Source organism: Escherichia sp. MOD1-EC4550 (assembly GCF_963876935.1).
In the GTDB taxonomy this organism is placed as follows: Bacteria; Pseudomonadota; Gammaproteobacteria; order Enterobacterales; family Enterobacteriaceae; genus Escherichia; species Escherichia coli_F.
Map to the genome: position 1 here is coordinate 115,343 of NZ_CAWNSE010000015.1, position 57,671 is coordinate 173,013.

Sequence of the window (57,671 nt, forward strand, 5' to 3'; positions counted from 1 at the left end):
CAAAGGTACCGGTAAATGGACCAGCCAGAGCGCGCTGGATCTCGGCGAACCACTGTCGCTGATTACCGAGTCTGTGTTTGCACGTTATATCTCTTCTCTGAAAGATCAGCGCGTTGCCGCATCTAAAGTTCTCTCTGGTCCGCAAGCTCAGTCAGCAGGCGACAAGGCTGAGTTCATCGAAAAAGTTCGCCGTGCGCTGTATCTGGGCAAAATCGTTTCTTACGCTCAGGGCTTCTCTCAGCTACGCGCCGCGTCTGAAGAGTACAACTGGGATCTGAACTACGGCGAAATCGCGAAGATTTTCCGTGCTGGCTGCATCATCCGTGCGCAGTTCCTGCAGAAAATCACCGATGCTTATGCCGAAGATCCGCAGATCGCTAACCTGCTGCTGGCTCCGTACTTCAAGCAAATTGCCGATGACTACCAGCAGGCGCTGCGTGATGTCGTTGCTTATGCAGTACAAAACGGTATCCCGGTTCCGACCTTCGCCGCTGCGGTTGCCTATTACGATAGCTACCGTGCCGCTGTTCTGCCTGCGAACCTGATCCAGGCACAGCGTGACTATTTCGGTGCACATACTTATAAGCGCATTGATAAAGAAGGTGTGTTCCATACTGAATGGCTGGATTAATCTGATTTAACCAACAATAAAATTGAGGCCCGGCGTATATTGCACCGGGCTTTTTTTTGCCATTTATCTTATAGACTAAATTTCACTGCTTAATATTAACTTAATAAATATCAGCTACTCTTATAAAGAAAATCTGAATTGTTTTTCGTTGCGTTGACCAGCTATCGACGTAGCGTTAAAACTTTTAACTCTTATCAGGATGCTAAAAACATCATGATTCACAGTTAAGTTAATTCTGAGAGCATGAAATGAAAATCACCATTTCCGGTACTGGCTATGTAGGCTTGTCAAACGGGCTTCTAATCGCACAAAATCATGAGGTTGTGGCATTAGATATTTTACCGTCACGCGTTGCTATGCTGAATGATCGGATATCTCCTATTGTTGATAAGGAAATTCAGCAGTTTTTGAAATCAGATCAAATACGCTTTGATGCCACACTAGATAAAAATGAAGCCTACCGGGATGCTGATTATGTCATCATCGCCACTCCAACCGACTATGATCCTAAAACTAATTATTTCAATACATCCAGTGTAGAATCAGTAATTAAAGACGTAGTAGAGATAAATCCTTATGCGGTTATGGTCATCAAATCCACGGTTCCCGTTGGTTTTACCGCAGCGATGCATAAGAAATATCGTACTGAAAATATTATTTTCTCCCCCGAATTCCTCCGTGAAGGTAAAGCTCTTTACGATAACCTTCATCCGTCACGTATTGTCATCGGTGAGCGTTCGGAACGCGCAGAACGTTTTGCTGCGTTATTACAGGAGGGCGCGATTAAGCAAAATATCCCGACCCTGTTCACCGATTCAACCGAAGCAGAAGCGATTAAACTGTTTGCTAATACCTATCTGGCGATGCGCGTAGCATACTTTAACGAGCTGGATAGCTATGCAGAAAGTTTAGGTCTGAATACTCGCCAGATTATCGAAGGCGTTTGTCTCGACCCGCGTATTGGCAACCATTACAACAATCCGTCGTTTGGTTATGGTGGTTATTGTCTACCGAAAGATACCAAGCAGTTACTGGCGAACTACCAGTCTGTGCCGAATAACCTGATCTCGGCAATTGTCGATGCAAACCGCACGCGTAAAGATTTTATTGCCGATGCCATTTTGTCACGCAAGCCGCAAGTGGTGGGTATTTATCGTCTGATTATGAAGAGCGGGTCAGATAACTTCCGTGCGTCTTCCATTCAGGGGATTATGAAACGTATCAAAGCGAAAGGCGTTGAAGTGATCATCTACGAACCGGTGATGAAAGAAGATTCATTCTTCAACTCTCGTCTGGAACGTGATCTCGCCACCTTCAAACAACAAGCCGACGTCATTATCTCTAACCGAATGGCAGAAGAGCTTAAAGATGTGGCAGATAAGGTATACACCCGCGATCTCTTTGGCAGCGACTAACATCTTGTTATCAGGGCTATTTACGCCCTGATTGTCTTTTGTTACCTCCGCAATAATTCATTATTTTTATCACTTATCCTATAGCATTCACTAGGATTATCGCTAAACTATGCGGACTTGGAAATTTCCGTCAGTTAGGGTAATGATGAGAGTAGAAAATAATAATGTTTCTGGGCAAAACCATGACCCGGAACAGATTGATTTGATTGATTTACTAGTGCAGTTGTGGCGTGGCAAGATGACAATCATCATTTCCGTCATTGTGGCTATTGCCCTGGCTATTGGATATTTGGCAGTAGCGAAGGAGAAATGGACGTCAACAGCAATTATCACGCAGCCCGACGTGGGGCAAATTGCTGGCTATAACAATGCCATGAATGTTATCTATGGTCAGGCTGCGCCGAAAGTATCGGATTTACAGGAAACGTTGATTGGTCGCTTCAGTTCTGCCTTCTCTGCATTAGCAGAAACGCTGGATAATCAGGAAGAGCCAGAAAAGCTTACCATCGAACCTTCTGTTAAGAACCAGCAATTACCATTGACTGTTTCTTATGTTGGGCAAACTGCAGAGGGCGCACAAATGAAGTTGGCCCAATACATTCAGCAAGTTGACGATAAAGTGAATCAAGAGCTAGAAAAGGATCTCAAGGACAACATTGCTCTGGGACGGAAAAACTTGCAGGACTCTTTAAGAACACAGGAAGTGGTTGCGCAGGAACAGAAAGATCTGCGTATCCGTCAAATTCAGGAAGCGTTGCAGTATGCGAATCAGGCGCAGGTGACAAAGCCACAGGTTCAGCAGACTGAAGATGTGACGCAAGATACGTTATTCCTTTTGGGTAGCGAAGCGCTGGAGTCGATGATTAAGCACGAGGCGACCCGTCCGTTGGTGTTCTCGCCAAACTACTATCAGACTCGTCAAAACCTTCTGGATATCGAAAACTTAAAGGTTGATGATCTTGATATTCATGCTTACCGTTATGTGATGAAACCGACGTTACCTATTCGTCGCGATAGCCCGAAAAAGGCAATTACCTTGATTCTGGCAGTGCTGCTGGGCGGCATGGTTGGCGCGGGGATTGTGCTGGGGCGTAACGCTCTGCGTAATTACAACGCGAAGTAATCTTTTCGGTTTTAAAGAAAATGGGCAGGGTGGTGACACCTTGCCCGTATTTTTTGCCGGATGCGATGTATCCAGCTTACGTGTGCAGAGAGAATAGTCGGCACGATAAGCTTGCGCATCGGGCAATGGCTCCGGGTGTGACAACAACATCACACCTGCTCAGTCCGCAACTCACTGATGCCGTTTGCGCAGGTTCTCAATTACCGTCGTTAAATCCAGATCCTGATCCTGCAACAGCACCAGCAGGTGATACATCAAATCAGATGCCTCGTTGGTCAGCTCAAAGCGGTCATGTACCGTTGCTGCCAGTGCGGTTTCCACGCCTTCTTCGCCCACTTTCTGCGCAATGCGTTTGGTGCCGCTGGCATACAGTTTGGCGGTGTAGGAGGTTTCTGGGTCGGCAGATTTACGTTCGGCGAGCAGTTGTTCCAGTTGATACAGGAACAACCACTGGTGAGCGGTGTTGCCGAAGCAGCTGTTGGTGCCTTTGTGGCAGGTCGGGCCGATGGGATTCGCCAGCACCAGCAATGTGTCGTTGTCGCAGTCCGGCGCAATATTTACTACGTTGAGGAAATTGCCGGACGTTTCACCTTTGGTCCACAGTCGCTGTTTAGTGCGCGAGAAGAAGGTGACTTTGCCACTTTCGATGGTTTTGTCTAAGGCTTCCGGGTTCATATAGCCCAGCATTAACACTTCGCCGGATACCGCGTGTTGCACAATCACCGGCATAAGTCCGTCGGTTTTTTCCCAGTCCAGTTCTCGACGTTGTTGTTCTGTTAACATATCCTGATCTCCACGCCCTGTGTTGCCAGGTACGCTTTTAATTCACCAATATTGATTATTTGTTTGTGGAATACAGAAGCTGCCAGCGCGCCGTCAACGTCGGCATCGCGGAAGGCTTCGAGGAAGTGTTCCATGGTGCCTGCGCCACCGGAGGCAATCAGCGGGACGTGGCAAACTTCACGCACTTTTTTCAGCTGCTCTAGGTCGTAACCGTTACGCACGCCGTCCTGATTCATCATGTTGAGGACGATTTCTCCGGCACCGCGTTTTTGCACTTCCTGTACCCAGTCGAGCGTTTCCCACTGAGTGACGCGGGTGCGGCTTTCATCGCCGGTATATTGATTCACATGATATTTACCGGTTTCGGCGTCGTACCAGGTATCAATACCGACCACAATACACTGCACTCCAAAGCGATCGGCCAGGCGAGTGATTAACGTCGGGTCCGCCAGCGCAGGAGAGTTGATGGAGATTTTATCTGCACCAAAGGAAAGAATTTTCGCGGCGTCATCCAGCGACTTAATCCCACCCGCCACGCAGAACGGGATGTCGATCACTTCCGCCACGCGGGATACCCAGCTTTTATCTACCACGCGTCCATCGCTGGAAGCGGTGATATCGTAGAACACCAGTTCATCAGCGCCTTCTTCGGCGTAGCGTTTTGCCAGCGGTACAATATCGCCAATGATTTCATGGTTGCGAAACTGTACGCCTTTCACCACCTGACCATCACGAACGTCGAGACACGGAATTATGCGTTTTGCCAGCATGCGATGGCCTCCTTCACGGTGAATTTACCTTCCAGTAATGCCCGACCAACTATTACGCCGCGCACACCAGTGCCACGCAGGGCAGCAACATCGTTAATGTCGCCAATGCCGCCGGAGGACTGAAATGCCACCTGCGGATATCTGGCGCACACTTCTTCATATAAAGAGACGTTAGAACCTGCCAGCGTGCCGTCGCGCGAGATATCTGTACACAGCACATGTTTCAGGCCGACGGGCAGATAGGTTTCCACCAGTTGTTCCAGCGAAACGCCTGAGTTCTCTTGCCAGCCGCTGACTGCCACCTGCTTGTTGCCTTGCTCGTCAATACGGACATCCAGCGCCAGCACTAAGGCATCGGCACCGAAGCGTTCAAACCAGCCTTTCACCATTTCTGGTGATTTCACCGCGGTGGAGCCAACCACCACACGCGCAACGCCTGCTTCCAGTAACGCCGCCACGTCTTCTTCGCTACGCACGCCGCCGCCAACCTGCACTGGAACGTTAACACCCGCGACCAGGGTTTTAATCAGCGGGATTTGACGTTTAGCCGGATCTTTTGCCCCGGTCAGATCCACCAGGTGCAGTACTTCGGCACCCTGCGCGGCGTAATCCTGTAAGCGCGGCAGCGGGTCGTTACCGTAATCGCGCTGTTTGCCGTAATCGCCCTGATGGAGACGCACCACGGTGCCGTCGATTAAATCTAATGCCGGAATAATCATCACATCTCCAGGAAATTTTTCAGCAACTTAGCGCCAGCGGCACCAGAACGCTCCGGGTGGAACTGCACGCCGTAGAAGTTATCTTTTTGTACCGCCGCGGTGAACGGTTCGCCGTAGTTACACTGGGCGATGGTCCACGGATTGACCGGCATTGCGTAGCTGTGAACAAAGTAAAAGTACGCACCGTCTTCAATCCCCTGAAACAGGCGGTTGCCTGCCTGCGGGTAAACACGATTCCAGCCCATATGCGGCAGCGGCAAACCAAAGTCGGTCATTTTCGGCACGTCTTCGTCGATGATGCCCAGCAAATCGACACCGTTGCTCTCTTCGCTGCGCCGCCCCAGCAGTTGCATCCCTAAGCAGATGCCCAGCACCGGTTGGGTACAGGCTTTGATGAGATCAAACAACTCGCGCTCACGCACCTGGTCCATCGCCGCTTGCGCGGTGCCAACGCCGGGTAAAAACAGTTTATCGGCCAGCAACACGACGTCCGGGTCACGGCTAACTTTGGGTTCATAACCGTGACGCGCAATGGCAGACTTCACCGAGTTCAAATTGGCGCAGCCGGTATCAAGGATCACCACGTTCATTACAGCACTCCTTTCGACGAGGGTAGGGTGTCGCCTTCCACGCGGATAGCCTGGCGCAGGGTGCGACCAAAAGCTTTGAACAGGCTCTCTACACGGTGGTGATCATTTTTACCTTTGGTTTTCAGGTGCAGGGTCACGCCCATGGTGTAAGAGAGCGAACGGAAGAAGTGCTCGATCATTTCGGTGCTGAGATCGCCCACGCGCTGGTAGGTAAATTCAGCTTTATATTCCAGGTGCGGGCGACCAGAGATATCCAGCGCGCAGCGGGCAAGGCATTCGTCCATCGGCAGTACAAAACCAAAGCGGCAAATACCGCGTTTGTCGCCGAGGGCAATTTTTAACGCTTCGCCCAGCGCCAGTCCGGTATCTTCGACGGTGTGGTGATCGTCGATATAGAGATCGCCTTTGACGTTGATTTCCATACGGAAACCGCCGTGGGTGGCGATCTGATCCAGCATGTGATCAAAGAAGCCAACGCCGGTGTTAATCTTGCTGCCACCTTCGCGATCCAGCCACACCTGAACGTCAATCTGCGTCTCTTTGGTGTTGCGCACTACGTGGGCGTAACGGTCTCGTTTAGTGAGCTGCTCGCCAATCATCGGCCAGCTCAGGATTTCGCGGTCGTAGCGTAAACCATTAATGCCCATGTTTTCCGCCAGTTGAATGTCGGTCGCGCGATCGCCAATCACATAACTGTTAGTGCGATCCATTGCCTGCTCAGCCAGGTAACGTTCCACCAGTTTTACTTTCGGCTTACGGCAGTCGCACTCATCGGCGGGCAAGTGCGGGCAAATCAGCACTTCATCAAACTGTACGCCTTGCGAAGTGAAGATCTGCATCATCAGGTTGTGCGGGCCATCAAAATCCGCCTGCGGGAAACTTTGTGTTCCCAGACCATCCTGATTCGTGATCATCACCAGCTTGTAGCCCGCTTTTTGCAGCTTCAGCAGTTCCGGGATCACGCCCGGTTCAAAGGCGAGTTTGTCAAAACGGTCCACCTGAAAATCACTCGGCGGTTCGCTAATCAGGGTTCCATCGCGATCGATAAAAAGATACTTCTGACTCATCAAACTTGCTCCGCACGTAAGGCGTCAATGACGCGCTGGCTTTCTTCACGGGTTCCGACGGTAATTCGCAGGCAGCCGCTTAAAGAGGGTTGTTTATTCTGATCACGTAAGATAATGCCCTGATCCCACAAAGATTTAAACACTGCGCTGGAGGCTTTAAAGCGCGCCAGAATGTAGTTGGTTTCAGAGTCAAAAACCTGCTCCACGCAGGGGATCTCTTTCAGTGCGGCAATCAGGTATTCGCGTTCAGCAATAATTTGCGCCACTCGTTCGCGCATGGCGACGATTCCCTGCGGGCTTAACGCCTGGGCTGCAATATCGGCAACCGGTGTCGAGAGCGGGTAGGGGGCGATCACTTTCATCAGCAGGTTGATGACGTCTTCGTTTGCCAGCGTAAATCCGCAACGAAGCCCTGCCAGAGCAAAAGCTTTCGACAGTGTGCGCAAAATAGCCAGGTGCGGATATTCCGCCAGCCAGCCAGCCAGCGATGCCTGCGGGCAAAACTCAATATAGGCTTCATCGGCAACCACAATCGCCTTACCGCGGGTTAACTCCAGCAGAGTGCGAAAATCCTGCGGGTTGATCAGTTGCCCGGTCGGATTGTTGGGGCTGCAAACGTAGACCACTTTTACTCCGTCCAGCTTGTCGGAAATGCCCTGTAAGTCCAGTTGCCAATTGTCCAGGGTCGGCACTGTGCGGCATTCGACACCAATGGTTTCAGCGCTGACGCTGTACATGCCGTACGTTGGCGGGCAGTAGAGGATGGCGTCTTTACCTGGTTCGCAAAAAGCGCGGATCAGCAGTTCAATACCTTCGTCCGCGCCACGGCTGACCAGCACCTGTTCCGGTTTTACGCCTGCATATTGCGCGTAATTTTCAATCACCGCTTTTGGCTGGCATTCCGGGTAGCGGTTGAGCGTTTGCTGAGTGAGCTGAAACTCCACGGCGGTGGGATATTCGTTGGCGTTCAGCCAGACGTCGCCGTTACCGCCCAGACGACGCGCCGACTGATACGGCGTCAGGTTGCGGACGTTTTCACGCGCTAAATCGGTAATAGTCACGGTGCTCATGCTTGCTCCTTAAGGGCGTTAACACGCAAAGTAACGGCATTTTTGTGGGCAGTCAGGCGCTCGGCGGCGGCCAGTGTTTCAATGGTTGAAGCCAGCGTGGAAAAGCCTTCTTTCGACAGTTCCTGTACGGTCATGCGTTTCTGGAAATCTGCCAGCCCGAGGCTGGAACAGGTGGCGGTATAACCGTAAGTCGGCAGCACGTGGTTGGTGCCGGAGGCGTAATCACCTGCCGATTCCGGTGACCAGTCACCAAGAAATACCGAACCGGCACTGGTGATGCCATCGACCAGATCGCGGGCGTTGCGGGTCTGAATGATCAGGTGCTCCGGACCGTACTGGTTGGAGATCTCCACGCACTGCGCTAAATCGTTGGTTACGATCAGGCGGCTGGCGCTCAGTGCCTGACGGGCGGTTTCGGCGCGCGGCAGTTCTGCCAGCTGGCGTTCGACGGCTTCGGCAACGCGACGCGCCATATCAGCATCAGGAGTCAGCAAAATCACCTGTGAATCCGGGCCGTGTTCAGCCTGAGAAAGCAAATCAGAAGCCACGAAATCCGGCGTAGCGCCGCTGTCAGCAATCACCAGCACTTCCGATGGGCCTGCGGGCATATCGATCGCCGCACCGTCCAGACGCTGGCTCACCTGACGTTTTGCCTCGGTGACAAAGGCGTTGCCAGGCCCGAAGATTTTGTCCACTTTCGGCACGGATTCTGTACCAAACGCCAGTGCGGCAATGGCCTGTGCGCCGCCGACGTTAAACACGTCCTGCACGCCGCACAGCTGCGCCGCGTAAAGAATTTCATCGGCAATCGGCGGCGGTGAGCACAGCACCACTTTTTTACAGCCCGCAATACGCGCCGGAGTTGCCAGCATTAATACTGTTGAGAAGAGCGGGGCGGAGCCGCCAGGAATATACAAACCCACTGAAGCCACCGGGCGCGTGACTTGCTGGCAACGAACGCCAGGCTGAGTTTCAACATCTACCGGCGGCAGTTTTTGCGCAGTGTGGAAGGTTTCAATATTCTTTACTGCCACCGCCATCGCCTGTTTTAGCTCGTCGCTCAGGCGTTCGCTGGCAGCGGCGATCTCATCCGCAGATACCTTCAGCGCGGTAACCGTGGTTTTATCAAACTTCGCGCTGTATTCCCGCAAGGCCTCATCGCCACGCGTTTTCACGTTATCGAGAATATCGTTAACAGTGCGGGTAATGCTTTCAGAGGCGGAGATCGCCGGGCGCATTAACAGCTGGCGTTGTTGCTCCGCAGTACAGCTATTCCAGTCAATGATTGTGTTAAAGCTCATGGCGATCACTCCATCATCTTCTCAATCGGCAGGACCAGGATTGAACTGGCACCCAGCGCTTTCAGTTTTTCCATCGTTTCCCAGAACAGGGTTTCGCTGCTGACCATGTGCATCGCTACGCGTTGTTGATCACCCGCCAGCGGTAGAATAGTTGGGCGTTCGGCACCTGGCAGCAGGGCGATGACTTCATCCAGACGTTCGGTCGGTGCGTGCATCATGATGTATTTTGATTCGCGCGCCTGGATCACACCCTGAATACGCGTCAGCAGTTTGTCGATCAGTTGCTGTTTGGATTCTTCCATTTCGCCATCGCGTTGGATCAGGCAGGCTTTCGAGCGGTAGATAACTTCGACTTCGCGCAGGCCGTTAGCTTCCAGCGTGGCACCGGTGGAAACCAGATCGCAAATCGCATCCGCCAGTCCGGCGCGCGGCGCAACTTCAACAGAACCGTTCAGTAAGCAGGATTTAAAAGAGATGCCTTTCTGGTCGAGATAACGCTTGAGCAGGTGAGGATAAGAGGTGGCGATACGTTTACCGTTTAAGGAGAGCGGGCCGTCCCAGGCGTCATCAACCGGCGTTGCCAGCGAAAGGCGACAGCCGCCGAAATCCAGACGACGCAGGGTAAAGTAGCGTGGATCCTCACCCTGGGCGCGGCGGTTAAGCAGCTCTTCTTCCAGCACGTTTTCGCCGATAATCCCAAGGTCAACCACGCCGTCCATTACCAGACCGGGAATGTCGTCGTCACGCACGCGCAGAATATCAATCGGCATGTTTTCTGCCATCGCGATCAGGCGCTGGGTGTGAAGATTAATTTTAATGCCACAGCGCGCCAGCAATTCGCGTGAGTCATCACTTAAACGGCCGGATTTCTGCATAGCTATGCGTAAACGAGTGTTATCTGTCATTTTCTTATTCCTCTTTAAACCTGTCTGAACCGTTATCAACCGCGCAATAAAAAAGCCCCCGGAAGGTGATCTTCCGGGGGCTTTCTCATGCGTTCATGCACCACTGGAAGATCTGAATGTCTTCCAGCACACATCGCCTGAAAGACTAGTCAGGATGATGGTGATGATGGTGGTGTTTAAATTGAACGCGTGTCATAAAAGTCTCTGTGAATGTTTATTCAACTGATGTCTTTTAACCTAAACCACTTTCACGTTAGAAAGCAAGGGCTTTTTTATATATTTTATGGCGATGGATTTGTTTAATGAATGAGCGGGGAAAGGAGAGGGCCAGGAGTGGCTACGTTAAAAAAGTAATCGTGAAAATATGTCTTTAAAACCCTCAAGAACATTGTGTTCTGTAACTAAAGTGGGCTTGGTTCCTGCCGGATGCGGCGTGAATGCCTTATCTGGTCTACAAATGTTGCCTAAATTCAATATATTGATGTTTTTGTAGGACTGATAAGCGGAGCGCATCAGGCAATTGTATATTTGCTAACAGTTTCGATTTCATTCATAGAATGAATTGTCAGTTTTGATACGCTAGCGTAGCCTTATAGATCTAAGGTGTATCAGGAGATAACGGATGAAAAAGGTCGCAATTGTCGGGTTAGGGTGGTTAGGCATGCCGCTGGCGATGTCACTTTCAGCGCGAGGCTGGCAAGTCACCGGGAGTAAAACCACACAAGATGGCGTCGAAGCGGCCCGAATGAGTGGCATTGATAGTTATCTGCTTCGCATGGAACCTGAGTTAGTTTGCGATTCTGACGATCTGGATGCCCTGATGGATGCTGATGCGCTGGTCATCACGCTTCCGGCACGTCGTAGCGGCCCCGGCGATGAGTTCTATTTACAAGCGGTACAAGATTTAGTGGATAGTGCGCTGGCTCATCATATTCCCCGCATTATTTTTACCAGCTCAACGTCTGTCTATGGCGACGCACAAGGCACCGTTAAAGAAACCACCCCGCGTAATCCGGTGACCAACAGTGGACGAGTATTAAAAGAACTTGAAGACTGGCTGCACAATTTACCCGGTACTTCAGTCGATATTCTGCGTCTTGCGGGCCTGGTCGGGCCGGAACGTCATCCTGGTCGCTTTTTTGCCGGAAAAACCGCGCCTGATGGTGAACATGGTGTCAATTTAGTCCATTTAGAAGATGTTATTGGCGCTATCACCCTGTTGTTACAGGCACCTAAAGGCGGACACATCTATAATATATGTGCGCCAGCTCACCCTGCGCGTAATGTTTTCTATCCGCAAATGGCCCGTTTACTGGGGCTTGAACCTCCGCAGTTCAGAAATAGTCTGGACAGCGGCAAAGGTAAGATTATTGATGGCAGCCGGATTTGTAATGAACTGGGATTTGAATACCAGTATCCCGATCCGCTGGTAATGCCGCTGGAGTAAACGATCACGCCAGCAGGACGCCGCATGCACTGCAAGGGGGCGTGTATGAAACCACTGCTGGATGTGTTGATGATCCTCGATGCCTTAGAAAAAGAAGGCAGTTTTGCGGCGGCGTCGGCCAAACTCTACAAGACGCCGTCCGCTCTGAGTTACACCGTTCACAAGCTGGAAAGCGACCTTAATATTCAATTGCTTGATCGTAGCGGACACCGCGCTAAATTCACCCGCACCGGAAAAATGTTATTAGAGAAGGGGCGGGAAGTTCTGCATACCGTGCGAGAACTGGAAAAACAGGCGATAAAACTGCATGAAGGCTGGGAAAACGAGCTGGTGATTGGCGTGGACGACACCTTCCCTTTTTCTCTTCTCGCGCCACTTATTGAAGCTTTTTATCAACATCATAGCGTGACGCGCCTGAAGTTTATCAATGGCGTGCTCGGTAGTTCCTGGGATGCCCTGACTCAGGGACGAGCGGATATTATTGTTGGTGCGATGCATGAGCCACCATCTTCCAGTGAGTTTGGTTTTTCACGGTTGGGCGATCTTGAACAAGTCTTTGCGGTCGCGCCCCATCATCCGTTAGCCCAGGAAGAAGAACCGTTAAACCGTCGTATCATTAAGCGATATAGGGCGATTGTGGTAGGGGATACTGCGCAGGCAGGCGCTTCTACGGCCTCGCAACTTCTCGACGAACAAGAAGCCATTACCGTTTTCGATTTTAAAACCAAGCTGGAGCTGCAAATTAGCGGCCTCGGCTGCGGCTATTTACCCCGTTATCTGGCGCAACGTTTTCTCGATAGTGGCGCGTTAATCGAGAAGAAAGTGGTCGCCCAAACTCTCTTTGAACCTGTCTGGATTGGCTGGAACGAACAGACCGCAGGACTTGCCAGCGGCTGGTGGCGAGACGAGATTTTAGCAAATAGTGCGATCGCCGGTGTTTATGCAAAATCTGATGACGGAAAATCAGCCATTTAAAGAAAAATTATTATGACAAGCCTCTCATTCTCTTGTCATTTCCCCCCCATTTAGGCACAATGCGCCGCTGTCAAAAAATGACTAAAAACCGACGTTTAATTAGCGTCGGTTATTTTTTGCTTCAAACCAATCATTCATACCAAGAGGCCGGGCTTCGTACCGGATAGATATTTACTAAAAATCGACAGTTGTTGTCGCTGAGGAATCCAAAAAAATGGGGCAATTTTTTGCTTACGCGACGGTTATCACCGTAAAGGAGAATGACCATGTCGCATAACGTTACTCCAAACACCTCTCGCGTGGAATTGCGTAAAACGCTTACGTTAGTTCCGGTTGTAATGATGGGTCTTGCCTATATGCAGCCGATGACGCTGTTTGATACTTTTGGTATCGTTTCAGGCCTCACGGATGGTCATGTGCCAACAGCCTATGCGTTCGCGTTAATCGCGATCCTGTTTACGGCTCTGAGCTATGGGAAGCTGGTTCGCCGCTATCCTTCCGCTGGCTCTGCATACACTTACGCCCAGAAATCCATTAGCCCGACAGTTGGCTTTATGGTGGGTTGGTCTTCTCTGCTCGACTATTTGTTCGCGCCGATGATCAACATTCTGCTGGCAAAAATTTATTTTGAAGCTCTGGTGCCTTCCATTCCATCGTGGATGTTTGTGGTGGCGCTGGTGGCCTTTATGACCGCCTTTAACCTGCGTAGTCTGAAATCCGTAGCGAACTTCAACACTGTAATCGTCGTGTTGCAGGTAGTGCTGATCGCGGTGATTCTGGGCATGGTTGTTTATGGCGTATTTGAAGGTGAAGGCGCTGGTACGCTGGCGAGCACTCGTCCGTTCTGGTCTGGTGATGCACATGTCATTCCGATGATTACCGGGGCGACAATCCTGTGCTTCTCCTTTACCGGCTTTGACGGCATCAGCAACCTGTCGGAAGAAACCAAAGATGCAGAGCGCGTGATCCCACGTGCGATTTTCCTGACCGCGCTTATCGGTGGCATGATCTTCATCTTTGCAACTTACTTCCTGCAACTGTACTTCCCGGATATCTCTCGCTTTAAAGATCCGGATGCGTCACAGCCTGAAATCATGCTGTACGTTGCGGGTAAAGCGTTCCAGGTTGGCGCGCTGATCTTCTCCACCATTACCGTACTGGCGTCCGGTATGGCGGCGCACGCAGGCGTGGCGCGTCTGATGTACGTAATGGGGCGTGACGGCGTGTTCCCGAAAAGCTTCTTCGGTTATGTACACCCGAAATGGCGTACTCCGGCGATGAACATCATCCTGGTTGGCGCGATTGCCCTGCTGGCAATCAACTTCGACCTGGTAATGGCTACGGCGCTGATTAACTTTGGTGCGCTGGTGGCGTTCACCTTCGTTAACCTGTCGGTTATTTCGCAGTTCTGGATCCGTGAGAAGCGTAACAAGACGCTGAAAGATCACTTCCAGTATCTGTTCCTGCCGATGTGTGGTGCGCTGACTGTAGGTGCGCTGTGGGTTAACCTGGAAGAAAGCTCAATGGTTCTGGGGCTGATCTGGGCGGCAATCGGCCTGATTTACCTGGCTTGTGTCACCAAGAGCTTCCGTAACCCGGTTCCGCAGTACGAAGACGTTGCATAATCTTACAAGCCGGATGACATAATCATCCGGTAAATCTCAAAAAGCCGGAGTTTGTCGCTCCGGCTTTTTTGTTTCAGACGATCTCTTCCGCGTACTGCCAAAGCGCTTTTAACAGCGCCACTTTCTCTTTGTCATCGGCATATTGTTGTGCCAGCATCTGCAATTCATCAGCATAGCCCTGCAAAAACTCTGGCGTGAAAACCTGGCGGCGGTACTCCAGCCAGCGTTGCTGCTCGGCATAATCCAGCGTCCCCGGGAAGTTGCGTGCCCGATAATTGAACAACAGCTTTTCAATCCGTTTATCAACAAAAGTGATATCCAGTGCCGGTAAATTACGCGGCTCGGTTTCCAGCACAATTTTCATTGCTGCACGATCGGCGTCACTGAAAAAGCCATTATAAAGCTGTGCATCCACGTTATCTGAAGGCGTAAACGGTTCGGCTTCCGCGAATATCGCCACCACTTTTTCACGCACTTGCGGATTTTCACGCAGAATTTTCAGGTTATCGAGGCAATGCTGACGATTAATTCCCAGTCGGTCGGCATCTTCCGGGCGTAGCGTATTCGCCTGGGCCAGCACCGGACATTTATTGATATGCACCAGTTTAACCGGAACGGCGGCGTTATCGCCAAGATCGGCTTTTGCGGTATATAGACGCTCGCGCAATGTGTCGCTATCCAGTTCCAGTAATGGCGAAATGTCTCCTGCCAAATCCACCATAATTACGGCATTGCGATTTTCAGGATGCCACGCCAGCGGTGCTACCCAGCTGGTATTGCCGCGCCATGCCCCAAACATTCCGGAAACGTGAACCAGGGGTTTCATCTGCGGAACATCAATCAACTCCATCAGTTTGTGTTTATTACGATGGGTAAAGAGATAATCAAACAGGCGTGGCTGACGCGTTTTTACCAGTTTCGCCATCGCAATAGTGGCGTACACATCAGCCATCGCATCGTGGGCGTTGCTATGTTCAATACCATTCGCTTTGGTTAAATGCTCAAGGCGAAAGCTCGGTAGACCGTCATCATTTTCAGGCCAGTTTATTCCTTCCGGGCGCAGGGCATAACAGGCACGCATAACATCCAGTAAATCCCAGCGCGAGTTATCATGCTGCCAGCTCCAGGCGTAAGGATCGTAGAAATTACGATAAAAAACGTTGCGTGTGACTTCGTCGTCGAAACGCACATTGTTGTAGCCGAGAATACAGGTCTTCGGTACGGTAAAAAGCGAGTGAATACGGGCGGCAAACGCGGCTTCGTTTTCTCCTTTCGCCCTTGCCTCCTGCGGGGTAATACCGGTAATTAATACTGCTCCAGGCTGGGGTAAATAGTCATCCGCGGGCTTGCAGTAAAAAACTTCGGGTTCGCCGATGACGTTAAATTCGTTATCAGTGCGAATGGCTGCGAACTGTGCAGGGCGATCTAACGCGGGGTGCGTTCCAAAGGTTTCGTAATCGTGAAACAAAAAGGTAGATTGTTGCTTACCGTCATTCATCATTAGGTTAAATCCGTTATTTCTGCTGTCTGCCAGAGTATCAAATATCACCGTGCTAATCAGCTTTAGCGCGACAATTTGGCAGCGAGTGGCAACAGATCATGTCAGATAAAAATGAGATAGTAGTCACATTTTCTTGCACTTTATTCCAGCCAGTTCATAAGTATTTCCGTAAAAAGAACAGCTATTTGAAACACCTGAGGGTTTGCTGTTGAAACGCCGTCTTATTATTGCTGCTTCTTTGTTCGTTTTTAATTTATCGTCTGGTTTTGCGGCGGAAAACATTCCTTTTTCACCTCAGCCTCCAGAGATTCATGCCGGGTCCTGGGTATTGATGGATTACACCACCGGTCAGATTCTCACCGCGGGTAATGAGCATCAACATCGCAATCCCGCCAGCCTGACAAAGCTGATGACGGGCTATGTCGTGGATCGCGCTATCGATAGTCATCGCATTACGCCAGACGATATTGTCACCGTGGGGCGCGATGCGTGGGCGAAAGATAATCCGGTGTTTGTCGGTTCTTCACTGATGTTTTTGAAAGAGGGCGATCGCGTATCGGTACGTGATTTAAGCCGTGGTTTAATTGTGGATTCCGGAAATGACGCTTGTGTTGCACTGGCTGACTATATTGCCGGTGGGCAACGGCAGTTTGTTGAAATGATGAACAACTATGCTGAGAAACTGCATCTCAAGGATACGCATTTTGAAACAGTGCATGGTCTGGATGCACCTGGCCAGCATAGCTCGGCTTATGATTTAGCTGTGCTTTCTCGCGCTATCATCCACGGCGAGCCCGAGTTTTATCATATGTACAGTGAGAAAAGCCTCACCTGGAACGGTATCACCCAGCAAAACCGTAACGGGTTATTGTGGGATAAAACCATGAATGTTGACGGCCTGAAAACGGGTCATACTTCTGGTGCCGGGTTTAATCTCATTGCTTCGGCTGTAGACGGGCAGCGTCGCCTCATTGCAGTGGTAATGGGTGCTGACAGCGCAAAAGGTCGTGAGGACGAGGCAAGAAAATTACTGCGTTGGGGGCAACAAAACTTTACTACAGTGCAAATTTTGCATCGTGGGAAAAAGGTCGGGACGGAACGCATCTGGTATGGCGATAAAGAAACTATCGCCCTGGGAACGGAACAAGAGTTCTGGATGGTGCTACCGAAAGCCGAAATTCCACATATCAAAGCAAAATATACCCTTGATGGTAAAGAACTCACCGCGCCAATTAGCGCCCATCAGCGGGTAGGGGAAATTGAACTTTACGACCGTGATAAACAGGTGGCGCACTGGCCGCTGGTTACCCTGGAATCTGTCGGGGAAGGCGGCATGTTTTCCCGCCTGAGTGATTATTTCCACCATAAGGCCTGACCTTTCTTTTGCAGCAGACTGGCAGGAGTGCGAGTCTGCTCGCATAATCAACACTCATTCCTTGTGGTTTTAATATTGCAACTACACTGTATATAAAAACAGTGTTAATGGAGGCGTCATGAACTACGAGATTAAGCAGGAAGATAAACGTACCGTTGCAGGTTTCCATCTCGTTGGCCCGTGGGAACAGACGGTAAAGAAAGGCTTTGAGCAGTTGATGATGTGGATAGATAGCAAAAATATTGTGCCGAAGGAGTGGGTTGCTGTCTATTACGACAATCCAGATGAAACACCCGCCGAAAAATTACGCTGCGACACCGTCGTGACGGTGCCGAATAACTTTACGCTCCCTGAAAACAGTGAGGGCGTCATTCTGACAGAAATTTCAGGTGGTCAGTATGCGGTGGCGGTGGCTCGTGTAGTCGGTGATGATTTTGCTAAACCCTGGTATCAGTTCTTTAATAGCCTCTTGCAGGACAGTGCTTATGAAATGTTACCAAAGCCCTGCTTCGAGGTTTATTTGAACAATGGCGCGGAAGATGGGTACTGGGATATCGAAATGTATGTTGCGGTGCAGTCAAAACATCACTAATTCATCTCAGGGCGGTGTGTTAACGCGATGACCACTCTTTTTTTGAAAGCGAAAAGAGTAAGATGCGCCTTTCAAATTTTCCGCTCTTGCCGGGAAATTACACTGTTCCCGGTATGTCCGTCGGATAATTCAGAGGTGCGCCTTCTGGCCGACAGATGTGTTATGAGCGCTTTTAATCTTCATTAACGGAGTTTCTGCGTGCGTGCCGATAAGTCATTAAGCCCGTTTGAAATCCGGGTATACCGCCATTACCGCATTGTGCATGGTACTCGGGTCGCGCTGGCATTCCTGCTCACTTTTCTCATTATCCGCCTGTTTACTATCCCGGAAAGCACCTGGCCGCTGGTCACCATGGTGGTGATTATGGGGCCAATCTCGTTCTGGGGTAACGTTGTCCCTCGCGCATTCGAGCGTATTGGCGGTACGGTGTTGGGTTCGATTTTAGGTCTTATCGCTCTGCAACTGGAGTTAATCTCGTTACCGCTAATGTTAGTCTGGTGCGCTGCGGCTATGTTTCTTTGCGGTTGGCTGGCGCTGGGCAAGAAACCGTATCAAGGTTTATTGATTGGGGTGACGCTGGCAATTGTTGTTGGTTCCCCGACAGGTGAAATTGATACGGCGTTATGGCGAAGCGGCGATGTGATCCTCGGCTCTTTACTGGCAATGTTGTTTACCGGCATCTGGCCACAACGGGCGTTCATCCACTGGCGCATTCAACTGGCAAAAAGTCTGACCGAGTATAATCGGGTCTATCAATCTGCATTCTCACCGAACTTACTCGAACGCCCGCGTCTGGAAAGCCATCTACAAAAACTCCTGACCGATGCCGTGAAAATGCGTGGGCTGATTGCGCCCGCCAGCAAAGAAACCCGTATTCCAAAATCGATATATGAAGGTATCCAGACCATTAATCGCAATCTGGTTTGTATGCTGGAGTTGCAAATCAATGCATACTGGGCCACGCGCCCCAGCCATTTCGTGTTATTGAACGCGCAAAAACTTCGTGATACCCAGCACATGATGCAGCAAATACTGCTGAGCCTTGTTCATGCGCTGTACGAAGGTAATCCGCAGCCGGTTTTTGCCAATACGGAAAAATTGAACGATGCTGTGGAAGAGCTGCGTCAGTTGCTCGATAACCACCATGACCTGAAGGTCGTGGAAACACCAATCTATGGTTATGTGTGGCTGAACATGGAAACGGCACATCAGCTTGAGTTGCTATCGAATCTGATTTGCCGGGCCTTGCGCAAATAATTCCTGAACTTCAGAATCATCTTGCTGCTGCTTCGATTCAGCAAGGATAAAGGGTATGATAGTGAAAAGGGATAAAAGCATTGTCATCTGCGGCAGCTATGAGTAATGTTGGCCCTAACGAATAGCGGTTGCTTAAACGAATCCGACTCTCACATTATCAGGGGTATAAAAATGGAAACTACCAAGCCTTCATTCCAGGACGTACTGGAATTTGTTCGTCTGTTCCGTCGTAAGAACAAACTGCAACGTGAAATTCAGGACGTTGAGAAAAAGATCCGTGACAACCAGAAGCGCGTCCTGCTGCTGGACAACCTGAGTGATTACATCAAGCCGGGGATGAGCGTTGAAGCAATCCAGGGCATCATCGCCAGCATGAAAGGTGACTATGAAGATCGCGTTGACGATTACATCATCAAAAATGCCGAGCTCTCCAAAGAACGCCGCGATATCTCCAAAAAGCTGAAAGCTATGGGCGAAATGAAAAACGGCGAAGCGAAGTAATTCCTGTTTTATTCAATGAGGGTTGCCCGGTAACCCTCATTGCTCATTGTTTCTTTTCTGTGTATCACCGTCATCATTCCCATCTGATAACCTATTGAAATTAGCGACAGCCTTCTTCTGTATGCAGCAAGGCAAAAAGTTCTGTAACTCCATTGTTATTAACCGCACTGGTTACTAACACGTTGTGCGCTCCAGCTTCCCGTAACCAACATTTCACCAAAGATATTTGTTCCATACTGGCTAAATCTGCTTTGGTTACTACTCCAATGACCGGGCGATTCATTGACGAGGTAAAGCCTGGCGAAAAAGGTGACCACGGTGCGTCCGCATTAAGTACCAGCGCGATAATGTCTGCTTCGCAGGCACTGACCAACAATGCACTGTAAAGGCTGCGATTTTATTGGTGAGGACTGGCAGCAAGATTTCCAGCCTTTTGACGGTGGGCCTGTGCAATCGTTATCAGATGCGTATAGCGATTATTCAGTGCTGCTATTGATAGCAGCTGAAAGCGAGATATCCGTACCAGAATGGCTCGCTCATTCTGAGGGAACGACGGTAATTTTGATTACAGAACACAATGCCCGTTTGCTGAATGGTCCGGCTGGAGGGGCTGTAGCATTAATCCATTATTTGAATGAAATCTGTCATTCCAGAGAAACCGCTGTCAATGACGCATTTTGTCGGACGTTAACACGAGGAAGTCTGGCTATTCCGCAATGCCATCTTCTTTCGTAATGGATTGAGAATGCTGGATTTTTAATTATATTACGCGCAGTATTAATCGCGTAAATGTTTTGCGGTCAGCAACAGTGGGGGAACCATTGTTCTGTTCAATGAATACCATCATACAATTGAATCAGGAGTCGGTATGATGATTTTGGTGACAGGTGGAGCACGGAGCGGGAAGAGTCGCCACGCAGAGGCGCTTATTGGGGACTCTTCACAGGTTCTGTATATCGCCACCTCGCAAATCCTTGATGATGAGATGGCTGCACGGATAGAACATCATCGGCAAGGCCGCCCGGCTCACTGGCGCACAGTGGAGCGCTGGCAACATCTTGATGAATTAATTCATGCAGACATTAACCCGAATGAGGCTGTGTTGCTGGAATGCGTTACCACAATGGTGACTAATCTGTTGTTTGATTATGGCGGCGATAAAGACCCTGATGAATGGGATTATCAGGCGATGGAACAGGCGATTAATGCTGAGATTCAGTCGTTGATTGCTGCCTGCCAACGTTGCCCCGCAAAGGTTGTATTAGTGACTAACGAAGTGGGAATGGGGATTGTGCCGGAGAGTCGTCTGGCACGACATTTTCGTGATATTGCCGGGCGGGTAAATCAGCAGCTGGCCGCTGCGGCAAATGAAGTATGGCTGGTGGTTTCGGGTATTGGAGTAAAAATCAAATGAGTAAATTATTTTGGGCGATGCTCTCATTTATTACGCGTCTGCCTGTACCGCGTCGCTGGTCCCAGGGACTGGATTTCGAGCATTATTCTCGCGGTATTATTACTTTTCCTTTAATTGGATTATTGCTTGGCGCGATTAGCGGGCTGGTCTTCATGGTGCTGCAGGCATGGTGTGGCGTACCACTGGCGGCATTGTTTAGCGTACTTGTGCTGGCGCTGATGACCGGGGGATTCCACCTGGACGGCCTCGCTGATACCTGTGATGGCGTATTTTCTGCACGTAGCCGCGATCGCATGTTGGAAATCATGCGTGATAGCCGTTTAGGCACCCACGGCGGTCTGGCATTGATTTTTGTTGTACTGGCAAAGATTCTGGTGTTAAGCGAGCTGGCTTTGCGTGGCGAACCGATCCTTGCATCGCTGGCGGCAGCATGCGCGGTCAGCCGCGGGACTGCCGCATTATTGATGTATCGTCATCGTTATGCCCGGGAAGAAGGGCTTGGCAATGTGTTCATTGGCAAAATTGATGGGCGACAAACCTGCGTCACACTCGGTTTAGCCGCTATTTTTGCTGCCGTATTATTGCCAGGTATGCATGGTGTGGCTGCTATGGTGGTGACGATGGTGGCGATTTTCATCCTCGGTCAGCTTCTCAAACGTACGCTGGGCGGGCAAACCGGCGATACGCTGGGAGCAGCCATAGAGCTTGGTGAACTGGTCTTCCTGCTGGCACTGCTATAAAGAGACGTGACATGCAAACACTTGCCAATTTACTGAATACGATCCCTGCCATCGATCCTGCCGCTATGTCGCGTGCACAACGGCATATTGACGGGTTACTCAAACCTGTTGGTAGCCTGGGAAGACTGGAGGCGCTTAGCGTACAACTGGCGGGAATGCCGGGGTTGAATGGCATACCGCATGTGGGCAAAAAAGCGGTACTGGTTATGTGTGCCGATCACGGCGTCTGGGAGGAAGGGGTCGCTATTTCCCCAAAAGAAGTGACAGCCATTCAGGCTGAAAATATGACCCGCGGAACAACCGGCGTGTGTGTGCTGGCAGCACAAGCGGGCGCTAACGTCCACGTAATTGATGTTGGTATTGATACTGCTGAGCCTATCCCCGGGCTTATCAACATGCGTGTCGCACGAGGTAGCGGCAATATTGCTTCAGCTCCGGCAATGAGTCGCCGTCAGGCTGAAACGTTGCTTTTGGACGTCATATGCTATACGCGGGAGCTGGCAAAAAACGGTGTCACGCTGTTTGGTGTAGGTGAACTGGGGATGGCAAACACGACACCGGCAGCTGCGATAGTGAGCACAATCATTGGCCGGGATCCTGAAGAAGTGGTTGGGATTGGCGCAAACCTGCCGACAGATAAACTGGCTAATAAAATTGATGTTGTGCGACGGGCGATTACGTTGAATCAACCAAATCCGCAGGATGGCGTTGATGTCCTGGCAAAAGTGGGTGGATTTGATTTGGTCGGAATGGCTGCCGTGATGTTAGGCGCTGCGTCCTGCGGTTTACCGGTGTTGCTGGATGGATTTCTTTCTTATGCTGCCGCGCTCGCAGCCTGCCAGATGTCTCCTGCAATCAAACCGTATCTCATTCCTTCTCACCTGTCGGCAGAAAAAGGGGCGCGTATAGCGCTGTCGCATTTGGGGCTGGAGCCTTATCTCAATATGGATATGCGTTTAGGTGAGGGAAGTGGCGCAGCTCTGGCGATGCCCATCATCGAAGCTGCCTGTGCGATATACAACAGCATGGGCGAACTTGCTGCCAGTAATATTGTTCTACCGGGGAATACGACTTCTGATTTGAACAGTTAAAACGAAAAGTCTGATAAAAGCTATACTTATCGGATAGTATTCGCGACTTAGGAAAGGGACATGATGCGTCGTGTAAATATTTTTTGCTCATTTGCTCTACTTTTTGCCAGCCATAATAGCCTGGCGGTAACTTATCCATTACCTCCAGAGGGTAGCCGTTTAGTGGGACAGTCGCTTACTGTAACTGTTCCTGATCACAATACCCAGCCGCTGGAGACTTTTGCCGCACAATACGGGCAAGGGTTAAGTAACATGCTGGAAGCGAATCCGGGGGCTGATGTCTTCTTACCGAAGTCTGGCTCGCAACTCACCATTCCGCAGCAACTAATTTTGCCCGCCACTGTTCGTAAAGGGATTGTGATTAACGTCGCTGAAATGCGTCTTTATTACTACCCTCCAGACAGTAATACTGTGGAAGTCTTTCCTATTGGTATCGGCCAGGCTGGGCGAGAAACCCCGCGTAACTGGGTGACTACCGTTGAACGTAAACAAGAAGCACCAACCTGGACACCAACGCCGAACACCCGGCGCGAATATGCGAAACGAGGGGAGAGTTTGCCCGCATTTGTTCCTGCGGGGCCTGATAATCCCATGGGGCTGTACGCGATTTATATTGGCAGGCTATATGCCATCCACGGTACCAATGCCAATTTTGGTATTGGGCTCCGGGTAAGTCAGGGCTGTATTCGTCTGCGCAATGACGATATCAAATATCTGTTTGATAATGTTCCTGTAGGTACTCGTGTACAAATTATTGATCAGCCAGTGAAATACACAACGGAACCGGATGGATCAAAGTGGCTGGAAGTTCATGAGCCGCTGTCGCGCAACCGTGCGGAATATGAGTCAGACCGAAAAGTGCCTTTGCCAGTAACGCCATCTTTGCGGGCGTTTATCAACGGGCAAGAAGTTGATGTGAATCGCGCAAATGCTGCATTGCAGCGCCGATCAGGAATGCCTGTGCAAATTAGTTCTGGTTCAAGACAGATGTTTTAAGAGCGTTGTTAATTAGAAAGCAAAAAGCCTGCTCGAAAGCAGGCTTTTTTGAATTTGGCTCCTCTGACTGGGATCGCCGTAGCCATTAACTGGCTGATTAGTAAGCTAAACCTAAAAGTTGGGGTTGTCAAGACCACCAGAATGACCACCAATTTTTTCTGGTTTTTCCTTTCTGAACGCAAGCCGAGTATTATGGTTTGTACACCACCTCATCTATGCTTTCCTTCAAACCAGATAAAGCGCAAAGAAGGCTGCGAGGTAGATGAGTCAAGGATTGCTACATAACATCAGGAGCCAGATAAATGATGGAAGGTCAATTAATTTTCTGCTCGGACTCAATACTACGCTTTCGCTCTGACTACGATGAAACAACAGCACTTCCGTTGCTATCAATCCAGAAAACTATTTCAGATACAGACCCCTTTTTTCTTCTCAGGTTCTTTCGTCATACCGTGATGATTGAAGAAGGAACAACGCTGGCGAATATCTTTTTTGCCATTGAGCCTTGGAAGGAACTGCTAACCGCTTATTTGGATCGGGATGTTGGGGCCTATATTGGCGAAGTAAGAAAACCATCCAAACCCACTGCATGGGATCTTGAGTGGATTGGCATTGATCGCCGAAGCTCTGTTTACCGCGCATATCAGCATCAGGATATGGGAGACGGTGAGGATTTTACAGCCTGGCTCAATCGTGAGCGGGTCCCTACTGAAGAATTTGATATAGAAAGTAGTTGCGACGCTTCCGGTTTTATCAAAGGTGATAAAGAACGCTGGAGCCTTAGCGAAAATGTCCACGAAATTAAAAATCTGCCAGTGATCCTCTACAACAAGCAAACGCTGATGACCTTGCAGAAGGAGGAACTGCTAAGAGAAAGTGTTTCTGGGGTGAGTAGTACCGACCGTAGTCGTTTTGTTTATGGTGATACCTCTTTTTCCTTCTATGAAGTGATGGAAGCTATTTTCATTAGTGGTTTGTTCTTCCATACTCCAAGTGCTGCTACAAACTGCTTTGAAGGGTTAAAAAACAGTCTTGATGGACCGGAAAATGAAGCGTCGAAAGAGACTGGACCTGATCTTACAGACAGTGGCGAAGAGAAACCGCTAAAAGTGGAAGTCGCCGAGGGAGCCTTTGATTCCCTGATTACTCACATGGAGTCTGAAACTGAAAACTGGCAGCTTATCAAGAAACAATGCCAAAAAGAGGGCTCTTTGCCCGTCAGGATTGGGGTTATTACATCGGCAAAGCCGCCGGAATTGCGTTTGTGTGGAATTATTTTAAAAGCTCATGATGCCTAATTGGTATTTCTTGTCTTCTGGTTCAGGTGGCGGAAGCCATCGACATTCATGGGATACTAATTAATGCATTGTCTGATGGTGACTCAATTTCTTACTGGAAAAGGGTGCTGTAACGGCATAACTCACGTGTGAGCATATTCTTTTAACAATATGGTCTATCCGGGCAGGTGAAATATCATGGAACGCAAAGGGGTGGGTTCATCGGGGGCAGGATCGCATGCCGGACGGGGATTTCGCTATCAGGATGCAGTCGGAGTATGGCTGTCACTCCGTTGTTGGAATCAAGAACTTCACTATGGCTCCGTGATCCCTGAGGGGCGAGATGATTACGAATTACAGGGCTCCAAGGGCTCTGCTCTAGTACAAGTTAAGTCTCGTCGTGATCACATGGGATTATTCCCGATTAGTGAGGTTGCTGGTTTTGTGCGGGCGCTTTGGAATCGGTACGAAGTATCTCCGGATCCTGGCAAAGATCTGAATCTGATCCTTGAGCGCCCTGTTATACAGGGGCCAAAAACAGATTATATCCTCACTGAACATACCGGCTTAGCTGAAGTTCTGCGGGGAGACCCTCGCTGGAAATTACTTGCACCCCGTACTCATATCTGGATAGCTGCTGGACCTGCGGAAAAAGCAATCGAAACTATCAGCCATACACTTTCTTGTGCACCAGTGGCTGCACAAGTTTACTACGGTGAATTGTTAAACCACATTGGTGGTTTGGCTGATGCGAATGGGATGGTTAAGAATGGAATATACGAAGGATTGGCTATATCCGATGTCGAAGCGGTTATTCGTCGAATGGAGCCTATTCTTGATTTAGCGGGCATGGAGATGGCCCTGCGTGAAGGGTACTGCGATGCTATTGATTTTCTGACTACGGTAGACGAGCCTGCATTTTATCAGGGAGTTGATACCCGACCGGCCCATCTTGCTGCGGGCCTTGTCGTGGAAAGACCTGAAGCGCGCAGTGCGGTTTTGACTATGCTGGCTACCCAAAGAGCTGCTCTAATCGTTGGGCAGTCGGGTACCGGTAAATCAGCTCTCATGTGGGAAACAGCCCGCGTCAGCCGACATACAGTACGCTGGTTTGAAATTACGCGAGGTGACAGCTTTGACTCCCATTTGCTTATCCGTTTTGCCCGTTCATTGAGAGCGTCATCTACAGCGCCCGTTGGCTTTATTTTTGATGATGTGGGTAAAGGGAAAGCAGGTCTTTGGGATAGCCTGTTGTGTGAGGCAAGAGCCGGAAGCGGTATTCTTCTGCTCGGTTCAATCAGAGAAGAAGACGTTTTTGTGCTGACTACCCGGTCTCTCGCCGGAGAGATCCGCCCAACCGTGGAGGACGTTGTCGCCGAACGGATTTGGCAACAACTTTCTCATCAGGGACAAACCACATGGGCTGGCTGGCGAGAGCCATGGGCGCAAAGCAATGGGCTTTTGCTTGAGTACACGCATATCCTCGCCCGTGGTGAACGGCTTGAAATAGTTCTTGGAGAACAGATAGATTGTCGCCTTCGGGAGGCAAGGGATGCCGAACTGGCTATTCTTCGCATTACCGCACTGGTGGGTGCTGCGGGGGCGATGGTTGATATTGACCGGTTATCTGAAGTTTTAGACCTCTCTCAGAGCGATCTTTCCCGAGCGCTACGGCGGCTCATTGATGAACATCTCATTTCCGAATCCCGAAATGGGCAGTTGGGAGGGCTGCATCAGCTACGCTCTGCGGCTATTTCCAGTCTCTGCCATAAGTATCCGCCGCCAACACTGTTGCATACCATCGCAGAAGCAGTATTTGCTGTTCACAACATGAATCTGGATATGCTTGTGGCTTATATCATCATCCATTATCCGGAAGCGAAAGCTGCTTTGATTAAGGCGGTTGCGACCCGAATCGAGCGTGAGTGCGATTCTGCTGCGTTAGTGACAGTGCTGTCAGGACTAGGACAGGCGCATATTGAGATGACGCTACGGGACTGGATCCCGGAGGTGAAAGCTTTGGGGGTAGAACCGACACTTATTACAGGTGTTGTTATGTTCGCCGTCGCTGATACAGATCTTTCTTCTGATATTTTTCCTGAACGGATGAAAAACTCAGCGCACATATTGCAAACCCGATCAACATCGGATCCCAGATTGGCTTTATTAACTCTACTTTCACCAACGATAATTGAGCGGATAATTTCTACCGCGACGATATCAAATTTTCGGGGGATTCTGGGGGGACTGTTGGGAATAGAGGTCCCGGCGAATATTCGACAGATGATGGCTGATGCAAGACCCTGCTTTGATGCGTTGGACCTTATGGCTATAGCAGACTTGCTGAGTGTGGCCCGACTTGTCGATCCCGCAATTTCGATGGCATGGGCATGTAGCAATATTCCAGAACGTTTAATTGCGTGTATTCCACTTGAGATCCCCTGGGCTGGACCAGTCAGTGTTGAAGCGGTGCCAGAAGGCCGGCTGCTGCGTAGCTCGATCTTCCATGTTGCCCATTCTGTCCAGACAGACGTTCATGAAGACGTTATACAACTTTGCACACTCCTGCTTGGGTTGGATCCAACAGCCGCTGTGGTTGCTGTAGATGCTGTTGCTGCGGGTGGCTTTCTCTCAGGTACTCCGGATTATCCCCTTGCCTCTAAGCGAATTCCAAGAGAAAACCTGCCGCCATCAGCATTACCCGAATGGAATAAACGGTGGATAGCGACCGCTGCCGGGCTGGTGGGAACAGAAAGCTATACGGACTATTTACAGCGGGCACTCGTACTGTTAAATAAACTCGTTCCGTTAGTCGAGAAGATTCTGGATGGAACCTTACGGTGCAAGGCTCCTTCATCTAAAGTTCTGGAACAACTGGGGGCCATACATGAGGCTTCGCGGGAACTTACCCCACCAAAAGGAGGGGAGTTTATTGGTATAAATATAGAGCTGCATGCCACTCCTGTTCAGAACATATTATTCTATTGTTCGACAGATATGATCCGGCGATTTATATCTTTACCTGAAGGATATGGTGCATACATTGCATGGCTGAAAGATCTGCTGAAAGACATAGAGAAGGGCAAAGATTATCCTTGGGATCTTGTGGGTGGTTATCCGGAAAAACCCTTCACGCGATTAAAGGAGTTGATCACGTCACTGCGTCTTCTGTCAGCAGAAGCGGGGACCCAAGGAATAAAACCGACACAGCTATGGTTAACTGAGGCTAAAACGGCTGTGCGCGGAGGGGCATTGAGCAGCGCCGTCAGAGTGGTAATGCGTCAGTTCAATAAGTTAGCCTCTGGCTACCTGACAGAAGTAGAAGACAGACTGAAAAATAGAGGAATTGAAACAGAACTCCATGCTCGCCCTGACTGGGAGGAACTTTTGCCGTGGCCAACATCAGAAATTCTGGCGATCGCTGATCTTGAGTATCCTGAAGACTGGCCGAACTGGCTTGAGGAAAATGGAGCACATATTCAGACTGTAATTGGTGAACATCGTCGTCTATGGATAATCCCTCGTATTGCAGGGATTGTGGTATCTCGCCTTACCGTCAGTGCGATATTTAGTTTTTTTGCATCCCCGTATGCAGTTGATGACTGGCTTGATGAATTAAATTTGCATCGGCTTAACGATACACTGACTCAGGCTGCGCAACCTGCCTTGGTGCTTATCAGTGAGCTTGACGGATTACGCTGTTTTAACCTTGGAACAGAAAATCGCCCTCATCTGGAGCAGTCTGTACGTAAAGAGGATGAAAAAGCCCTGATTACCGCCCTGACGGAATTTGAACAAATAGCAGAAGGTACGCCGGTTCAAATGTTACTCCGACAATTAAATGAAGAGTGCATAGCAGGACGAGCGGCTATAGCTGAGGGGGAGATTGCCCTATTATATGGTCAACTGACGGCAGGAGGCGAGGCTTTAATGGTACTTCAATTTACTTTACTGACTCAGGATCTGGTGACTGCCTTAACACAAGCGTAGATGTCGACGCCTTTAGTATTGTTTAATTTTCCTTTAAAACGGAAGTCAGAGTAGATTTTTCTGACTTCCATTTTTGCGACGGTATTTTACTTTTTGATCAGGCCTGCCGCGTCAAAAAGGGTGTCCCATAGTCGAACATCGGGATCGTCTAAAACAACACAAGTTTTAGTCATTTTCTTCAAATAATTAATCTTCGTTTCATCATTAGTGGGTATAAATGTTGAGAAGTCATTCTGATAAGCAGAATCTCTCAAATTAATAATATACAAAGGGCAGATAAGATTAGTTGAACCCGGAGAAAAAAGATTAGCTCCCTTAATATAAAAATCCTCTCCAATATCTGATGGTGTTTGCGTGTTCCATATACTGGCAGGGAACATTGCAGGTTTATAATTTTCACCACTCACTTTGAAATAATGTGGTTTTTTATCGATTAAACCAATACTGTTTAGCGATGAATAGACAAAAATAGTAGATATGCTAGGAAAGATAAATATTATTGAAAAGACAGAAAATATAACCGTAAAGGCACAATTTTTGATGTTTTTAGATACGCTTTCATCTAACTTACTAATGCGCTGTTTTTCTATGTCGCGATAAAATACTATAGCTGGTAAAAAGGTGAAAAAAGCAAATATAATCATAAATAACAATGCAAATAGAATCGATGCTGTGTCCTCTCCTTTGCTGGCTTTCAATAACAGACTGACAGGTATTGAAATAGATAACACAGAGATGAAAAGTATGAAGATATTGAAAGCGGTATAAGCGATTTCGTTTAAAAAAGCCCTGAGTTTTGAATTTTTATTGCTGAAATCATAATTTATGATAGTACTTATGCAGCATATTATTGCTATAATAATAAAAATTATTAATATGATATGTTCCGTAGATAATTTATATCCATTAAGCCATCTGTCGACAAAACCTGTATATGGTAGAAAAACCAGGCATAAAAATGCCATCGATAATAGCAAGCTGATAACTGGCATTGATGAAGTCAGGGGCGTGATATCGGATTTATTATTATTGATTCTAAACAATATTAATATGTAACTTGGTAAAATTAATGTTATAGCAATAAAAACAGAAAGGAATAGCGCAGAAAATAATAATGAGATAAGGCCAGCGTCTAAGGATAGAGCATCAATGAATAAATCCATTCTGCCTATATTATTCAGATATGCCCATATAATGACTCCTGATACTATAGTCATATAGGGGATGAGTTTCATAATGATTTTACTTAATGGTGATAGCAATAATTTTATTTCTTCTAAATTACTATTTGACATCGTGGTTTCCTTCAAATTCTTTTAAGTTGAATGTTACTGATAATATAAAATGGTCTGGTTGGCAACTGTCATGGTGTATAAAATCGTAGAGCCGTATTATATTAATAATATCTGAACGTCCGCTATGTAGTATGTCGTGGCATCAGGTATTGTACAATGCAACGATTACGCGCTATGTAACTCCTGAATGGCAAATAATTTTATACAGGCATTGTTTTTTGCGATCGACTCTCCACAACCTCGCTTGCTGTTAATCACCAATCGCAGTATCCTTACCCCGCACCTGCAAAATCAGGTGCCGGGATTGGAACCCCGAGAAATGTTACAGGCGACATATGACGCGCCCGCGTCTTTTTTATGTCGTGCGCTCGGCTATACCTCAATGGTGGGCTGGGCGGGGGCACCGTAAGGTGCGCCGGTTGCCTGTAACGCCGGTAGTTCCAACCCCGTTCAGTCCACCACCATGAGATTGGAACCTCTGGTGGTGGGTTTTAAACCCGTTACAGGAGGCTGCCTTTATGGCTACGATCCCCACTCAGACACACCCGTTACTTGCTGTTCCCTTCAATGCTGCCACAGATTTTACCGTACTGGCAGACCACTGTGAAAACTTCGCCGAAACTCTGATCGAAAGCGACGATCCGGTGCTGCGGCTGGCGCTTTGCGGGCGGCTTGCCGCCTGTCTGACTCTGCTGCAACCCACGCTGAACGACCCCATCCCGCCCCATCTGACTAACAGCCTGACCGTTGATGCTCTACCTGCCGATATGCCCCGATTTGTCCCCGATGCTGAATTACTTTGTGACTACTCACTGACGCTGGCGCAACTTCTTATCGGGCAGGGGATGCAGCCAAAAATGGAGCAGACGATAACTGGCTTATTATGTGAACTGGTCTGGTATTTTGCCGCCGAAATGAAGGCTCCGCGCTGGTTGCGTACTGCCGAAGGCGTGAAGTTTATTGACGGTGTGGAGGCCAAAGCATGATGCAGTCTGACTGGCATCCTGCCGACATTATCGCCGGGCTGAAAAAACGTGGCACTTCGCTGTCAGCACTTTCGCGTCAGGCTGGGCTTGCCTCCTCCACGCTGGCTAATGCGCTTTCCCGCCGCTGGCCCAAAGGTGAAAGATTGATTGCCGAAGCGTTAGATGTTGCGCCTGAAAAAATCTGGCCTTCACGCTATCGCTGATGTTCCTCCGGCGCAGACTCGATACGGAAGCTGCGCCGCATTTCGTTTATCTGATTTGTCATAATCCTTTGAACCGCAAAAACAGTTTTCTATTATCGGCCTTCTTACCACGAACTAAGCTCCCGCCTGCACAAAATGCTTCATGACCTGGAAGAAGCGCCTGATGTATCAGGATGGTCGCCGTTTTACCGGTAATGCAGCCTTTGAAAACTGCCGGATCTGTCTTAGGACGGATTAAGGCCTCCTTTACGCTTAGCCACACTAAGGAAACCATAATGAATCTGACTAAAAATTGCGCTCCGCCAGCCATTGATGTTATATTAAAATATAATATCCGGAGGTGCTCTATGTATACCACTCGCCTGAAAAAGGTTGGCGGATCCGTCATGCTGGCGGTTCCTCCCGCCGTGTTGAAAACGCTGGCTCTGTCGACAGACAGCGAAGTGGGAATGACCATTGATAATGGCTGCCTGATTATTGAACCCCAGAAACGGCCTCGTTATTCGCTTGAGGAACTGCTGGCACAGTGCGATCCGCACGCCGAAATGAGCGACGAGGATCGGGAATGGATTGATGCGCCTGCGGTGGGCAAGGAGATCCTGTAAATGGACAGAGGGGAAATCTGGCTCGTCTCACTGGATCCTACAGCCGGACATGAACAAAGCGGAAAACGTCCGGTACTTATCGTTTCTCCGGCATCATTTAATAAGTTCACCCGGCTACCCATTGTTGTTCCCGTCACCAGCGGCGGAAACTTTGCCCGCGCAGCTGGTTTTACCGTCTCTCTGGACGGGGTGGGAACCAAAACAACGGGCGTTATTCGCTGCGACCAGCCCAGAACGATTGATATGGGTGCCCGGAATGGTAAGCGTCTGGAACGTATACCTGACACTGTAGTGAATGAAGTTCTGGCCCGACTGGAAGCCATTCTGAGCTGATATTTTTTATGTAACCTGAACGAGGGCGCTGTCACATATGGCGCTCTCTTTTTTATATCGACAATTGATTGAAAACCCTTTTGCAGATAAAAACAGTTTCTTCTTCCCGCGCAGTCGCCCCTGAATTAAACTCTCTCCTGCACAGAAAGCTTCATGGCCTGAAAGAAGCGCCTGAGGAACTCAGGATGGCAGCCCCTACCGGTGAATACCTCCGCAAACGCCGGCTCGCAGTTGACTGCGACAGAGGTCAAATTTCACGCTTATCCTTTTAACTGCACCAGCCTGCTGGTGAATGTTCTTTCACGCCGAAGTAATCCGGCCAGTCTGTATCTGCTGACAATCAGCGCTCTTTACCCTACGGGCTGCGGCCTGCATTTGCCGACAGGCATTTGCTGACAGGCATTTGCTGACGCGTGACCGTAAACCTGCGCCAGAATCGTAATCTTAAGCACTGCGCCAGCCCAGTGCGTCACTTTAGCCGCGAAGAGCGGGAAAGTGACGCACGCAAGCCCTTTCGACCAGCACCAGACAACTCAACTGCGCCAGCTCACGGCTGGAGTCTGACACCGCCTTTTCAGGCCATTTACCCATAAGGAGAACATGAACCGATACCGAGGCGGATCCGGACGATCCGGGGGATGACCCGCGCAAGCGGGCGGCTGCTCTGAGAGCACAACCGAAGCCCCACCACACCTCAACGGCTGCCGCCCCGGCGCTCAGGTATCGTTCGCAGCCCCGACAAAACTCAGGGGCTATCGGCCTGTGCGCCGGGGAAAGTTGTATCAATTTTGGGTTATGGAGTTGAGGCAATCATGAAAAGGGGAAAATATGGGGATTCTGGCGCAGGAGATGATGAGTCTGGCGAAACAGGCGGGCGGCAGCCATAAGACCGTTCACGATCGTATCGTGCTGGCGCAACGTTTTTGTGAACGTCTGGTGATGGCGCAGAATGTGCAGATCCGCCGGGTGGAACACCTGAAGGCGCGGCATATTGAAGGCTATGTCCGCGAGCGACTGGCGCAGGGCATCACAAAGCGTTCCCTGCAAAACGAGATGGCGGCGGTGCGCTGCATCCTGAAACAGGCCGGGCGTGACAGGCTGGCGCAGAGTGAGCGACTGAATAACCGTTCTCTTGGTCTGTCTGGCGCATCCCGCAACGGTACGAAGCTGGCGATCACGCCGGAGCACTATCGTGACGTGCTGGAGACGGCACGCGCAAAAGATCCGGGACTGGCGGCAGCGCTGGAACTCTCACGGCTGATAGGATTACGTTCGCAGGAGGCGGTGCAAAGTGCGCAGTCATTAAGAACGTGGAAGCAATCGCTGGAGCGGGGTGAGCCCCGTTTAACCGTGGTGTTCGGCACCAAAGGCGGGCGTCCGCGAGAAACCGTTATTCTGGATGCAGTCGCTGTCAGAAAAGCGCTGGATAATGCGTTGGTTGTGGCAGAAGATCGCCACGGCAGGCTGATAGATAAACCCGACCTGAAAAGCGCGATGAAATACTGGCAGAGCCAGGCGTCACGTCTCGGGTTAACGGGCACATATTCCCCGCACTCGTTACGCTATGCGTGGGCGCAGGATGCCATTCGTCATTATCTGACGCAGGGATTTTGTGAGAAGGAAGCGCTGGCAATGACGGCGATGGATTTGGGCCACGGCGACGGGCGCGGACGGTATGTGGCGCAGGTTTACGGGCGAAAGGGGGATGCTGATTGATAGCTTCAGACTTGCAATATGATGTTATTCATCGTTTTCCGTACAAAATTATTTGCCTCAAATAATTTTGAGTGATTTCCTATTAATCCCTGGTTATTCATCGTTATTCACCGAAAAAATTTCTACGTAGAAATTTTTTGTTCGATTTCCTCTCAATAAAAATGCTTCTGAACGGTATGGCCTATTAACAGGCCTCTGGTGCAGTATTACGGTATTTTACTGATGATTGCGCCAGCAAAAGGAAAAGGCCAAATAATGGTAAAGGGCGACTAAGGGTAACAGCGCCAGACCGGAAAGGGCCAAAAGGCTAAAAGGCCTTAACACTGGCGCAGTTTGATGTTTATCCAATAATATCTGGCGCAGTCCTGACATAGACAGGTGACAGCGGACTGGGGCAGTAAATGGTGACATTGAACTGGTGCGGATACGATGTATTGGGAAATCAGTTTCTGGTGCAGATTGTCTGGCAGCTATCGCCTGAAATTATTCACTGTGAATAATTTTCGTTATTTGCCTATTGATTCATAATGTATTGATAGGTTTTCGTGCAAAATTATTCGACGTCGAATAATTTTGTACGCTTTCCGATTAATAACCCAAAAATTGAAGATAAATCCTTTCAATGCAAAAAGCAGATCCGTATTCAATCAGGATCTGCTTTTTCATTTTTAACAAATCATACTGCTACTGGCTCAGGCCGCCTTATGCCGTCGCGCATAAATATACGGCACAACGTATCCCTCGCGGCTCACGTCCAGATAATCCGACCACCACTGCATCATGGCTGTACGGGCGTCGAGATGTTCAGCCCGGTGGATATACGCTGCCCGCACGCTGTTGCGCTCCTGATGGCTCATCTGCCGCTCCACGGCATCCCGCGACCAGAGTTCAGATTCAACCAGTGCGCTACAGGCCATTGCCCGGAAGCCATGCCCGCAGACATCGGTTTTGGTATCATAGCCCATAAGACGCAGCGCCCGGTTGACGGTGTTTTCGCTCATCGGCTTATACGGGTTATGGTCACCGGGGAACACCAGTTCCAGATGGCCGGAAATTTCCTGTATCTGCTTCAGAATGGCAATGGCCTGTCGGGAAAGTGGCACAATATGTGGAGTTCGCATTTTTGCGCCACGACCGGAGAAACGGACTTTCTCAATTATTTCCCGTGTGGCGGGGATGGTCCAGATTTTGTTTCTGAAATCTATCTCACCCCAGCGGGCAAAGCGCAGCTCGCTGGAACGGATAAACAGGTGGAGAGTCAACACCACCGCCAGCCTCGTAAGCTGCCGTCCCTGCTGATAGTCGCCAATGCGCTCAAACAATTCGGGCAACTGCTTCAGTGGCAGGGCGGGATAGTGATTCTTAACCGGTGGTGCGGTGACACCTTCCAGATGTTGCGCCGGATTGTTTTCGGTGAATCCCTGCTGTACGGCGTAACGCATGATGTTGCAGAGTTGCTGCCGGGAACGGGACGCGACTTCCAGAAAGCCTTTATCCTCAATAACCCGCAGTAACGCAGTGAAATGCTGCGTTTTCAGCGTGGTAACGGGCAGATGACCAATAGCCGGAAATATATGGTTATTCATGCTGGCGAGAATGCGCTCTGCATAATCAGGCGACCACTTTTTGTTGGTTTTGTGCCATGCAAGCGCCACGGTTTTAAAACACTTTTCCGGTGAAGCTGCGGCTTTTTCATCCATGCGCTGTTGGGCCGGGTTGATATTCTGCGCCAGTAGCTTGCGGATAGCATCGCGCTGTTGCCGGGCTTCTGCGAGAGAAATCAGCGGATATGCGCCGAGACTGACGCGGGATTCTTTACCACTGAAGCGATACTTGAGATACCAGATACGTGAACCGCCGGGATTGACCAGCAAATACAGACCGTGTGAATCAGACAGTTTGACGGGTTTGGAAGAGGGGTTTAAGTTACGGATTTTTGAATCGTGTAGAGACATTTGGGGGGCACTCCAGAATCGAACCAACCTGACCCCAAATCTGACCACCAAATTAACCGGATGCGGAGGGAAAACTGAATACGCATCTGGAAAGATTTTTACGCTAACGTATTGAATCAATATCAAATAAAGACTAATAAAGTAGCGTAAGAATCGAAATTTGGCTCCTCTGACTGGACTCGAACCAGTGACATACGGATTAACAGTCCGCCGTTCTACCGACTGAACTACAGAGGAATCGTGTGAACGGGGCGCATATTAATGGCAGTGCATGGTGATGTCAAAGGGTGAAATGCATTTTTTTGTTTGTTTGCTGCCAACTTCGACAAAATGGTGAGCTTTCAATCTTTTTGGTAATGAACCATCGTGGTGCATACCCTCCTTTTATAGGGCAGGGGAACGCGACAGCTGATTAAAGGAGCCAATGACGAATCTATCATAATCTCTTATTTGACAGTTGCTTAGCTTGTACATCAACGCCAAAATAAAACTGGCAAGCATCTTGCACTCTGGTTGTAAGTAATAGCGGCACTTGGGCCGATTCTTATAAACCGGAGGCAACATGAACTTCAGACGCCTGAAATACTTCGTAAAAATTGTAGATATTGGTAGCCTGACCCAGGCTGCTGAAGTGTTGCATATCGCGCAACCCGCGCTCAGCCAGCAGGTTGCCACGCTGGAAGGTGAGTTGAATCAACAACTTTTGATTCGCACAAAACGGGGCGTTACGCCAACAGACGCCGGAAAAATTCTCTATACCCATGCGCGGGCCATTTTACGCCAGTGTGAACAGGCCCAACTGGCGGTGCATAATGTTGGTCAGGCATTATCGGGGCAAGTCTCGATTGGCTTTGCACCAGGAACAGCGGCCTCATCTATCACCATGCCTTTATTGCAGGCGGTTCGCGCTGAATTCCCGGAAATTGTTATTTATCTCCATGAAAATAGCGGTGCTGTGCTCAACGAAAAACTGATAAGCCACCAACTCGATATGGCAGTGATTTATGAGCATTCTCCTGTGGCTGGTGTTTCCAGTCAGGCTTTGCTGAAAGAAGATCTTTTCCTGGTAGGAACGCAAGATTGTCCGGGGCAAAGCGTTGATGTTAATGCTATAGCACAAATGAACCTCTTTCTCCCCAGCGATTACAGTGCCGTTAGACTTCGTGTTGATGAGGCTTTTTCCCTACGGCGGCTTACAGCAAAAGTTATTGGGGAAATTGAGTCTATTGCCACGCTTACCGCAGCAATTGCCAGCGGCATGGGCGTTGCGGTATTACCCGAATCGGCCGCGCGTTCGTTATGTGGCGCAGTAAACGGATGGATGTCACGCATTACCACACCTTCAATGAGTCTCTCTTTGTCATTAAATTTACCCGCCAGAGCGAACTTATCACCACAGGCGCAAGCAGTGAAAGAGTTGTTAATGTCAGTGATGAGTTCTCCAGTGATGGAAAAAAGGCAGTGGCAATTGGTGAGCTAAGCGTTATATCGGGATGGAATAAGATGCGGGTTTTTATTATTTGTTATGCCGGGCATTAGACTTTAACAATAACGTGATATCTGAACTGCCCGGAGTTTACCGTGAATTTCCAACAACTAAAGATAATCCGCGAGGCTGCACGTCAGGATTACAACCTGACAGAGGTTGCGAATATGCTTTTTACCTCACAGTCAGGCGTCAGCCGTCACATTCGGGAACTGGAGGATGAACTTGGCATCGAAATATTTGTTCGACGAGGTAAGCGACTGCTGGGCATGACTGAACCGGGCAAAGCATTACTGGTCATTGCAGAACGTATTCTGAATGAAGCCAGTAATGTTCGTCGTCTTGCAGACCTGTTTACCAACGATACGTCTGGCGTTCTCACTATTGCAACGACGCATACTCAGGCACGTTATAGCTTGCCTGAGGTCATTAAAGCCTTTCGCGAACTTTTCCCGGAGGTTCGGCTGGAGCTAATCCAGGGTACACCACAGGAAATTGCGACGTTGTTGCAAAATGGCGAAGCTGATATTGGTATCGCCAGCGAGCGTTTAAGTAATGACCCGCAGCTCGTCGCCTTCCCGTGGTTTCGTTGGCACCATAGTTTGCTTGTTCCACTCGATCATCCCTTGACGCAAATTATACCGTTGACGCTGGAATCAATAGCGAAGTGGCCGTTAATCACTTACCGACAGGGGATTACGGGGCGCTCACGTATTGATGACGCATTTGTCCGCAAAGGTTTGCTGGCAGATATTGTATTAAGTGCGCAGGATTCTGATGTCATTAAAACCTATGTTGCACTCGGGCTGGGGATTGGATTAGTTGCCGAACAATCCAGCGGTGAACAAGAGGAAAAGAATTTAATCCGTCTGGATACGCGGCATCTTTTCGATGCTAATACTGTCTGGTTGGGACTCAAGCGAGGACAACTTCAGCGTAACTATGTCTGGCGCTTTCTGGAACTTTGTAATGCAGGACTGTCAGTTGAGGATATCAAGCGCCAGGTGATGGAGAACAGTGAAGAGGAAATTGATTATCAGATATAGCAAAAAGCCCGCTATAAAAGCGGGCTTTTCAGAAATTTGGCTCCTCTGACTGGACTCGAACCAGTGACATACGGATTAACAGTCCGCCGTTCTACCGACTGAACTACAGAGGAATCGCTGTTGAGGCACATCTTAACGGCGAAAAATTTTTTGTCAAACCCGATTTTTAAATTCCTCAACTGTTTGCCGTTTCTATCAACAGTTTGTTGCATTTGCAGACAATTTGTCGGCAAAAATCTTTGCAGCTTTGCTGATTCTCCCTCATTATTTGAAATGTGGTTTCACTTTCTGCAATTAAGGTCGGCTTTGAATATCTCCTCTGCTTTACGCCAGGTTGTTCACGGCACTCGCTGGCACGCCAAACGCAAGAGTTACAAAGTGTTGTTCTGGCGCGAGATAACCCCGCTTGCTGTTCCTATCTTCATGGAGAACGCCTGTGTCCTGTTGATGGGTGTCCTGAGCACTTTTCTGGTCAGCTGGCTGGGAAAAGATGCGATGGCCGGCGTGGGATTGGCGGACAGCTTCAATATGGTCATTATGGCTTTTTTTGCAGCTATCGATCTTGGTACTACTGTCGTTGTGGCATTTAGTCTCGGTAAGCGGGATCGACGACGAGCGAGGGTGGCGACGCGACAGTCATTGGTGATCATGACGTTGTTTGCCGTACTGTTGGCAACGCTTATTCATCATTTTGGCGAACAAATTATTGATTTCGTCGCGGGTGATGCCACGACAGAAGTTAAAGCACTGGCGTTGACTTATCTGGAGCTGACGGTACTCAGTTATCCAGCAGCTGCCATCACTTTGATTGGTAGCGGGGCACTTCGTGGTGCAGGGAATACGAAAATACCGCTACTGATTAACGGTAGCCTGAATATTCTTAATATTATTATTAGCGGCATATTGATTTACGGCCTTTTCTCCTGGCCGGGACTGGGATTTGTCGGGGCTGGGTTGGGGTTAACCATTTCTCGTTATATTGGCGCAGTGGCAATTTTGTGGGTGCTGGCGATTGGTTTTAATCCTGCACTCAGGATTTCGTTAAAGAGTTATTTTAAACCGCTGAATTTTAGCATTATCTGGGAAGTCATGGGGATTGGCATTCCTGCGAGTGTCGAATCAGTATTATTTACCAGTGGTCGGTTATTAACTCAAATGTTCGTTGCCGGGATGGGGACCAGTGTTATTGCCGGGAATTTTATCGCGTTTTCAATTGCGGCTCTTATCAACTTACCCGGAAGTGCGCTCGGCTCTGCTTCTACGATCATTACAGGCCGAAGGTTGGGGGTAGGGCAGATAGCGCAAGCAGAGATTCAGTTGCGGCATGTGTTCTGGCTGTCCACTCTTGGATTAACGGCCATCGCCTGGCTAACGGCTCCCTTTGCTGGGGTTATGGCATCGTTTTACACCCAGGATCCACAGGTTAAACATGTCGTTGTGATTCTGATTTGGCTAAATGCTTTATTTATGCCTATTTGGTCTGCCTCATGGGTGCTACCCGCTGGATTTAAGGGTGCTCGCGATGCCCGTTACGCCATGTGGGTTTCTATGTTGAGCATGTGGGGTTGCCGGGTTGTAGTCGGTTATGTGCTGGGAATCATGCTTGGCTGGGGTGTGGTTGGTGTCTGGATGGGAATGTTTGCCGACTGGGCTGTGCGGGCCGTGCTGTTTTACTGGCGCATGGTTACTGGACGTTGGCTGTGGAAATACCCTAGACCTGAGCCGCAAAAGTGTGAAAAAAAGCCAGTTGTGTCGGAATAAACGACAAAGTGCAGATTATTTCAGCAAACGATTTCAAATTTAAAAAACAGGCTTTGACATTGTGGATGGGCGTCGCTAATATTCGCCTCGTTCTCACGATTCCTCTGTAGTTCAGTCGGTAGAACGGCGGACTGTTAATCCGTATGTCACTGGTTCGAGTCCAGTCAGAGGAGCCAAATTTTAGTTTTGAGACAACTTTATGAGTCTCAAGGCAGCTAAAAATAGAAATTATTTTTACCCGACCACCTAAAAAAGGTGGCCGGGTTTTTTGATGCCTGTATCTCGTGCCCTTAACCGAGCCTGATGGTTCAATGAGCAAATTGCCCCCAGTGGACATCACGGTTAGTAAGGTCATACCAACGGCTTAAAAGTCTGTTCTATACAGCACCGAACAAAGGTAAAGAGAAAAATATTTTATGCGGGATGTCGCTGTCTTGCCCTTATCGGGAAACTATACGTAATTGCGGCTTTGTCTTCTGTAACCAGGAAAAGACGACCTGGAATATCAATTAATGTTATTTCTCTGCGGGCGGGGATTTTTATAATCAATATAATAGGTTGACCATTATATTTTTCATGCGAATTATATGAGATTAAAGAAATCTGCCATAAAGACAGATTTCTTTAAAATATAATTAGAGATTTGCGACGTTATGATAAACTTTTTGAACATCGTCGTCATCTTCAAGGGCATCAACAAGCCCTTCAAAGATTTCTAAATCTTCTGGGGAAAGCTCAACTTCAGATTGAGCAATCATTTCTAATTCTGTTGTTGAGAACTCAGTGATTCCAGCTGCTTTTAGAGCCGCGATTCCTTTATGAAGGTCAGTAGGTTCAGTATAAATAACAATATTACCTTCTTCTTCAGTTACATCACGAACATCAACTTCAGCTTCAAGCAAAATTTCAAAAATATGGTCCGGGTCTGTCCCTTTAAATACAATCACACCCGTATTGTCAAACATATAGCTGACAGAACCTGCCGCTCCGATATTGCCGCCTTTTTTATTGAAAATTGTGCGAACGTTAGCAATCGTACGGTTAACATTTGAAGTCAAGGTTTCAGCGATAATCATTGAGCCATTAGGACCAAAGCCTTCATAACGGCCCTGCACGAACGTTTCATCTCCGCCGCCTTTGGCTTTATCAATTGCTTTATCAATAACATGCTTTGGAACTTGTGCCTGCTTTGCTCGTTCAATAACGAATTTTAAAGATGTGTTTAATTCTGGATCGGGTTCACCTTGTTTGGCAGCAGCATAGATTTCTACACCGAATTTTGCATAAATTTTAGACGTTGCACCGTCTTTAGCCGTTTTTTTAGCAACAATATTGGCCCATTTACGTCCCACTGGAATGATCTCCTCGAAAATTTATTTACATTACTGGTAAATCGTTAACATGCGTTAATTCGGCATATTATATCATAACAGGAAAAATCTCGTCTATTAGAAATAAAAATATTCTAAATCCATAATCTTATATTTAATCTCATAAAAACTAATGTTGTTGGCGGATTTTTTTATAATTGTGTTTTGAAAGCATACTTGCTTTTAATATATGGAAATCATTAAGGCTGTAATAAAACTCGTATCCGCCCCAGGAAGCAAACAGCCTGCTTTATTGCAGGCTATTTGCTGGATGACTTACTAAATCCTTCACATCTATTCCTGATAAAAAGGAACAGAACTTATTATCGGAACGGCGGTTCATTAAAGGTTCGTAATTTACGTGAATGCAGTCGGTCGCCTTCTGCGCGCAGCAAATCGATCGCCCGAATGCCAATTTGCAGGTGTTCGGAAATAGCGCCTTCATAAAAACGGTTAGCCTGACCGGGAAGTTTAATCTCACCATGCAACGGTTTATCTGAAACACACAGTAGTGTCCCGTATGGCACGCGGAAACGATATCCTTGTGCGGCAATGGTTGCACTTTCCATATCAATTGCTACGGCCCGGCTTAAGTTAAAACGAAGTGCAGAAGCTGAATAACGTAATTCCCAGTTCCTGTCATCTGTGGTTACCACAGTGCCAGTACGTAGCCGCTGTTTAACTTCCTCTCCGGGCCTGCCGCTGACTAACTTGGTAGCGTCATAAAGCGCACGTTGCACTTCAGCAATGCTCGGAATAGGAATATCGGGCGGCAGTACCGCATCAAGAACGTGGTCATCGCGTAAATAAGCGTGTGCAAGTACATAATCTCCAATGGCCTGGCTTTCACGTAAGCCACCACAGTGACCAATCATCAACCAGACATCCGGGCGCAGCACCGCCAGATGATCGCAGATGGTTTTAGCATTTGACGGTCCCACGCCAATATTCACCAGAGTAATACCCTGACCATCGGCGGTAATTAAATGCCATGCTGGCATCTGGTGTTTTTTCCATGCAAGGTCGGAAATGGCTTCTTCTGGCGCTTCGGTTTCGGCGGTGATCCAGTTCCCGCCAGCACAAGAAAGGGCAATGTAGGGACTATCAGGGTCGAGGATCTGGCTGCATCCCCAACGAACGAATTCATCCACATAACGTGTGTAGTTGGTAAACAAGACGAACGGCTGAAAATGTTCAACTGGCGTACCGGTATAATGGCGCAACCGCGCGAGGGAAAAATCGACGCGGCGCGCATCAAAATGCGATAGCGGGGAGAATTCCGTTGGATGATAAATGCCGTCTGCAGTTTCATCGCCAATTTGCGCCAGTTCTGTTGTCGGGAAGTAGCGAGTTAATCCAGCGCTCATTGAGCGATCAAGTGTCAATTCAGAGCCATCGATGACATAAGGATAAGGGATTTCATGCTGCGAGGGTTGCACCGAGATATGCGCACCATAATCCTGATACAGCAACGTAAGTTGTTCATTCAGATACGAACGAAAGAGAGTAGGGCGAGTAATCGTGGTGGTGTAGCTGCCTGCGTGGGTAAAACGACCAAATGCGCGCGTTTTGGGGGGATTGGTTGTGCTACCGTCCCAGGTTACGGTCAGTGATGGATAGACAAAAAGACCTTGTTTGCGGGCGTTTTCATCAGGTAATTCGCCACTTGTAATATATTTGCCAATGGCGTTGCGTAAAGCGACTACAGATTGCTCATACAGCGTGTCGAGTTTATCCAGTGCCTGAGCTGGGGTCAGACCGGAGCCCTTATTATTCATGTGTGTCTCCTGTTCCATACAATTACCGCACTTCCGATAGTATGTCACAGGAATGTGAAACAAAAGTGTAAGGCGAAGATCGGATGATCTTCGCCAGGCTATTAAGCGCGTTGATTGTCTTTCATCAACAAAGCGGTCACTGCGGAAATCAGGCATCCAGCCAGTAAATAAATGGCGACGCTATGCCAGTTCCCGGCAAAGTAAGTGATAAGTGCAGCGGCAATGAAAGGTGTAAATCCACCGCCAACCACACTGGCAACCTGATATCCGACTCCAGCGCCACTATAGCGATAACTGGCACCAAACATTTCGGTAAACATCGGTTGTTGCACGCACACCACCATGTCATGCGCAATGTTTGCCAGCATTATGGAGAAGAAAACTATCCAGAAAATAGATTGTGCTTCAAGCGCTATAAAGAAAGGAAATGCGCTCAACGTTCCGATTAACGCACCTGTGATATAAACTCTGCGGCGACCAAAACGATCGGCAAGCCAGGCAAAACAGGGAATTGTCAGGCAGCTTAATCCACCTACCAGCAAACCAATATTGAGGAAAAGTTCGCGCGGTAACCCCATATTCTGGGTTGAATAATTAAGTGCGAAGGCGGTAACGATGTACATCGTCAGCAACTCGCACAGTCGTAGCGCAATAATCTTCAGGAAAGCACCGGGATGCCGTAATAGTGCTTCGATAACCGGGATGCGTTTTTGCTCTGCCGCTTGATTATGTTGCTGTTGTTCAAATTCCGCGGACTCCTCCATGCCATTACGCACCCACAATGCCCCCAGTACCAGTACGATGCTAAACAGGAAAGGAATACGCCAGCCCCAGCTTAGAAACTGTTCGTCAGTCGTCATCATACTGATCAGTGAAACCAGTCCGGTTGAAAGCAGTAAACCTACACCGTAACCAACTTGTACACCGCTACTGTAAAAGGCTTTTTTATTCTTAGGTGCGCTTTCAACGGAAAGCAACGCTGCGCCTCCCCATTCGCCGCCGACGGCAAATCCCTGAATGGCACGCAGTGTCACCAGTAAAATGGGGGCCCACCAACCTATGGTCGAGAAGGAAGGAAGAATGCCAATCAAGGCTGTCGCGATGCCCATCATCCAGACGGTCAGCATTAACATGCGCTTACGTCCCAGTCGGTCGCCAAAGTGACCGAAAATGACACCGCCAAGTGGACGGAAAAGGAAGCCGACACCAAAGGTGGCAAATGCGGCGAGCGTTCCCATTGCCGGGCTGACTTGCGGGAAAAACTCGCGATTAAACACCAGTGCGGCGGTAATGCCATAGAGTAAAAAGTCATACCAGTCGACGACAGCTCCGGCGAAACTGCCAAACGCAGCTCGTCGGGCGCGACTTAACGAAAGCGTCCCATCATCGGGACGAGTGGAGATGAGCGTGGTGTCCATAATGATCCTGTTTGTACTGTCTTTTTATAATTAGTATGGAAAAGGTAACTCACATTGCCGTCGATCTATAAACGAACCTTATGAGACTACCTCGACAGAGCGCATCTGCAAATGATTTTATGGCTGATTAACGGCAACATGAAAAATTCGATGGAAGATGAAATCGCAGGAGTTGCATAAGGATTGAGCAGAGCACCTACAGTTTTGAGATATGAAACATAAAAGTCCGCATATGCACAAAATTGCACCCTGATGATTCTGATAGACTGCATTGCATTTTAACCAGTAGGGAGGCGAGGTTAGGTATGTTTTTAGCATCATTGTTGAGACGTATTGCATTTAGTTACTACGATTATAAAGCTAATAATTTCAATATTGGAAAAACAGACTTTGTTGTCATCCACATTCCCGATCAAATTGGCGATGCTATGGCCATCTTTCCAGTTATTCGGGCGCTTGAATTGTATAAAATTAAGCATCTTTTAATTGTTACTTCGACTATTAATTTAGAAGTCTTTAATGCGCTCAAACTTGAACAGACTAAATTAACATTAGTAACAATGACTATGCAGGATCACGCAACATTAAAAGAAATAACAGATTTAGCGAAGAACATAACACAGCAATACGGTACGCCGGATCTTTGTATAGAGGCAATGCGTAAAAAGAACCTGAAAACGATGTTATTTATCAGTCAGTTGAAAGCAAAAACGAATTTTCAGGTTGTCGGTTTAACCATGAAGTGCTATTCCCCTTTGTGTAAGAACGCGTCCCGGATGGATCAACATCTCCGGGCTCCCGTACCCATGACATGGGCGTTTATGATGCGTGAAGCGGGTTTTCCTGCAGTCAGGCCAATATATGAATTACCATTAAGCGAGCAGGTAATAAATGAAGTACGTGAGGAATTGTGCACTTTAGGATCTTACATTGCGCTTAATTTAGATGGCAGCGTGCAGGAACGCACATTTTCGTTATCAGTAGCTGAGAAACTCATCGCCAAAATTCAAAGTGATAATGATATGCCAATAGTCATTGTTCATGGACCAAAAGGGGAAGATAAAGCCAGGGTATTAGTGGATTGTTATAATAATGTCTACCGGCTATCCTTATCACCCTCGATTAAACGTTCAGCAGCAATCATAAAAGACGCTTATATCGCAATAACCCCTGACACCTCAATATTACATATGGCAAGTGCCTATAATACCCCCGTCGTTGCAATTTATGCTGATTACAAAACGCGGTGGCCTGCGATGGCAGATATCTCGGAGTCAGTGGTCGTTGGGCAAAAAATTGATCATATAAGTTTGGATGAATTCGGAAAGGCGCTAAAAAGTGCTTTGGAGAGAGTATGTGTCAGTACTTACGTATAGAAGGTAATGCCGATCTGTGCTGAACAGGGGACATTAATACCCTGAGGTTGGTCAATCACCACAAAAAAAGCCTTTGAATCAAAGCAATACTCACCGAATAATAAGGCAACCTGAACTTAAATCCCCGTTAACTGCCATACATTATTATGACTTGCACTGATGTAATTAGCTAAATATTATCGTGATTTGACTAAATAGCAAAAATGATAGCTATCAAAAATAGCTCATATACTTTGTTTCTCGCTGCCGTAGAATAGATGGTCCTTCCATGTTCAAGCATTTATTCAAAAAAAAGGGGGGCTCGACTGTCTTACGATAAACAGAGAAGGATTGTAAAGTCGAGTGCCCCTAATGGAGCACTCTATAAAAAATTCAATAATCAAATGTTTTTATAACATGTAACATGAGCAAATCCAAGTTTTGCCATTACGCTTTGCTCACCTGTTGCCAGGGAAATTTCGTATTGTTCACTGGAGTTTGCGGGACTAGATGACCAATACATATTTGAATAAAAATCGGCTTCATTCATATAATGCCCCATATCTCCCCATTCACTGTACAATGTCCCTATACCTCGGGAACGACCCTGGCTTAAAAGGCTTGCTCGGGGAAGCATGTAGCCATTGCTACTGCAAAAATTTTCAGCAAGGCTGTATATCATGGCAGAATCGCCGGAGTTTACCCACCAACTCTTCACCCGGATTTCGTATATATAGCCAGGGCCTCCTGATTTTGGCGTCGCTGTAATCGTTACCCAACTGCTTCCGACATTTTTAAATGTCACTTTACCGGTAGCGTCAACATCGACCCAGGAGGCAGAGCTTGAAAACTCATAATCAGCCGCCGTTTTGCCCGGGGAAAAGTTGTCATTATTCAACTGATAATACGCCCCGGTGAATCCCTGAGAAGGGAATGTAGTTGTCGGTAGGTTAGCACCATTGACTGACACGGTACCGCTCATTATTTTGTCTTCTGCGCGAGTGAATTGTATTGTGGTACTCAGACCCGCTTGATGAACACCATTCAATACAGGGATCAGCGTTGCGATACCCTCTCCGCCTCCTGTAACAGTGGCTTTGTAATCACCGTTGATATTTTGACTGTAATCAATTGCGCTAATTTTCACATAGGGCACGTTAGTACCTGATTGCACAAATTCCATCCCTTCAGAAACTTTGATCGTATTGCCTGATATATCGTGCAAAACAAGATGTAGCTCAGCACTATCGGTATAGTCCCCTTTTAGTGATGACCGATTGTTCTTAAGGACGGACTGCGAGGCGTCTGCCGGGCCTGCCACCAGCGTTATATTAGCTGTTTGCGTTGCACCTGTGCTCGTTCCTGCACTAACAGTTACGCTCCCAGTTCGCGCACTTTTCACGGTGGTTGTCGCAAATCCGTGTTGATCGGTAACCGCTGTTAATGACCCTAATGTGGCAGAGCCACTTTTTAATGCGAAGTTCACATTGACGCCTTCGACTTGGTTACCACTGCCGTCCTCAACAGTAGCCTTCAGCGTGCTGATATCGCTGTCGTTGGCAGTGATAGTTGACGGATCAGCGCTCAGGCTGACCACATGGGCTGTGCTTTGGTTGCCAGTAACTTTCACGATTGTCTGCGCCTGAATAATTACGCCACTAGTGATAGATGCTGTAACCGTATACGTACCGACTTTATTGCTGGTCAGAACGACTTGTGCCTCCCCGGAAGGATTGGTTTTCATTGTTCCGCTACTTAACGTTGCATCTTCTGGCGTTACGCTAAAGGTAACGAGTTCATTGTTCACTGGGGCCCCATTTGGATTGGTTAGCCTTACTGTCAGAGTTGAACCTAATGGGTCATTGATGCCGATAAGTGGACTTGATGCTGTGAGTGTCAGTTTTAAATCGATTACCACCAGGTCCTTCTCATAAGAGGAGCCATTCGCCAGGGATGCTTGCACAGTATACGAACCGTATCTTTTGGGCGTCATGGTGACTTCGGCTATACCCAGTGTATTCGTAGAGACCGTATCCTGACTAATGACCATGTTAAAAATTGACGGCTCTGCACTGAATGTCACAAGCTGTTCAGAAACTGGATTGCCAAACTGGTCGTCGACGTGCGCTTTAACCGCCAGGGGGGTTGCGACCATAACCTGACCTTCAGGCATTTCCAGACTGGTGATCGTCGCAGAATCAGCATCTGCTTTGACAGTCAACGTTTGCATGATGGTATCTGTAGGTGCATTTGCCAGATTAGCCACAACAATTTTCGTCCCTGCAATGGTGCTTGTTACAAGAATTTCTGCCTTACCCTGAGCATCTGTTTCAGCGGTGGTGTTACTCAGCGTGGCGGATAAGCCGCGGAAATTGACCTTGATGCCTTCTAATGGATTGTCATAAGCGTCAGTGACACTTGCCGTCAGGGTCGCACCCTCGGTTGTGCTGGCGATTAATGAGCTTGATGATGCGGTAAAATCAGCCAGTTTAGCGGTACTCGCATCGGCAAGCAAAGTCACCGGCCTCGTATCACTGACACCATAACTGTCCACGCTGACCGTCACGGGATAGGTGCCGGACTTCGTACCGCTTAGTGTAACTTCCGCCTTGCCGTTGATGTCAGTAATGGCGGAACCGCCTTCTCCAAGAGTGAAGCTTGCACTCACATCTGCCGGTAGTGTGAATGTCACCGGCTCATTGGCTAACGGGTTGCCGTGTCCATCAGTCACTGTTGCCTGAAGTATGGTCATTCCAATGTTATTGGCGATAAAGTTGTTTTCGGTAACGTTAAGATTAACCTGCGCAGTGAGCGTATCCGCAATAAAGTTCACCACCAATTGCTCACTCTTACCGCCAGCCATCGCTGCTGTCACGGTATGTGCTCCTGCTTTTGTACCTTTCAGTGTGACTTTCGCTTTGCCTTCAGCATCAGTAACCGCTTTACCGCCATCGCTCAGCGTGAAGTTTGCCCTCACATCTTCCGGGAGAGTAAATGTTACTTCAGTGTTGGCTATCGCATTGCCCTCTGTATCTGCGACTGTTGCTGTTAATGTCGTGAGATCGTTATTGTCGGCAATCACCGGATCTTTTGAGGCTCCCAGCGTGATTTCAGCATTCGCCACGTTCGGCACATAGGTCACTGTTTGTTGTATCGAATCGCCATTGTCGAGCGTTGCCGTCACTTGATAAACCCCGGCTTTTGTAGCGGTAAAGCTTGCGTAAAAATGGCCGTAGGAGTTGGTAGTATATATAGCGTTATTACTGGGGGTCACACCTTCACTTGGCGAAACGCTGATGGTCACCTTATGTTGGGGTACACCGTTTCCGTAATTATCGTTTACCACAACATACAGATCGGTCGTGTTGCCTGCGGAGACTGTATCAGTAAGTGCTTGTAACAAGGTGATATGTGCCGTAGACGCATCAGCGTTGACATTAATTGATGTGCTAAGCGTGGAGCTACCATTTTCCAGACTGGCCTCAACGGTATCCGGCCTCCCTCCTGATTCTGTCGAGGAACGGGTATTGGTATAAGTGACGGTTGCCTTACCCTGTTCGTTCGTTACGGCTTGGCCGCCATTCGTCATTTCAGCAGAGTTTGTACTGCTGGTGAAACTCACAGTTACACCTTTCACCGGAAAGCTATTATTATCAACGACTGTCGCGGTGATGACGCTGCCGGTGCTATTCTGCGGGGTACCAGCGATTATGCTGTCTGGGACAGGCGTCAACTCGATAATTTTTGCCGCCGCTGTGTCGCCAATAAAATGCACAGTTTTGTTGTCGCTGGCACCATTATTAGCCAGTGATGCAGTGACCGTCTGCTCACCAAAGGCAACGCCTACGAGAGTGGCCTGCGCGATGCCAGACTCATTGGTATTACTCTCTCCTGGGGTCAGGGTGAGGCCTGAAGAGGCTGAGCTGAATGTTACCGGAAGATTGTTCACCTCATTGTCGAACTGGTCTTTAACCGTTGCAGTTAACGTTGCACTATCGACGCCATTACCCGTGATCTCATCTTTTGACATCTGCAGGGCAACCTGAGCCGAGGTTTTGTCTGCCACAAATGTTACCGGCTGCGATTCACTGGCATTGTTATTAATCAGCGTCGCGATAACTGTATGCGTGCCCGCTTTTTTACCTTTGAGGGTGACATGCGCTTCCCCATTGGCTTGGGTGACGGTAATACCGTTATTTTCAAGGGTAAAGTTTGCCGCGACGTCTTGTGGCATGGTGAAATTCACCGCTATCCCCGCCACCGGATGATTCGACGGATCTTTCACTGTAGCTGTCAGCTGCACACTGTCGCTGTTATTCGTCACCACCTGGTGAGCAGGGATGTTCAGCGTGAGCCGTGCGTTGCTGGCATCGGGAGCAATATTGACTGTCTTCGAATCGCTATTGCCGTTAGGCAGAGTGGCTTCGGCTGTATGAACACCCAATACCGCGCCCTTAAGGGTAACTTCAGCAACACCACTGTCGTTAGTGTTGGTCGTGCTCTGACTAAGTTGAGTATCTGCCGGGTAGGTACTGAAGGTGACCGGTAGATCTTTTACAACGTTATCGAAAGGATCTTTTACTGTTGCTGTCAGCGTCGTCTCATCCACGCCATTCCCAATGATTTCCACTTTCGATGTTTGCAGAACGACAACTGCGCTGTCCTTATCCGCCACGAATGTGACTGGCTGCGCATCGCTGGCATTATTGTTACCCAGCGTTGCAGTAACCGTATGCGTGCCCGCTTTTTTGCCTTTGAGCGTGACATGCGCTTCGCCATTGGCCTGAGTGATGGCAATACCGTTATTTTCGAGGGTAAAGTTTGCCGCAACGTCCTGTGGCATGGTGAAGTTCACCGTTATTCCCGCCACCGGATGATTCGACGGATCTTTCACCGTTGCCGTCAGCTGCACGCTGTCGCTGTTATTCGTCACCACCTGTTGAGCAGGGATATTCAGCGTGACTAGCGCGTTGCTGGCATCGGGCGCAATATTGACTGTCTTCGTATCTCTGTTGCCGTTAAGCAGTATGGCTTCGGCTGTATGAATACCCAAAACCGTGCCCTTAAGGGTAACTTCAGCAATACCGTTCTCATTAGTATTACGCGCGTTCAGACTCAGTTGCGTGTCTGCGGGAGAGGTGCGGAAGACTACTGACAGATTTTTAACCACGTTATCAAAAGGATCTTTCACTGTTGCTGTCAGCGTCGTCTCATCCACGCCATTCCCAATGATTTCCGCTTTCGATGTTTGCAGAACGACAACCGCTCTGTCTTTATCCGCCACAAACGTCATTGGCTGAGCATCGCTGACATTGCTGTTAGCCAGACGAGCCGTGATCATATGCGTGCCCGCTAACGTGCCGGTCAGGGAGGCGATTGCAACCCCGTTACTATCCGTCATGCCTTTTCCGCCGTTGCTAATCGAGAACCGACTTGCGACGTCGTTTGGCACAGTGAAGGTGATTTCTTTATCTTTTAGTGGGTTGCCATTTTTATCCTGCAAGGTTGCAGTCATATGTTGCGGAGCTGTGTTGGTGACGGTGATATCACCTGAAGGCACACTGAGGGTCAGGGCAGCAGTACTTTGATCACCGATAAAATTCACCTGTTGACTAGCCTGGGAACCAGAGCTGACAGAGGCCGTAACCGTGTAATCACCATTTTTCAAACTGGTCAGCGTGGCTGTGGCGATCCCGTCGTGGCTATTCACTTCGGTTTGGCTCAGTTTCGCCTCTGCTGAATTAACATTGAAGGTGACCTTGACGTCATTGAGCAGGTTGCCTTTTGCATCCCGGACTGTCGCGGTCATGGTGGCGCTGTCATTGCCGTCAGCGACCACTTCATTTTTCGACTTCTGTAGATCAACCTGCGCGGTACTCGAGTCACCGACAAAACTGACGATTAACGTTTGTTTCACGCCATTTTCAAGGGTGACTTCAACCGTGTTGTCTTCCTGCTTGCTGCTTTTCAGATCAAAAGTCGCCAGGCCATTAGCGTCTGTTTTTGCGGTGTTTTGATTGTTGAAGGAAGTTGCCGATCCGTTTAATACCGCAAACGTGACGGTATGATCATTGATTGGGTTGCTTCCTTCATCAGCGACATTGACCGAGACGGTATTTGCTGCATTCTCATTGGCGAGCACACCATTATTGCTGGCAGATAATGTCGCAATTTTCGCTGACTGCGGGTTGGCGTCGATGATAAATCCAGCGGTATGCAAATCTTCATTCCAGTTTTGCATTAACAGCTTCGCAGTAAGTCCACTGCCTTTGGTATAGGCGGTATAGGTTGCCTTATAGACGCCATCTGCGGTTTCTTTCCAGTCTGTAGTGACTCCTGGTTTCACGTTGTCGATGCTGACTGCAGTATTCAGTTGCTGTTTTTGCTCCTTAACAGGTTTGTCATTTTCATCTCTCAGTTCTACCGTCACCTCGATAGGATTGCCGGAGAGATAACGGTCCTTATCAATCTTAATTGACGAGTGAGTTCGGGATGACGAAACAGAAATGATATTCACCACGGCGGGGGCTTTAGCCGCATCCACACCGTTCAGCTGTGGCATCAGCGTCAGCGTGCCAGACATCGCTCCTGTGGTCAGGACTTGGGTATAGCTTCCGTCACCATTATCTTTCCAGTCAGAAAGGGTAATGTCCTGAACACCTTCATGACGGGTCGAGAGCTCCAGCCCGATAACAGGATTACCTGCCGCATCATGCGCAATAAAAGTCAGTATGGCGGTTGAATGAGAATCCGCGCTCAATGTCTGGGCACTTAACGATACCGAGGAATCTTTCTGGCTTAGCGCAGGTGCCTGAACGACCACCATGCTTTGTTCACGATTCGACAAATTGCCTTTGACGTCTTCAGCGGTAACTTCAATCGGCCAGGTGTTATCGGTTTCTGGCGTACTGGTGAACCGGTAACCAGGCAGGGTAACCAGAATATCTTTACCCGTTGTGACCACTTTACCACCGGCAGCTTCCAGAGCGGTGGCTTCGACGTTATAGCCTTTCAGGGCATATTTGGTTTGTAGCGACGAAACCAGTGATTTCACTTCTCCTGACTTCCCTGTCACGGGATCAGTCAGGGTGAGGCGAAGAAGTTCTTTTTTGCGGTATTCCAGAACGATGTTGTTTTTACGGTCTACCAGATCATAACGGCTGCCCGTCAGGCTACGCCGTACAGCGACTTCATTCGGGTCAAGCTGTTTCTGCATTGCGCTGCCAGGTTGCCAGGTAAAATCGACGGCAAAACGGGTGTCATTTTCGCCCTGTTTACCCTGGCGTTGCTCCGCGCTGAAGGTCATCAGCGGGAAGGGGGTATAGTTAAGTCCAGCGGTTATGGCATGAGGATTACTTTGCCGATCGTCTTTATCGAACAGGGCCACTTCATCGCCATAATACTGTTCATAGACCAGTTTACCGCCAAGGTGCGGCCAGGCGGGTAACCAGCCTTCTGCGCGTACATCCCAGCCATTGGCCGGGCGTGCTTCATAATCGTTGTCCAGTTCAGGTGCGCTGCGCCAGTTGGTCAGTCGCAAATAGCCGTTACTGCTTAATTTAAGATAGTCGCGCCAGTACTCCGCGCCAATGCCGGCGCGGGAGTGGTAACGGCTAAGATCGTGGTCGAAAAAGAAGTTGATGCCCGACATCCATGTGGGAGTGAAATGACGCCAACCCAAGCCGTTGTTAATCTGCGTACGCTCGTCAGTACGGTGGAGAGTATGCTGGCTGAAAAAGAGATTATCAGGCGTTTCATACCATGGATGGAGAAAATCGAACTGGGAATTCTTCAGGCTAAAATCTTCATCCACGCCCAGCGTGATTCTTGCGGTGCCGAAGCGGCTTAACCAGTCTGTCATTGCGCCAGATGCCTGAGAAGAGGCCCATCCACGCGCCATATTGGCCGCTTGCTCGCTGTTCATATCTTCGGCGAGCAGAGACCCGATTTGCTGTGAAGTACTGGCTATCTGTTGCTCAAGGTTGTCACTGCTATTACGCGGCGACGGGGTTAAATTTTTTTCACTAACTTGTGCCGGGACATCCAGTTCATCACCCTGGCGGACATTATCAAAACCTCGAGCAAACGTACGAAACTGGTTGAGTTTGCGTAACTCAGCCAACGAAATACTGAAACGTTCGGCAACGCTTTGGGCCGATTCGAGCGCTCCAAGGGTGTAGGGCACCGTATTGGTATTTGCAATGGCGATTTGTGCAGGAACTGGTTGTTGGGTTGCGGCGTTTACCACACCTTGTGCTGCCGCAGTCATAGGGAACACAAGTTGAGTTACCAGGCAGATACCCGCAGTTAAGCGGCGTAGTTTAATACCCATCCCGCATAAGATTTGCCGATCATTTATTTCTTCTCCACTTCTCTTTTTCGTAGCCATGCTTACCTTCCCTGAACGAGCTAACATAAATGCGCCCTTTCTAGCACAGCGAAAAAATATAAATCCTGATAGCAATATGATTGAAAATTAATAACTTTTCGTTAAGCAGTTTTGGGTGTGAGTTGCAAGAGGGGAGACTACTGAATTATTCAAGTTTTATAATCGAGGGGAAAATGGTGATGGTGTCCATAGCAAAACGCCCTCAACCATAAAGATCGAGGGCGCTTAAGATGTCAAAAACCCGCTATCCGTTAAAAAGCAATGCTCAACTAAGGTCAATGACATTGCGCTAAAAAGCGAATTTTTAGAATTTGGCTCCTCTGACTGGACTCGAACCAGTGACATACGGATTAACAGTCCGCCGTTCTACCGACTGAACTACAGAGGAATCGTGTGAACAGGGCGCATGTTACTTAGCGGTACCTTGTCTGTCAACACTAAATTTCATAAGTCATTTCAATTGGTTAATTAATCTGCAAAGTTGTTAATTAATGAACATTCGTCGCCGAAAACGAGTCTGTATCATTAGCGTGATGCAGTCTCTGCAAAGGATCTTGTTGATAAAATTGGCAGAAACGTTGCCACAATGAAGGGAAACGAGGAGCAAAAAGTTCTGGGGCGCTAAAGAAATATTCAGAAAGTACAGCAAAACACTCAGCAGGATCACTGGCAGCATAAGCATCAATGCTCGCCGCATTCTCGCCAACCAATTCGATCTCTTCCTGAATGTTGTTCATTGCAGCATGAAGATCGTGTTCCCAGCCAGCAACCTCACGCAACGGAATAAAGGGAACTCCGCTGGCGCGATCGCCGTTACGGGTGTCCAGCTTATGAGCGACTTCATGAATAATCAGGTTAAAACCAGAAGCATCAAACGAATCTTGTATATCCAACCAGTTCAAAACGATTGGCCCTTGCTGCCAGCTCTGACCTGACTGAACAATACGTTGGTTATGCACTAAACCGATATCGTCTTCCCACTCATCATCGACCACAAATGGCGCAGGATAAATTAAGACTTCATGAAAACCATCCAGCCATTCCAGTCCTAACTCCAGAACGGGCAGGCAAAATAGAAGTGCTATCCGGCAGCTTCTTAATGAATCCAGCTCAAAGCCCTGTAAGGGAACAAGCCGTTTTTGCTGTAAAAAACGTTCAGCAAGAGTGACTAGTTTCCTTTGTTCCTGTTCTGTCAGGCACGTTAAAAGGGGAATCGATAGTGCTTCCTGCCAGGGAAGGGCAGTTTGATGTGCTGATTCTTGTACTTTCCAGGGCCACTTAATCATCGTTTTGCTCGCAAACTCGTCACTTGAACAAAATTGCACGGACAGGGACTGTTAAAATGCCAAATTTCCTGGCATCATGGCAACCATCTGAACGGAGAGATGCCGGAGCGGCTGAACGGACCGGTCTCGAAAACCGGAGTAGGGGCAACTCTACCGGGGGTTCAAATCCCCCTCTCTCCGCCACTTTATCAATGACTTATCTCCCGACTTCCCGCCTTGCTTTTCCTAAACAGAACAATCGTAGAATATTCTTGAAGGGTTAGATCGTCACTGTTTTCTGTTCGATACTGTGACATTCAGCACTTGATTCGCTATGGATCAGACAGGAAGGTTTCGAGCGAAAATCTACTGTTATTCAGTCGTTTTCTTTTCGGTCACCATTATTCTTCTCATCTTATGCTTTAGATATTGATCCTATGAAACCGATGTTACGTTAGTGGGCGGGAACTGAAGTTTACGGAGAAAAAGGGTTAATAATTGAGTCAAAAAAGGAACGCGGCCGTCAGATTAAAGCCGCGGGACAAAGTCCATAATTTCCAAGAGTTGTTGAATTTCCCAGCTTTTTTGAAAGCCTTTGTATCATACTAACAAGTAAAAAAGGTTTAAATACAAAAATTAACCTGTATTTTTGATAAGTCTTACCATCGTAGGATTTACACACTTTCTACTCCCCTGGGTTGATAGTGGAAAGAGTGCGTTATGCCGTTCCGTATAGATTTATGATGTGTTGGGGCTCATGGTTCACATTTCTTTTGTCAGGAGAGCGACTTATTTGTGGCGGGGCATCATTCGTAACAGAGTATTATCTTTCTGAATGTAATGATGAAAGAGCGCTGCGCCAGCGTGGGCTGCGATTAAAAAGTAACCTATGTTCGCCCAGGTTTCGTGAATATTTTTTATCAGTGCTTTAATTTCACTGTTTGGGGTAACAAAAGGCGGCACATTGAAACCAAGGAAACTCCACGATTTTCCACTATAAGCCATTAAAGCAAACCCCAACAGTGGAAGCGCAAGGAAGGTTATATAAAGCATGATGTGCATTAGCGAAGCCGCTTTCATTTGCCAGGCAGGTGGCGGTGGCACAATAGAGGGATCACTATAACGGTGTTTTATTATAAGGCGTGAAAACATTAACACCCAAACGAAGATACCCGCATTGTAATGTGTTTCACGCATCAACAGATAAGCATTACTATCTTTGGGAAACCAGCCACGGAGTTCCATTGCGGCATAAGTGATTGCAATGAAAAGCAGCGTTATCCAATGTAAATAAATTTGAGTTTTTGAGAATCGATTCATTTTTATAGCTCCTGTAATTTTCATAGTCAAGCTATCCCACGAACCTTAAAAATACCTTATACAGATGTGGTTTTAAGAATTTGTTATTTAAAAAATTGAAAAGGGTAAATTGTGAACAGTCAATATAAGCAATTGCCTGCTCCCAGTTATCTTACGCTGTTGGCAGTATTGTATATGGAGTCCGTTATTGATTAACCCTATGAGGGCTTGCTTATTAAGATGCAGACACGTCATA

47 protein-coding genes, 5 tRNA genes, 1 pseudogene and 1 other annotated feature (1 of these 54 cut by a window edge) are annotated in these 57,671 nt (G+C 48.5%); of the genes and pseudogenes, 30 read left to right on the plus strand and 23 right to left on the minus strand.

The features are described 5' to 3' along the window. From gndA to wzzB, 3 genes are all read left to right on the plus strand, one after another. Positions 1-631, plus strand: the 3' end of a protein-coding gene (gene gndA, locus AACU19_RS12195) for an NADP-dependent phosphogluconate dehydrogenase (protein ID WP_105278940.1). 776 nt of this gene lie to the left of the window's left edge; only the last 631 of its 1,407 coding nucleotides appear in the window; its start codon lies beyond the left edge, outside the window; the stop codon is at positions 629-631. 248 nt (positions 632-879) lie between these two features. After that, positions 880-2,046 (plus strand): UDP-glucose 6-dehydrogenase, encoded by a 1,167-nt coding sequence (ugd, locus tag AACU19_RS12200; protein ID WP_105278941.1) that lies wholly within the window; start codon positions 880-882, stop codon positions 2,044-2,046. Between the two features lie 145 nt (positions 2,047-2,191). Next, positions 2,192-3,169: an LPS O-antigen chain length determinant protein WzzB gene (gene wzzB / locus AACU19_RS12205; protein ID WP_001300963.1), complete on the plus strand. Its 978-nt coding sequence runs from the start codon at positions 2,192-2,194 to the stop codon at positions 3,167-3,169. Positions 3,170-3,340: 171 nt separating this feature from the next. Here the strand turns inward: wzzB and hisIE are convergent, their stop codons facing one another. From hisIE to hisL, 9 genes are all read right to left on the minus strand, one after another. After that, entirely contained in the window at positions 3,341-3,952 is a 612-nt protein-coding gene (gene hisIE, locus AACU19_RS12210; protein WP_105278942.1) for a bifunctional phosphoribosyl-AMP cyclohydrolase/phosphoribosyl-ATP diphosphatase HisIE, read from the minus strand. Next, complete coding sequence (gene hisF, locus AACU19_RS12215) at positions 3,946-4,722, minus strand: imidazole glycerol phosphate synthase subunit HisF (protein ID WP_000880156.1); 777 nt, start codon at positions 4,720-4,722, stop codon at positions 3,946-3,948. Before hisF ends, hisIE begins: the two co-directional genes overlap by 7 nt. Next, positions 4,704-5,441: a 1-(5-phosphoribosyl)-5-[(5-phosphoribosylamino)methylideneamino]imidazole-4-carboxamide isomerase gene (hisA, locus tag AACU19_RS12220; protein WP_000586449.1), complete on the minus strand. Its 738-nt coding sequence runs from the start codon at positions 5,439-5,441 to the stop codon at positions 4,704-4,706. Before hisA ends, hisF begins: the two co-directional genes overlap by 19 nt. Continuing rightward, positions 5,441-6,031, minus strand: coding sequence for an imidazole glycerol phosphate synthase subunit HisH (gene hisH / locus AACU19_RS12225; protein WP_001103560.1), 591 nt, complete (start codon positions 6,029-6,031; stop codon positions 5,441-5,443). Before hisH ends, hisA begins: the two co-directional genes overlap by 1 nt. Further along, a complete protein-coding gene (hisB, locus tag AACU19_RS12230; RefSeq protein ID WP_105278943.1) occupies positions 6,031-7,098 on the minus strand; it encodes a bifunctional histidinol-phosphatase/imidazoleglycerol-phosphate dehydratase HisB in 1,068 nt (355 codons plus the stop codon). The genes hisH and hisB overlap by 1 nt, the downstream gene beginning before the upstream one ends. Then, entirely contained in the window at positions 7,098-8,168 is a 1,071-nt protein-coding gene (gene hisC, locus AACU19_RS12235) for a histidinol-phosphate transaminase (RefSeq protein WP_105278944.1), read from the minus strand. Before hisC ends, hisB begins: the two co-directional genes overlap by 1 nt. Further along, positions 8,165-9,469 carry a histidinol dehydrogenase gene (gene hisD, locus AACU19_RS12240; RefSeq protein WP_032184500.1) on the minus strand — a complete coding sequence of 435 codons (1,305 nt, stop codon included), beginning with the start codon at positions 9,467-9,469 and terminating at the stop codon, positions 8,165-8,167. Before hisD ends, hisC begins: the two co-directional genes overlap by 4 nt. A gap of 5 nt (positions 9,470-9,474) precedes the next feature. Beyond that, complete coding sequence (hisG, locus tag AACU19_RS12245) at positions 9,475-10,374, minus strand: ATP phosphoribosyltransferase (protein WP_105278945.1); 900 nt, start codon at positions 10,372-10,374, stop codon at positions 9,475-9,477. Positions 10,375-10,420: 46 nt separating this feature from the next. Continuing rightward, positions 10,421-10,544 (minus strand) — a sequence feature (His leader region). After that, positions 10,520-10,570, minus strand: a complete 51-nt coding sequence (gene hisL / locus AACU19_RS12250; protein ID WP_001364200.1) for a his operon leader peptide — start codon at positions 10,568-10,570, stop codon at positions 10,520-10,522. Its footprint overlaps the feature before it by 25 nt. Before the next feature lie 426 nt (positions 10,571-10,996). Here hisL and AACU19_RS12255 point away from each other — a divergent pair, with 426 nt between their 5' ends. From AACU19_RS12255 to plaP, 4 genes are all read left to right on the plus strand, one after another. Further along, the gene (locus AACU19_RS12255; RefSeq protein WP_105278946.1) at positions 10,997-11,821 is read left to right on the plus strand and encodes an SDR family oxidoreductase; all 825 of its coding nucleotides are present in this window, start codon (positions 10,997-10,999) and stop codon (positions 11,819-11,821) included. A 45-nt stretch (positions 11,822-11,866) separates the two neighbouring features. Continuing rightward, positions 11,867-12,796 (plus strand): LysR substrate-binding domain-containing protein, encoded by a 930-nt coding sequence (locus AACU19_RS12260; RefSeq protein WP_105278947.1) that lies wholly within the window; start codon positions 11,867-11,869, stop codon positions 12,794-12,796. 214 nt (positions 12,797-13,010) lie between these two features. Continuing rightward, a complete protein-coding gene (yoeI, locus tag AACU19_RS12265; RefSeq protein WP_010723108.1) occupies positions 13,011-13,073 on the plus strand; it encodes a membrane protein YoeI in 63 nt (20 codons plus the stop codon). Next, positions 13,063-14,421: a putrescine/proton symporter PlaP gene (plaP, locus tag AACU19_RS12270; RefSeq protein ID WP_000019197.1), complete on the plus strand. Its 1,359-nt coding sequence runs from the start codon at positions 13,063-13,065 to the stop codon at positions 14,419-14,421. Before yoeI ends, plaP begins: the two co-directional genes overlap by 11 nt. A gap of 73 nt (positions 14,422-14,494) precedes the next feature. Here the strand turns inward: plaP and sbcB are convergent, their stop codons facing one another. Continuing rightward, a complete protein-coding gene (gene sbcB / locus AACU19_RS12275; RefSeq protein ID WP_105278948.1) occupies positions 14,495-15,922 on the minus strand; it encodes an exodeoxyribonuclease I in 1,428 nt (475 codons plus the stop codon). Positions 15,923-16,130: 208 nt separating this feature from the next. Between sbcB and dacD the strand changes: the two genes are divergently transcribed. The 4 genes from dacD (at position 16,131) to AACU19_RS12295 (ending at position 19,647) form a co-directional block, all read left to right on the plus strand. Continuing rightward, positions 16,131-17,297 carry a serine-type D-Ala-D-Ala carboxypeptidase DacD gene (gene dacD, locus AACU19_RS12280; protein WP_105278949.1) on the plus strand — a complete coding sequence of 389 codons (1,167 nt, stop codon included), beginning with the start codon at positions 16,131-16,133 and terminating at the stop codon, positions 17,295-17,297. 118 nt (positions 17,298-17,415) lie between these two features. Next, positions 17,416-17,889, plus strand: coding sequence for a DNA gyrase inhibitor SbmC (gene sbmC, locus AACU19_RS12285; RefSeq protein ID WP_105278950.1), 474 nt, complete (start codon positions 17,416-17,418; stop codon positions 17,887-17,889). A 198-nt stretch (positions 17,890-18,087) separates the two neighbouring features. Beyond that, complete coding sequence (locus AACU19_RS12290; protein ID WP_001200890.1) at positions 18,088-19,146, plus strand: FUSC family protein; 1,059 nt, start codon at positions 18,088-18,090, stop codon at positions 19,144-19,146. Between the two features lie 171 nt (positions 19,147-19,317). After that, positions 19,318-19,647, plus strand: a complete 330-nt coding sequence (locus AACU19_RS12295) for a DUF496 family protein (RefSeq protein ID WP_000450409.1) — start codon at positions 19,318-19,320, stop codon at positions 19,645-19,647. Between the two features lie 100 nt (positions 19,648-19,747). Here the strand turns inward: AACU19_RS12295 and AACU19_RS12300 are convergent. Continuing rightward, positions 19,748-20,044, minus strand: a pseudogene (locus AACU19_RS12300) (EutP/PduV family microcompartment system protein); the annotation flags it as partial. Here AACU19_RS12300 and AACU19_RS12305 point away from each other — a divergent pair. The 5 genes from AACU19_RS12305 to ldtA all read left to right on the plus strand — a co-directional run bounded on the left by AACU19_RS12305 (position 20,023) and on the right by ldtA (position 23,888). Beyond that, positions 20,023-20,382 carry a cobalamin biosynthesis protein gene (locus tag AACU19_RS12305; protein WP_105278951.1) on the plus strand — a complete coding sequence of 120 codons (360 nt, stop codon included), beginning with the start codon at positions 20,023-20,025 and terminating at the stop codon, positions 20,380-20,382. The pseudogene AACU19_RS12300 and the gene AACU19_RS12305 sit on opposite strands and share 22 nt — an antisense overlap. A 133-nt stretch (positions 20,383-20,515) precedes the next feature. Continuing rightward, positions 20,516-21,061: a bifunctional adenosylcobinamide kinase/adenosylcobinamide-phosphate guanylyltransferase gene (gene cobU, locus AACU19_RS12310; RefSeq protein ID WP_000973165.1), complete on the plus strand. Its 546-nt coding sequence runs from the start codon at positions 20,516-20,518 to the stop codon at positions 21,059-21,061. After that, the gene (cobS, locus tag AACU19_RS12315; protein WP_001297350.1) at positions 21,058-21,801 is read left to right on the plus strand and encodes an adenosylcobinamide-GDP ribazoletransferase; all 744 of its coding nucleotides are present in this window, start codon (positions 21,058-21,060) and stop codon (positions 21,799-21,801) included. Before cobU ends, cobS begins: the two co-directional genes overlap by 4 nt. 11 nt (positions 21,802-21,812) lie before the next feature. Beyond that, positions 21,813-22,892, plus strand: a complete 1,080-nt coding sequence (gene cobT, locus AACU19_RS12320) for a nicotinate-nucleotide--dimethylbenzimidazole phosphoribosyltransferase (protein ID WP_105278952.1) — start codon at positions 21,813-21,815, stop codon at positions 22,890-22,892. A gap of 60 nt (positions 22,893-22,952) precedes the next feature. Further along, positions 22,953-23,888 (plus strand): L,D-transpeptidase, encoded by a 936-nt coding sequence (ldtA, locus tag AACU19_RS12325; protein WP_123057659.1) that lies wholly within the window; start codon positions 22,953-22,955, stop codon positions 23,886-23,888. 8 nt (positions 23,889-23,896) lie between these two features. Here the strand turns inward: ldtA and AACU19_RS23730 are convergent, their stop codons facing one another. Next, a complete protein-coding gene (locus tag AACU19_RS23730) occupies positions 23,897-24,082 on the minus strand; it encodes a hypothetical protein (RefSeq protein WP_407593654.1) in 186 nt (61 codons plus the stop codon). 111 nt (positions 24,083-24,193) lie between these two features. On the opposite strand from AACU19_RS23730, the gene AACU19_RS12330 reads away from it, so the two are divergent. Together AACU19_RS12330 and AACU19_RS12335 are read left to right on the plus strand one after the other, a co-directional pair. Next, positions 24,194-25,186: a hypothetical protein gene (locus AACU19_RS12330; RefSeq protein WP_105279007.1), complete on the plus strand. Its 993-nt coding sequence runs from the start codon at positions 24,194-24,196 to the stop codon at positions 25,184-25,186. A 387-nt stretch (positions 25,187-25,573) separates the two neighbouring features. Beyond that, positions 25,574-29,155, plus strand: coding sequence for a hypothetical protein (locus AACU19_RS12335; RefSeq protein WP_157945117.1), 3,582 nt, complete (start codon positions 25,574-25,576; stop codon positions 29,153-29,155). A gap of 86 nt (positions 29,156-29,241) precedes the next feature. Here the strand turns inward: AACU19_RS12335 and AACU19_RS12340 are convergent, their stop codons facing one another. Beyond that, positions 29,242-30,450 (minus strand): hypothetical protein, encoded by a 1,209-nt coding sequence (locus AACU19_RS12340; protein ID WP_105278954.1) that lies wholly within the window; start codon positions 30,448-30,450, stop codon positions 29,242-29,244. 187 nt (positions 30,451-30,637) lie between these two features. On the opposite strand from AACU19_RS12340, the gene AACU19_RS12345 reads away from it, so the two are divergent. The 6 genes from AACU19_RS12345 (at position 30,638) to AACU19_RS12370 (ending at position 34,293) form a co-directional block, all read left to right on the plus strand. After that, the gene (locus tag AACU19_RS12345) at positions 30,638-30,859 is read left to right on the plus strand and encodes a hypothetical protein (protein ID WP_157945118.1); all 222 of its coding nucleotides are present in this window, start codon (positions 30,638-30,640) and stop codon (positions 30,857-30,859) included. A gap of 109 nt (positions 30,860-30,968) precedes the next feature. Further along, positions 30,969-31,436, plus strand: coding sequence for a hypothetical protein (locus AACU19_RS12350; RefSeq protein WP_105278955.1), 468 nt, complete (start codon positions 30,969-30,971; stop codon positions 31,434-31,436). Continuing rightward, positions 31,433-31,639, plus strand: coding sequence for a helix-turn-helix domain-containing protein (locus AACU19_RS12355; protein ID WP_105278956.1), 207 nt, complete (start codon positions 31,433-31,435; stop codon positions 31,637-31,639). Before AACU19_RS12350 ends, AACU19_RS12355 begins: the two co-directional genes overlap by 4 nt. Positions 31,640-31,986: 347 nt before the next feature. Beyond that, positions 31,987-32,244 (plus strand): AbrB/MazE/SpoVT family DNA-binding domain-containing protein, encoded by a 258-nt coding sequence (locus AACU19_RS12360; protein WP_105279008.1) that lies wholly within the window; start codon positions 31,987-31,989, stop codon positions 32,242-32,244. After that, complete coding sequence (locus tag AACU19_RS12365; RefSeq protein WP_105278957.1) at positions 32,245-32,577, plus strand: type II toxin-antitoxin system PemK/MazF family toxin; 333 nt, start codon at positions 32,245-32,247, stop codon at positions 32,575-32,577. Positions 32,578-33,405: 828 nt separating this feature from the next. Continuing rightward, positions 33,406-34,293, plus strand: coding sequence for an integrase domain-containing protein (locus AACU19_RS12370; protein ID WP_105278959.1), 888 nt, complete (start codon positions 33,406-33,408; stop codon positions 34,291-34,293). Between the two features lie 692 nt (positions 34,294-34,985). Here AACU19_RS12370 and AACU19_RS12375 read toward each other — a convergent pair. Further along, positions 34,986-36,248, minus strand: coding sequence for a tyrosine-type recombinase/integrase (locus AACU19_RS12375; protein WP_105278960.1), 1,263 nt, complete (start codon positions 36,246-36,248; stop codon positions 34,986-34,988). Positions 36,249-36,409: 161 nt separating this feature from the next. After that, positions 36,410-36,485, minus strand: a tRNA-Asn gene (locus AACU19_RS12380). A gap of 325 nt (positions 36,486-36,810) precedes the next feature. On the opposite strand from AACU19_RS12380, the gene nac reads away from it, so the two are divergent. Beyond that, on the plus strand, positions 36,811-37,728 hold the full coding sequence (nac, locus tag AACU19_RS12385; RefSeq protein WP_001011467.1) for a nitrogen assimilation transcriptional regulator NAC: 918 nt from the start codon (positions 36,811-36,813) through the stop codon (positions 37,726-37,728). Positions 37,729-37,829: 101 nt separating this feature from the next. After that, positions 37,830-38,780, plus strand: coding sequence for an HTH-type transcriptional regulator Cbl (gene cbl / locus AACU19_RS12390; protein ID WP_001011014.1), 951 nt, complete (start codon positions 37,830-37,832; stop codon positions 38,778-38,780). A gap of 37 nt (positions 38,781-38,817) precedes the next feature. On the opposite strand, the gene AACU19_RS12395 is transcribed toward cbl, so the two are convergent. Continuing rightward, a tRNA-Asn gene (locus tag AACU19_RS12395) sits at positions 38,818-38,893 on the minus strand. Between the two features lie 160 nt (positions 38,894-39,053). On the opposite strand from AACU19_RS12395, the gene yeeO reads away from it, so the two are divergent. Together yeeO and AACU19_RS12405 are read left to right on the plus strand one after the other, a co-directional pair. Continuing rightward, positions 39,054-40,541 carry a toxic metabolite efflux MATE transporter YeeO gene (gene yeeO, locus AACU19_RS12400; RefSeq protein ID WP_001323172.1) on the plus strand — a complete coding sequence of 496 codons (1,488 nt, stop codon included), beginning with the start codon at positions 39,054-39,056 and terminating at the stop codon, positions 40,539-40,541. Between the two features lie 100 nt (positions 40,542-40,641). After that, positions 40,642-40,717: transfer RNA gene (locus AACU19_RS12405), tRNA-Asn, on the plus strand. Between the two features lie 459 nt (positions 40,718-41,176). On the opposite strand, the gene AACU19_RS12410 is transcribed toward AACU19_RS12405, so the two are convergent. The 3 genes from AACU19_RS12410 to shiA all read right to left on the minus strand — a co-directional run bounded on the left by AACU19_RS12410 (position 41,177) and on the right by shiA (position 45,107). Continuing rightward, complete coding sequence (locus tag AACU19_RS12410) at positions 41,177-41,893, minus strand: YebC/PmpR family DNA-binding transcriptional regulator (RefSeq protein WP_000532923.1); 717 nt, start codon at positions 41,891-41,893, stop codon at positions 41,177-41,179. Between the two features lie 341 nt (positions 41,894-42,234). Next, entirely contained in the window at positions 42,235-43,689 is a 1,455-nt protein-coding gene (gene amn, locus AACU19_RS12415) for an AMP nucleosidase (RefSeq protein ID WP_094029881.1), read from the minus strand. A 101-nt stretch (positions 43,690-43,790) separates the two neighbouring features. Beyond that, positions 43,791-45,107, minus strand: a complete 1,317-nt coding sequence (shiA, locus tag AACU19_RS12420; RefSeq protein ID WP_105278961.1) for a shikimate transporter — start codon at positions 45,105-45,107, stop codon at positions 43,791-43,793. A 305-nt stretch (positions 45,108-45,412) separates the two neighbouring features. Between shiA and AACU19_RS12425 the strand changes: the two genes are divergently transcribed. After that, positions 45,413-46,483, plus strand: coding sequence for a glycosyltransferase family 9 protein (locus AACU19_RS12425; protein WP_105278962.1), 1,071 nt, complete (start codon positions 45,413-45,415; stop codon positions 46,481-46,483). Positions 46,484-46,862: 379 nt separating this feature from the next. On the opposite strand, the gene AACU19_RS12430 is transcribed toward AACU19_RS12425, so the two are convergent. From AACU19_RS12430 to mtfA, 3 genes are all read right to left on the minus strand, one after another. Continuing rightward, positions 46,863-54,851 (minus strand): Ig-like domain-containing protein, encoded by a 7,989-nt coding sequence (locus AACU19_RS12430; protein WP_157945119.1) that lies wholly within the window; start codon positions 54,849-54,851, stop codon positions 46,863-46,865. A 312-nt stretch (positions 54,852-55,163) separates the two neighbouring features. After that, positions 55,164-55,239: transfer RNA gene (locus tag AACU19_RS12435), tRNA-Asn, on the minus strand. Between the two features lie 100 nt (positions 55,240-55,339). Beyond that, complete coding sequence (gene mtfA / locus AACU19_RS12440) at positions 55,340-56,137, minus strand: DgsA anti-repressor MtfA (protein ID WP_023356468.1); 798 nt, start codon at positions 56,135-56,137, stop codon at positions 55,340-55,342. 93 nt (positions 56,138-56,230) lie between these two features. Between mtfA and AACU19_RS12445 the strand changes: the two genes are divergently transcribed. Further along, a tRNA-Ser gene (locus AACU19_RS12445) sits at positions 56,231-56,320 on the plus strand. A 585-nt stretch (positions 56,321-56,905) separates the two neighbouring features. Here the strand turns inward: AACU19_RS12445 and AACU19_RS12450 are convergent. After that, positions 56,906-57,436 carry a cytochrome b gene (locus tag AACU19_RS12450; protein WP_105278964.1) on the minus strand — a complete coding sequence of 177 codons (531 nt, stop codon included), beginning with the start codon at positions 57,434-57,436 and terminating at the stop codon, positions 56,906-56,908. Between the last annotated feature and the right edge of the window lie 235 nt (positions 57,437-57,671).

Coding starts and splice junctions, on each gene's coding strand:
- AACU19_RS12330 (WP_105279007.1), top strand. CDS start 24,194: ATGGAAGGTCAATTAATTTTCTGCTCGGACTCAATACTACGCTTTCGC.
- AACU19_RS12345 (WP_157945118.1), top strand. CDS start 30,638: ATGGCAAATAATTTTATACAGGCATTGTTTTTTGCGATCGACTCTCCA.
- hisG (WP_105278945.1), bottom strand. CDS start 10,374: ATGACAGATAACACTCGTTTACGCATAGCTATGCAGAAATCCGGCCGT.
- hisC (WP_105278944.1), bottom strand. CDS start 8,168: ATGAGCACCGTGACTATTACCGATTTAGCGCGTGAAAACGTCCGCAAC.
- AACU19_RS12350 (WP_105278955.1), top strand. CDS start 30,969: ATGGCTACGATCCCCACTCAGACACACCCGTTACTTGCTGTTCCCTTC.
- AACU19_RS12260 (WP_105278947.1), top strand. CDS start 11,867: ATGAAACCACTGCTGGATGTGTTGATGATCCTCGATGCCTTAGAAAAA.
- AACU19_RS12255 (WP_105278946.1), top strand. CDS start 10,997: ATGAAAAAGGTCGCAATTGTCGGGTTAGGGTGGTTAGGCATGCCGCTG.
- hisD (WP_032184500.1), bottom strand. CDS start 9,469: ATGAGCTTTAACACAATCATTGACTGGAATAGCTGTACTGCGGAGCAA.
- yeeO (WP_001323172.1), top strand. CDS start 39,054: ATGTGGTTTCACTTTCTGCAATTAAGGTCGGCTTTGAATATCTCCTCT.
- shiA (WP_105278961.1), bottom strand. CDS start 45,107: ATGGACACCACGCTCATCTCCACTCGTCCCGATGATGGGACGCTTTCG.
- AACU19_RS12305 (WP_105278951.1), top strand. CDS start 20,023: ATGCACTGTAAAGGCTGCGATTTTATTGGTGAGGACTGGCAGCAAGAT.
- ldtA (WP_123057659.1), top strand. CDS start 22,953: ATGATGCGTCGTGTAAATATTTTTTGCTCATTTGCTCTACTTTTTGCC.
- AACU19_RS12375 (WP_105278960.1), bottom strand. CDS start 36,248: ATGTCTCTACACGATTCAAAAATCCGTAACTTAAACCCCTCTTCCAAA.
- amn (WP_094029881.1), bottom strand. CDS start 43,689: ATGAATAATAAGGGCTCCGGTCTGACCCCAGCTCAGGCACTGGATAAA.
- sbmC (WP_105278950.1), top strand. CDS start 17,416: ATGAACTACGAGATTAAGCAGGAAGATAAACGTACCGTTGCAGGTTTC.
- hisF (WP_000880156.1), bottom strand. CDS start 4,722: ATGCTGGCAAAACGCATAATTCCGTGTCTCGACGTTCGTGATGGTCAG.
- ugd (WP_105278941.1), top strand. CDS start 880: ATGAAAATCACCATTTCCGGTACTGGCTATGTAGGCTTGTCAAACGGG.
- nac (WP_001011467.1), top strand. CDS start 36,811: ATGAACTTCAGACGCCTGAAATACTTCGTAAAAATTGTAGATATTGGT.
- AACU19_RS12340 (WP_105278954.1), bottom strand. CDS start 30,450: ATGTCAAATAGTAATTTAGAAGAAATAAAATTATTGCTATCACCATTA.
- cobS (WP_001297350.1), top strand. CDS start 21,058: ATGAGTAAATTATTTTGGGCGATGCTCTCATTTATTACGCGTCTGCCT.
- AACU19_RS12295 (WP_000450409.1), top strand. CDS start 19,318: ATGGAAACTACCAAGCCTTCATTCCAGGACGTACTGGAATTTGTTCGT.
- wzzB (WP_001300963.1), top strand. CDS start 2,192: ATGAGAGTAGAAAATAATAATGTTTCTGGGCAAAACCATGACCCGGAA.
- hisB (WP_105278943.1), bottom strand. CDS start 7,098: ATGAGTCAGAAGTATCTTTTTATCGATCGCGATGGAACCCTGATTAGC.
- sbcB (WP_105278948.1), bottom strand. CDS start 15,922: ATGATGAATGACGGTAAGCAACAATCTACCTTTTTGTTTCACGATTAC.
- AACU19_RS12365 (WP_105278957.1), top strand. CDS start 32,245: ATGGACAGAGGGGAAATCTGGCTCGTCTCACTGGATCCTACAGCCGGA.
- plaP (WP_000019197.1), top strand. CDS start 13,063: ATGTCGCATAACGTTACTCCAAACACCTCTCGCGTGGAATTGCGTAAA.
- AACU19_RS12425 (WP_105278962.1), top strand. CDS start 45,413: ATGTTTTTAGCATCATTGTTGAGACGTATTGCATTTAGTTACTACGAT.
- AACU19_RS12355 (WP_105278956.1), top strand. CDS start 31,433: ATGATGCAGTCTGACTGGCATCCTGCCGACATTATCGCCGGGCTGAAA.
- AACU19_RS12360 (WP_105279008.1), top strand. CDS start 31,987: ATGTATACCACTCGCCTGAAAAAGGTTGGCGGATCCGTCATGCTGGCG.
- AACU19_RS12335 (WP_157945117.1), top strand. CDS start 25,574: ATGGGATTATTCCCGATTAGTGAGGTTGCTGGTTTTGTGCGGGCGCTT.
- cobU (WP_000973165.1), top strand. CDS start 20,516: ATGATGATTTTGGTGACAGGTGGAGCACGGAGCGGGAAGAGTCGCCAC.
- hisH (WP_001103560.1), bottom strand. CDS start 6,031: ATGAACGTGGTGATCCTTGATACCGGCTGCGCCAATTTGAACTCGGTG.
- cobT (WP_105278952.1), top strand. CDS start 21,813: ATGCAAACACTTGCCAATTTACTGAATACGATCCCTGCCATCGATCCT.
- AACU19_RS12370 (WP_105278959.1), top strand. CDS start 33,406: ATGGGGATTCTGGCGCAGGAGATGATGAGTCTGGCGAAACAGGCGGGC.
- hisA (WP_000586449.1), bottom strand. CDS start 5,441: ATGATTATTCCGGCATTAGATTTAATCGACGGCACCGTGGTGCGTCTC.
- AACU19_RS12450 (WP_105278964.1), bottom strand. CDS start 57,436: ATGAATCGATTCTCAAAAACTCAAATTTATTTACATTGGATAACGCTG.
- AACU19_RS12430 (WP_157945119.1), bottom strand. CDS start 54,851: ATGGCTACGAAAAAGAGAAGTGGAGAAGAAATAAATGATCGGCAAATC.
- mtfA (WP_023356468.1), bottom strand. CDS start 56,137: ATGATTAAGTGGCCCTGGAAAGTACAAGAATCAGCACATCAAACTGCC.
- hisIE (WP_105278942.1), bottom strand. CDS start 3,952: ATGTTAACAGAACAACAACGTCGAGAACTGGACTGGGAAAAAACCGAC.